Annotated in this window: 49 protein-coding genes and 1 pseudogene (1 of these 50 only partly in view); 21 read left to right on the forward strand and 29 right to left on the reverse strand. The window is 55.8% G+C overall.

Annotation, left to right across the window (positions count from 1 at the left end; all coding sequences use genetic code 11):
• A pseudogene (locus tag TX80_RS18725) lies at positions 1-135 on the reverse strand (IS6 family transposase); the annotation flags it as partial.
• 421 nt (positions 136-556) lie between these two features.
• On the opposite strand from TX80_RS18725, the gene TX80_RS19080 reads away from it, so the two are divergent.
• Both TX80_RS19080 and TX80_RS14610 read left to right on the forward strand, forming a co-directional pair.
• Positions 557-823, forward strand: a complete 267-nt coding sequence (locus TX80_RS19080; protein WP_154658663.1) for a hypothetical protein — start codon at positions 557-559, stop codon at positions 821-823.
• Positions 820-1320 (forward strand): hypothetical protein, encoded by a 501-nt coding sequence (locus TX80_RS14610; protein WP_049923871.1) that lies wholly within the window; start codon positions 820-822, stop codon positions 1318-1320. The genes TX80_RS19080 and TX80_RS14610 overlap by 4 nt, the downstream gene beginning before the upstream one ends.
• A gap of 648 nt (positions 1321-1968) precedes the next feature.
• On the opposite strand, the gene TX80_RS14620 is transcribed toward TX80_RS14610, so the two are convergent.
• The 12 genes from TX80_RS14620 to TX80_RS18735 all read right to left on the reverse strand — a co-directional run bounded on the left by TX80_RS14620 (position 1969) and on the right by TX80_RS18735 (position 22094).
• Complete coding sequence (locus tag TX80_RS14620) at positions 1969-3150, reverse strand: tyrosine-type recombinase/integrase (RefSeq protein WP_049923873.1); 1182 nt, start codon at positions 3148-3150, stop codon at positions 1969-1971.
• Positions 3151-3189: 39 nt separating this feature from the next.
• Positions 3190-4494 (reverse strand): hypothetical protein, encoded by a 1305-nt coding sequence (locus TX80_RS14625; protein ID WP_049923874.1) that lies wholly within the window; start codon positions 4492-4494, stop codon positions 3190-3192.
• A gap of 1473 nt (positions 4495-5967) precedes the next feature.
• Complete coding sequence (locus TX80_RS14630) at positions 5968-6648, reverse strand: hypothetical protein (protein WP_230198739.1); 681 nt, start codon at positions 6646-6648, stop codon at positions 5968-5970.
• Complete coding sequence (locus TX80_RS14635) at positions 6638-8233, reverse strand: DEAD/DEAH box helicase (RefSeq protein WP_049923876.1); 1596 nt, start codon at positions 8231-8233, stop codon at positions 6638-6640. Before TX80_RS14635 ends, TX80_RS14630 begins: the two co-directional genes overlap by 11 nt.
• The gene (locus TX80_RS19085) at positions 8226-11021 is read right to left on the reverse strand and encodes a PD-(D/E)XK nuclease family protein (RefSeq protein WP_154658664.1); all 2796 of its coding nucleotides are present in this window, start codon (positions 11019-11021) and stop codon (positions 8226-8228) included. Before TX80_RS19085 ends, TX80_RS14635 begins: the two co-directional genes overlap by 8 nt.
• Positions 11022-11382: 361 nt before the next feature.
• Complete coding sequence (locus tag TX80_RS19090) at positions 11383-12387, reverse strand: hypothetical protein (protein ID WP_154658665.1); 1005 nt, start codon at positions 12385-12387, stop codon at positions 11383-11385.
• A gap of 103 nt (positions 12388-12490) precedes the next feature.
• A complete protein-coding gene (locus TX80_RS14650; RefSeq protein ID WP_049923879.1) occupies positions 12491-15223 on the reverse strand; it encodes a DEAD/DEAH box helicase in 2733 nt (910 codons plus the stop codon).
• Between the two features lies 1 nt (position 15224).
• A complete protein-coding gene (locus tag TX80_RS14655) occupies positions 15225-16772 on the reverse strand; it encodes a ribonuclease H-like domain-containing protein (RefSeq protein ID WP_049923880.1) in 1548 nt (515 codons plus the stop codon).
• An 8-nt stretch (positions 16773-16780) separates the two neighbouring features.
• Positions 16781-19390 (reverse strand): Piwi domain-containing protein, encoded by a 2610-nt coding sequence (locus tag TX80_RS14660; protein ID WP_049923881.1) that lies wholly within the window; start codon positions 19388-19390, stop codon positions 16781-16783.
• Positions 19387-20106 carry a DUF2797 domain-containing protein gene (locus TX80_RS18730; protein ID WP_230198756.1) on the reverse strand — a complete coding sequence of 240 codons (720 nt, stop codon included), beginning with the start codon at positions 20104-20106 and terminating at the stop codon, positions 19387-19389. Before TX80_RS18730 ends, TX80_RS14660 begins: the two co-directional genes overlap by 4 nt.
• Positions 20107-20254: 148 nt before the next feature.
• The gene (locus TX80_RS14670) at positions 20255-20971 is read right to left on the reverse strand and encodes a hypothetical protein (RefSeq protein ID WP_049923884.1); all 717 of its coding nucleotides are present in this window, start codon (positions 20969-20971) and stop codon (positions 20255-20257) included.
• Positions 20964-22094, reverse strand: a complete 1131-nt coding sequence (locus tag TX80_RS18735) for a hypothetical protein (RefSeq protein ID WP_394324885.1) — start codon at positions 22092-22094, stop codon at positions 20964-20966. The genes TX80_RS14670 and TX80_RS18735 overlap by 8 nt, the downstream gene beginning before the upstream one ends.
• Before the next feature lie 72 nt (positions 22095-22166).
• Between TX80_RS18735 and TX80_RS14685 the strand changes: the two genes are divergently transcribed.
• The 7 genes from TX80_RS14685 to TX80_RS20025 all read left to right on the forward strand — a co-directional run bounded on the left by TX80_RS14685 (position 22167) and on the right by TX80_RS20025 (position 30209).
• Positions 22167-23687, forward strand: a complete 1521-nt coding sequence (locus tag TX80_RS14685; protein ID WP_049924107.1) for a metallophosphoesterase family protein — start codon at positions 22167-22169, stop codon at positions 23685-23687.
• On the forward strand, positions 23684-26395 hold the full coding sequence (locus TX80_RS14690) for an AAA family ATPase (protein WP_049923887.1): 2712 nt from the start codon (positions 23684-23686) through the stop codon (positions 26393-26395). Before TX80_RS14685 ends, TX80_RS14690 begins: the two co-directional genes overlap by 4 nt.
• Positions 26395-27660 carry a DNA double-strand break repair nuclease NurA gene (locus tag TX80_RS14695; protein WP_049923888.1) on the forward strand — a complete coding sequence of 422 codons (1266 nt, stop codon included), beginning with the start codon at positions 26395-26397 and terminating at the stop codon, positions 27658-27660. Before TX80_RS14690 ends, TX80_RS14695 begins: the two co-directional genes overlap by 1 nt.
• Positions 27661-27685: 25 nt before the next feature.
• The gene (locus TX80_RS14700) at positions 27686-28351 is read left to right on the forward strand and encodes a hypothetical protein (RefSeq protein WP_049923889.1); all 666 of its coding nucleotides are present in this window, start codon (positions 27686-27688) and stop codon (positions 28349-28351) included.
• Entirely contained in the window at positions 28351-29502 is a 1152-nt protein-coding gene (locus TX80_RS14705; protein ID WP_230198741.1) for an ATP-binding protein, read from the forward strand. The genes TX80_RS14700 and TX80_RS14705 overlap by 1 nt, the downstream gene beginning before the upstream one ends.
• Before the next feature lie 77 nt (positions 29503-29579).
• Entirely contained in the window at positions 29580-29993 is a 414-nt protein-coding gene (locus TX80_RS19825; RefSeq protein WP_230198742.1) for an ATP-binding protein, read from the forward strand.
• Positions 29994-30074: 81 nt separating this feature from the next.
• Positions 30075-30209 (forward strand): hypothetical protein, encoded by a 135-nt coding sequence (locus TX80_RS20025; protein WP_268258149.1) that lies wholly within the window; start codon positions 30075-30077, stop codon positions 30207-30209.
• Between the two features lie 29 nt (positions 30210-30238).
• Here TX80_RS20025 and TX80_RS14710 read toward each other — a convergent pair whose 3' ends face one another.
• Entirely contained in the window at positions 30239-32512 is a 2274-nt protein-coding gene (locus tag TX80_RS14710; RefSeq protein ID WP_049923890.1) for a hypothetical protein, read from the reverse strand.
• A 502-nt stretch (positions 32513-33014) separates the two neighbouring features.
• The gene (locus TX80_RS19095; RefSeq protein ID WP_154658666.1) at positions 33015-33197 is read right to left on the reverse strand and encodes a hypothetical protein; all 183 of its coding nucleotides are present in this window, start codon (positions 33195-33197) and stop codon (positions 33015-33017) included.
• A gap of 461 nt (positions 33198-33658) precedes the next feature.
• Between TX80_RS19095 and TX80_RS19520 the strand changes: the two genes are divergently transcribed.
• The gene (locus TX80_RS19520) at positions 33659-34021 is read left to right on the forward strand and encodes a type II toxin-antitoxin system HicB family antitoxin (protein ID WP_195893091.1); all 363 of its coding nucleotides are present in this window, start codon (positions 33659-33661) and stop codon (positions 34019-34021) included.
• A gap of 665 nt (positions 34022-34686) precedes the next feature.
• On the opposite strand, the gene TX80_RS14720 is transcribed toward TX80_RS19520, so the two are convergent.
• Together TX80_RS14720 and TX80_RS14725 are read right to left on the reverse strand one after the other, a co-directional pair.
• On the reverse strand, positions 34687-35700 hold the full coding sequence (locus tag TX80_RS14720; RefSeq protein ID WP_326544632.1) for a tyrosine-type recombinase/integrase: 1014 nt from the start codon (positions 35698-35700) through the stop codon (positions 34687-34689).
• A gap of 804 nt (positions 35701-36504) precedes the next feature.
• Positions 36505-37179: a recombinase family protein gene (locus TX80_RS14725; RefSeq protein ID WP_230198743.1), complete on the reverse strand. Its 675-nt coding sequence runs from the start codon at positions 37177-37179 to the stop codon at positions 36505-36507.
• Positions 37180-37561: 382 nt separating this feature from the next.
• On the opposite strand from TX80_RS14725, the gene TX80_RS14730 reads away from it, so the two are divergent.
• Entirely contained in the window at positions 37562-37861 is a 300-nt protein-coding gene (locus TX80_RS14730; RefSeq protein WP_049923892.1) for a hypothetical protein, read from the forward strand.
• Between the two features lie 73 nt (positions 37862-37934).
• On the opposite strand, the gene TX80_RS14735 is transcribed toward TX80_RS14730, so the two are convergent.
• The 9 genes from TX80_RS14735 to TX80_RS14775 all read right to left on the reverse strand — a co-directional run bounded on the left by TX80_RS14735 (position 37935) and on the right by TX80_RS14775 (position 46116).
• Positions 37935-38285 (reverse strand): MarR family transcriptional regulator, encoded by a 351-nt coding sequence (locus TX80_RS14735; RefSeq protein WP_049923894.1) that lies wholly within the window; start codon positions 38283-38285, stop codon positions 37935-37937.
• A 40-nt stretch (positions 38286-38325) separates the two neighbouring features.
• Entirely contained in the window at positions 38326-39240 is a 915-nt protein-coding gene (locus TX80_RS14740; RefSeq protein WP_049923896.1) for a hypothetical protein, read from the reverse strand.
• 7 nt (positions 39241-39247) lie between these two features.
• On the reverse strand, positions 39248-40195 hold the full coding sequence (locus TX80_RS14745; RefSeq protein ID WP_230198744.1) for a hypothetical protein: 948 nt from the start codon (positions 40193-40195) through the stop codon (positions 39248-39250).
• The gene (locus tag TX80_RS14750; protein WP_049923898.1) at positions 40156-41268 is read right to left on the reverse strand and encodes a hypothetical protein; all 1113 of its coding nucleotides are present in this window, start codon (positions 41266-41268) and stop codon (positions 40156-40158) included. The genes TX80_RS14745 and TX80_RS14750 overlap by 40 nt, the downstream gene beginning before the upstream one ends.
• Positions 41265-42719 carry a hypothetical protein gene (locus TX80_RS14755; RefSeq protein ID WP_049923900.1) on the reverse strand — a complete coding sequence of 485 codons (1455 nt, stop codon included), beginning with the start codon at positions 42717-42719 and terminating at the stop codon, positions 41265-41267. The genes TX80_RS14750 and TX80_RS14755 overlap by 4 nt, the downstream gene beginning before the upstream one ends.
• Positions 42720-42731: 12 nt before the next feature.
• Positions 42732-43016 (reverse strand): hypothetical protein, encoded by a 285-nt coding sequence (locus TX80_RS14760; protein ID WP_049923902.1) that lies wholly within the window; start codon positions 43014-43016, stop codon positions 42732-42734.
• Positions 43016-44839, reverse strand: a complete 1824-nt coding sequence (locus tag TX80_RS14765; RefSeq protein WP_049923903.1) for a hypothetical protein — start codon at positions 44837-44839, stop codon at positions 43016-43018. The genes TX80_RS14760 and TX80_RS14765 overlap by 1 nt, the downstream gene beginning before the upstream one ends.
• A gap of 84 nt (positions 44840-44923) precedes the next feature.
• Positions 44924-45718: a hypothetical protein gene (locus tag TX80_RS14770; RefSeq protein ID WP_049923904.1), complete on the reverse strand. Its 795-nt coding sequence runs from the start codon at positions 45716-45718 to the stop codon at positions 44924-44926.
• A 5-nt stretch (positions 45719-45723) separates the two neighbouring features.
• Positions 45724-46116, reverse strand: a complete 393-nt coding sequence (locus tag TX80_RS14775; RefSeq protein WP_049923905.1) for a hypothetical protein — start codon at positions 46114-46116, stop codon at positions 45724-45726.
• A 431-nt stretch (positions 46117-46547) separates the two neighbouring features.
• On the opposite strand from TX80_RS14775, the gene TX80_RS18745 reads away from it, so the two are divergent.
• Together TX80_RS18745 and TX80_RS19100 are read left to right on the forward strand one after the other, a co-directional pair.
• Positions 46548-47762 carry an ATP-binding protein gene (locus tag TX80_RS18745; RefSeq protein ID WP_081661623.1) on the forward strand — a complete coding sequence of 405 codons (1215 nt, stop codon included), beginning with the start codon at positions 46548-46550 and terminating at the stop codon, positions 47760-47762.
• Between the two features lie 2 nt (positions 47763-47764).
• Positions 47765-49117, forward strand: a complete 1353-nt coding sequence (locus TX80_RS19100; RefSeq protein ID WP_154658668.1) for a DUF6414 family protein — start codon at positions 47765-47767, stop codon at positions 49115-49117.
• A 345-nt stretch (positions 49118-49462) separates the two neighbouring features.
• Here the strand turns inward: TX80_RS19100 and TX80_RS14800 are convergent, their stop codons facing one another.
• From TX80_RS14800 to TX80_RS14810, 3 genes are all read right to left on the reverse strand, one after another.
• Positions 49463-51922, reverse strand: coding sequence for a hypothetical protein (locus TX80_RS14800; RefSeq protein WP_049923911.1), 2460 nt, complete (start codon positions 51920-51922; stop codon positions 49463-49465).
• A gap of 254 nt (positions 51923-52176) precedes the next feature.
• Positions 52177-52434: a hypothetical protein gene (locus TX80_RS14805; protein WP_049923913.1), complete on the reverse strand. Its 258-nt coding sequence runs from the start codon at positions 52432-52434 to the stop codon at positions 52177-52179.
• On the reverse strand, positions 52431-52664 hold the full coding sequence (locus TX80_RS14810) for a hypothetical protein (RefSeq protein WP_049923915.1): 234 nt from the start codon (positions 52662-52664) through the stop codon (positions 52431-52433). The genes TX80_RS14805 and TX80_RS14810 overlap by 4 nt, the downstream gene beginning before the upstream one ends.
• Before the next feature lie 321 nt (positions 52665-52985).
• On the opposite strand from TX80_RS14810, the gene TX80_RS14815 reads away from it, so the two are divergent.
• The 8 genes from TX80_RS14815 to TX80_RS14845 form a co-directional block, all read left to right on the forward strand.
• Positions 52986-54017 carry a tyrosine-type recombinase/integrase gene (locus TX80_RS14815; protein ID WP_049923916.1) on the forward strand — a complete coding sequence of 344 codons (1032 nt, stop codon included), beginning with the start codon at positions 52986-52988 and terminating at the stop codon, positions 54015-54017.
• A 774-nt stretch (positions 54018-54791) separates the two neighbouring features.
• On the forward strand, positions 54792-55406 hold the full coding sequence (locus tag TX80_RS14820; RefSeq protein WP_154658669.1) for a hypothetical protein: 615 nt from the start codon (positions 54792-54794) through the stop codon (positions 55404-55406).
• Between the two features lie 15 nt (positions 55407-55421).
• Positions 55422-55871, forward strand: a complete 450-nt coding sequence (locus TX80_RS14825) for a hypothetical protein (RefSeq protein ID WP_049923919.1) — start codon at positions 55422-55424, stop codon at positions 55869-55871.
• A gap of 124 nt (positions 55872-55995) precedes the next feature.
• Complete coding sequence (locus TX80_RS14830) at positions 55996-56286, forward strand: hypothetical protein (protein ID WP_049923920.1); 291 nt, start codon at positions 55996-55998, stop codon at positions 56284-56286.
• Positions 56286-56438 carry a hypothetical protein gene (locus TX80_RS19105; protein ID WP_154658670.1) on the forward strand — a complete coding sequence of 51 codons (153 nt, stop codon included), beginning with the start codon at positions 56286-56288 and terminating at the stop codon, positions 56436-56438. Before TX80_RS14830 ends, TX80_RS19105 begins: the two co-directional genes overlap by 1 nt.
• A gap of 86 nt (positions 56439-56524) precedes the next feature.
• Positions 56525-56707: a hypothetical protein gene (locus TX80_RS14835; RefSeq protein WP_154658671.1), complete on the forward strand. Its 183-nt coding sequence runs from the start codon at positions 56525-56527 to the stop codon at positions 56705-56707.
• 254 nt (positions 56708-56961) lie between these two features.
• On the forward strand, positions 56962-57147 hold the full coding sequence (locus TX80_RS14840; protein ID WP_049923922.1) for a hypothetical protein: 186 nt from the start codon (positions 56962-56964) through the stop codon (positions 57145-57147).
• Between the two features lie 109 nt (positions 57148-57256).
• Positions 57257-57671, forward strand: partial view of a hypothetical protein gene (locus TX80_RS14845; RefSeq protein ID WP_049923923.1) — the 5' portion only. It continues 143 nt past the right edge of the window; 415 of the gene's 558 nt are visible here — the first part of the coding sequence; it begins with the start codon at positions 57257-57259; its stop codon lies off the right edge, out of view.

The following is a 57671-nucleotide window of genomic DNA, read 5'->3' on the forward strand; positions in this document are numbered from 1 at the left end:
TGTATTCGAAAGCGATAAGCCGGCGAGATGGAGTCGAATGCCGAGTTCCATTAGCCGACGCGGTGTCCGCTCTCGCTCCACAAAACTCAAATCAATCCAGTCGCTACAACCGTTGAGGCGGTCGATTTTTGCCATAGACCAGCACAAAATCGTGCCGCCTCACTTTTCACGCTTAACGAAACAGCGCCCACTGAGCGGGGCCAAGATTTACGGAGGACAGGTTGAGGCGTCCGGATTCGAATTGACCCAGCGACGGTCGTTCTTCTTCAACTGGAAACATAAGCGAGTTACCTTTCAATCTCGACCCAACGAGGCTACCAAGCTGGAGATTTCAGGAACGCTCGATCGAATTCGCTCGATTGCCCTCACGCCGCCAGTAGACCGGATTCTACGAATCGGAGGGACATCTATCCGGACAGAGGTGTATGCGAACCAGTACGCGTCAACTTGGCGTGACAAGTTGACGCTAAGAGATTTCGCAGCGAGTTGTGCTCAACTCGAAGTTCCCAATGATGCCCCCGTTATCGTCTATCTTCCCAATGGGGAAGGGACAACGATGTCATTCAGAGAATTCCAAGAGAGGCCACCGGAATTAAGTATCTTTGTCCGCGTGAATGGTCGAGAATCCAGCTTTACTTGGGAACGACTCCGAGAACAGTCTCCTGATGAGGCAGCCGCGATGATCGGCGTTATCAGCGGCGATGGCCAACCTAAGCGACTGGCCGACGCCTTCTCACAATTCACCGATAGTAACTTCACTGATGCGGCAACCACTACCTTGCAAGACCTACTACAAACGCCCTCTGTGGAGATCGAAGAATGAAGACCAGAAATTTACAGAAGGGATTAGGAAAACTCATCGAAACAGCGATTGCTAAATCGAAAACGACGGCGAAATGTGAGGATTATATCCTCTGGCGAGGAATTTCGGTGTTCGTTGACACAGCTGCAGGGGAAAGGACAGACTGTAGGATTGCCGAATCAGGCCAGTACCGTATCGTCGTGAAAAACCATCACCCTCACCGAGTGCACATCTCTTCCGAGTCAACTATCGAAACAGACAATCTTCTGTTCAACAATGTCGATGGCGATAGGTGGACGGTATCCGCGGAAGTCGAGCCACGCCATGATGAAGATGCATTCGATCTCAGTAATTCCGCATCCGCCACTAATTTCGTTGAAGAGGTCTTGCCGAATGTAGATCCAATCACCTCCGAAGAAATCCAGACGACTATCAACAGGAAGGTGACAGATCCCGAAACTCTACGGATTGCTAGGAACGACACTGACTCTACCCAGATTATTGTTGACTTGGTCTGATGATGAAGATGTTCATCGCTTTGAACGGCGGCTTCCTGTTTGCAATTCTATTGACTATCTACCGTGATTTGTCGAGCGACCCCGGGGACCAACGGCACGCTGAGGCATACGATGACGAGATTACACGCTCTGAGGAATTGGCGGAAGGGCGTCGAGAGCGGCGATTGAGGCAGGTTCGATTCGCATCAGTGGGAACCTTTCTATCCGGGGTTGGGCAGGGATTTTTTCTCGATATGTACATTGCCGTATTCGCAATTTTCGCAATCATCATTGGTCTTGTAGTGACTGCACGCTCACACGGGTTCCGACGAGAGAGCGCACGACGACTTGGCCTTTCGCTAGAAACTTGCGTTATCTTGCTTTCTAATTTCGCTTTGATTGTTGCCTCTATATTCGTCTATCTACGCTTCTAAGCGTAATCTGATTATTTGACAATATTTTCGATGAAATATATAGTGGGGAATTTGAAAAGCATGGACAAAGAAATCAACTACCAAATATATATCGGCTCCAATCGGATATAGAAAATACAAACTGATCGGTTGACCCGTCTGCTAATAGCTTCGGAGAGTGGGGCACTATAGCTGTTCCCACTAGTATCTCCAGAAGGATGAAGGAATCTACCTGCGTTGATCATCCCACAGGGAGTCAGTCGTGATTGAATCCGGAATCAGGATCCTCCTCGGCATTCCTGAACTCGTCTTCGAAGCGTTCCCGTTCTTCAGTATCATCCGGTAGGTCGTAGTGGAGGTCTTGGACGCGAGGCGAGACATCGCACCGCTGATCGATAGCATCTGATGAAACACCCCGGTTCTTCTGGTCCGTAATGTACCCCGTCCGGATGTGATGGGGCGCCCGGCTACTCGGACACTTGTACGCAGAATTGTTCTTCTGTGCCGCCTCACACTCTTCTGGATCACGGTCGTGTGGACACCCTAACCCGACCGCACACGGTCGCGTCCACTTGTAAGCGATTTTCTGCAACATAGACGGGCTAATCCGTCCATCACCTTTCGTCAGCAGTGGTTTCCGCCCCTCGTCATCGGTTTCGTCTGGTCGTCGGTTCTCAAGATAGTCCTGAATGAATTCCGGGAGATCACCATAAAGCGTGACTTCCCGCTCGCTACTCTCGTTGTTCTTCAGCGGACTCGCCTCCTTATGCTCGTACTTGAGGATTCCCTCCTCGTAATCAAAGTGAGGTACATCACGGCCTCGTAACCCGTTCTTTCGAGGTCCAGACTGACACATCAACTCCATTGCGATGTGCTCCACATCAGCGTACTCGTACTTGCGCAGATATTCCAGTGCTGCCTTCGCAATCTCGGGGTCTAACTTCTTTTCGTCTACGCCCTCCCCAGACTCATACTCGACTTCAGGAATCTTGACGGATTTCTCGAAGCGAACTGGAGCCATCCGGTGCTCAATTAGGTACTGGATGAACTCCCGGAAGAGATACATATCGTCACGGAGGGTTGAATCCGATAGCGGCTCGTCGCGGTCTAGTGACTCGTTTTTCCGCCACTTATAGTATTGTTCGACGTCTTCGCTTGAGAGATCGTCAGTCGTTTCGATGCACGCTTCGCCTTCAAGATACGTCTGAAGATAGTTTAGCTTCCGCTCGTATTGTCCCGTCGAGTTGACCTCCTCCAGTTTCTCATCGCAGAAGTCGTCCAGAACATCTTCCATCGGTCGGGATTTCAGTGAGAGTTCGGGGAACGACTCGGACATCTCTTCCACGACCGTTGACGCAATCACTTCAATAAATTCTTCAGATGGATCTTCCGAAAGGTACTGTTTCAGAAACTCTTCATCGTTCAGGCGGTCCGTCATTTGTGTTAGTATGGATATCTGATTTCGGGAGTGGCGGAATCACTCGAAGTCGTCTAGTGAACTATTGAAGCCGGTACTGTCCTCGGTATCCACGTAAGCGTCCTCCGGCAGAACTTCGCGGATCCGCCGCCGAAAGAAGATTCGGCGGTATCGTTGCCGGCGCTCAGGTGTCAGGTAGTAGTCGCGGACTGATGATGGGTCCTTTGCGCCTTGTTCGTCGGCGATTTCAGCGGCCATCTCTAGGAGGTCAGTCTCGGCGTCTGCGAGGATGTTGTAGTAGAATGATCGGCCGTGTTTCGGGGTTGCAACGTTGCCGTCGATAGTAACATTAGCTCGCCGGCAGAGCGCTTTGAACTTCTTCCGTGCCTGTTTTGCACAAAGGAACGACCGGTCGGCCTTCGGACTCGGGAAAAGGTATCCGTTCCAATCTAGTTGACGCGCGCGGTTATCTAGAAGGCGAGCCAGCTCATTAAGTCCGAACATTAGGCTGACTTCTCCGCACCCATTCTTCCGGTCTTCATCTTCGAAGCTGATTACTGGCTCCATCGGTTTCAGATGAAGCTGGTCTACGTGTATTGCGGGCAGTTCCTTCGTACGAACCCCCCAGACACAGTATCCGATTACCAACATCCGTTCTTCGTCGGTCTGAGCAGTAATCCAGAGTCGCCGGACTTGGTTGTCGCTCAGCGGGGTCGGTTCGGCTTCCCGGTTCCACTGGAAGTCCTCTTCGATGTCCTTCATCGGGTCATATTCAATGCGGTTTGACCGTTCGAGCCATTCGAAGAACCGATGGGCAGCGCGCAGATATTTGAAGGCAGACTCGTCGGAACTGAGGTCTTCTCGGAGGTCTTTCGCTACTTGCTTGAACGTATCGTAGAGTTTTCTTTGGCGGTCGGACTCATTCGCGTACGCTACAACCGCTGCGTCTCCGTGTTCCTCGCTAAATCGCCAGAGGACTCCGTTGATTCGAGATCGATTTGTCCGTTTTGTCGAGTCCGACCAGCCGCGACATTCAACTCGATCTTCGAGATAGGTTTTTGCGTGCCCGATCGTTGCGACGTCATCGATACGCCATTGGTATCCACTATCGTCGCCCGATGAGGTGAGGAGAACGAAGAATTCTGGCGTGCCCATGTCGTGTTTTTCGCGGAGCACCCACCGAAGGTGGGAGTAGCCGTTGTTGGTTAACCATTGAACGGTTGGGTAGTCTCGGGGAGAGTTCGGATTTTGAGTCCTCCACTGTTCAAGGATTTCTTCCCCGATGTCTTGGAGGGCGGACAGATCGTGACTCCAGTCCCGATATGTGTCCGTGTCGTCGGGGTCGTCTGATGAGCTGGTCGTCATATCTCCTCGTAGGGGTGATAGGCAAATAAGTATTATCAGATAGTAAATATGTTAGGTAAACAATATTGGAAGGGTCGAACGAGTACAAGCGTAATAAATTTTCTAACACGATACACGGCCCTTGCAGCGGTCAATCAATCGGTGGGCTTGGTGACAGCCCCTTGCCGTGAACAACAGAGTTCACAGACGATAATTGCCAGCACCCAGAAACATCCTCTCAAAAACATACGGTAGTAAATATATTTGCTCACCTCGGTGTCATACTCTGTCACGCACTTCTCTTCATCGGCAATGGAATATGCATCCTGTCTACTTGTTTTGACGAAGGGGTTACTCAGGCGTGTGTAATTCTGCATGAGTAACCGCCCGCAGTCTTGCGTTTTCTAAAAATGTCATATCGGGGATTCAATATACTAGTATCAGTAACTCTTCCAAGGACATCTCTGCTGGAGGCAGGGAATTACCTAGTACGAGTTCACCAGTAGTTGTAGTGCTACGCTGGTCCACGAAGGCGCTAAATCGAATTCGCGTGTTGATGTATGGACTGGAATCTGTTCGATCCGTTGTCGCGCTCCTCAACTCGTAGTTCCCGATCAACATTCGGTAACTCTCCCTGGTCATACTCCGCTGCGGGGTACACCGACACGCACGTCGTTTCTAATTCAGGAGACCAGCCTGCGTACACCGGCTTCAACACGACACTTCCCTGCGTCAGTCGGTCACACAGTGAGTCTGGGAGTTCAGAAATTATCGTCACCCGCGCACCACTGACGTCTCCAGTCTCTAACGCATCATCACTGACACCTGACAACCGACACGCGCCGACCAACTCTAACGTCGGTCGGTCTACCGTATTGTTTCCCAGGACTGCCTTGTTCTCCTCCTCGTGGTAATACCATGCAACCTTCGCACCCTGAGCCACATCCGTTCTGGAACTCTGGAACCCGATCTCGGTGGCGAACTCTGCTGGCAGCTGAAACTGGTTGTTTCTAGAGACCGCGCGTCGAACCTGGGATGGCAGTGGATCGTCAACCTGGGTCTGTTCTCGTGATTCTGTCATCAGTTCAAACTCTGTAAATGAATCAGGTGAATAAAAACCCTCGCTGTCCCCTAACCACCTGGCATCACACCGTGACTCTAAAACTCATATACCTGCGTCATCAGCACAAATAACGGCAGATTCGATAGAATTGCAGACTGGACCCGATGTCACAGTAGTGATGGAATCGGTCGATAGATCGTTCGTAATTGATAGATGATGAGATAGATTTCGTTTAGATAAAAGTGGTTCATATGTATAATTAACATCAGCCAATGGCGATAACTCGACCAGCCATTACTGCTTTGAGAAAATTGCCCACCTAGAAGACGAGTACGACAGGTAACCGCTTACGAACGCCAACAATCACTGTCTCAAGGAATTCAAAGAGCCACAGTGAGACCCCTCTCTAATTATCGTCTAATATAACTATTTTATGGTGTTTTATATACAAGGAAATAGGAGTGGTTTTTGCGAGCATGGACTTGTCGATTCATCCCAACGACGGTCGGTTTCTCTTTCCGTACCTGGATGAACAAGTCTTTAGTGTAGAAATCAAGTTCCCGTTCGTAATAATTAGTCACCTGAATATGGGCGAGTTCCTGTGTGTTTGATGATACCTCGTCCATTATTTTGATAATCAGTGTCCCATTGTCCCGCAAGACCCGCTTCGCTTCTTTTCCACCTTCGAAATAAGTATGCAAGACTGCTCCATGGTACTTTCCCGATCCTTCATATTCACGCACGCCACTGTATGTATCTCTGAATTTCCCATGTGATCCGTGCCCGGCCATATGGTCCTTGTTTCGTCTGTAGAAACCTTCGGCGTACGGAGGGTCAAGAACCATGCAGTCGAGACTATCGTCCTTAAGTGGAAGTGCGCGGCAATCACTGATCATAGAAAGATCATCCGTCTTCGGCGTGATATCGGCCGTAACTAGGTCTATATCACGACTTTCAAGATCGATATTCTGCCAGAAGATACCTGTACCATGCGTAACATCCGCGATCCGCGCACCGTCTTCCACATGTAGATCGAGTATTTTCGGGAACAATTCGCTACTATCGGCTGTGTAGGCAGATAGAATTAGGTCGTCATCTGCTTCACTGTCCATTATCTACTTCGATGTCGCTCACTGTGAATACTTCTAACTTTTCGTCGGATGCCATTTCAGGTACTTCTCCGGTAAATTCACTGATCGTCCCGGTCCATGGGTCCTGATCGGCTTCTTTTTGGACGATGCTATACATCCGCTTCCAAACTCGGGCCGCCTCGTACTGATCGGAGTCAGAGGGAACGAAGTCGATAAGAGATCGAGGAACAACTAGTACGAGCTTTTTCTTCATCCGACTCATCGCCACATTCAGCCGATTCGGACTCAGGATGAAATCTGCTTCTCGACGTACGTAGTCTGGATCCGAAACTGTGCCAGAGACTACGATCATATCACGTTCCCCACCTTGGAATCGTTCAACGGTGTCTACATCCGCGTTGTCGTAGTCCCGGAGAGCTCCTCGAAGGCGCCCACGCTGCGCATTATGTGGCGTTACTACTCCTACGTCCTCGCCAGGATCTACTGTCTGTACGAGTGAATCCACAATTCCAACCTCGTATGGATTACTTTGCTGCGATTCCTGTTCTTCATGAACGATTAGAACGAGCGGATACTTCGGATTCATCACTCTCCTGACGCCGCCCCGTTTAGCCCTGCGTACGTTGAGTGTGTAATTCTGCTCCGACCGGTATTTGATACGGTCCTGAGCATAGATCAAACGTCGTAGGAACTCCGCTACAACTTGATGACATCGATACGTTACTGCAAGTTTATCGATAGGGATATCTTGGAATTCCGGCACCTCGACCTCTTCCGGCGATTCATCCATTCCAAAGCTATCCTGGAAGGAGAAAAGACGGAAGAAATCCATTGAACTCAAATGAGGTGCGACTTCTTCGACTATCCGGCGATCTTCGCGGTCCCAGTCGTGGGTTTGAACGGGAGGCATCTGGCGCTGATCTCCGGAAATCAATATCTGCGCGTCGGCTTCCGACGATGCTCCAGGAATGAGTATATTCGGCATCGGGAGCATGGACGCCTCGTCGACTGCCAGTAGGTCAAAACAGCTCTCGGTTCCGCTGTCCCATACTTCGTCAACAAACTTGTACGCACCTGATGTGGTTGCGAAGACTAGGATACCACTCGCAGCACCGGTAAATGCACCGAGACTGGTCTGAGTTGTCAGATCTTGTCGCATTTGATCGAGATCATCAGTATGGTAATTAATAAAGTCTGTTTCTTGGTAAAGGTCTTCATCAACCTCAATATCCCGCCCAAGTGCTCGAATAAGACGGAGATTATCGAGTGAACTCGACATACCAGTATCATCGGCGTGTTGTTTCCAGTGATGGAGATTTTCGTCAACCTCCTGCAATGCAGCGTTCACTGCCCTGTTCGAAGGAGCAACAACCATTCCCCGCATCCGGTTTTGTGACGCGAGGAGTGCGTACGCCCGAGCAAGTAGGGTATACGATAGCGTCATCGTTTTCCCGGTCCCTGGCGGTCCTTGTAGCACCGCTATTCGGTCCTCGTACCGGCGGATGAACCGTTTTTGCTCATCATTTGGCGAGTATAGCTCGCTATCGTCAATCCAGTCTAAGAACTCTTCGGCGATATCCTGTGAGAACAGGTCGAGATCACTCATATTGTCCCTCCAGAAGACTCGCTACGGTTTGGTAAAACGGCCCAGGATTGTTCTCTAGGTCGTCGAACACAGCTGCAGCGTGCTCAGCTGTCCAGTCCGTTGTCTGGGGGTCAAGAATGAACTTGTTGCCGACTCCGAAGTATATGTCGTAGTCACTATCGCTGGCTTCTGCTGGATCTGGTGTCCATGTACGATGGTTTCGGATGTAATCAAATTCAACGTGAGGACTGTTAGCGACGAAGAAGTCGCTATGGAAATCACTTAGATGGAGTATGATTTCTCGGTCAGGAATATTAACATCGACGACTTCTACTGGGACACCACGCTCTATCTGCCGGGGGCTTCCCCATTCGTCCCGATGGATTCCATCGTTGTAATCCCATTCTACCGCATTCGCTACCAATCGAGACCCTGACGTAGTTCCTTCGGATCCTTTTAGCCTACATGAATTCGCAACGCGATCTTCGTTAGCAAATTCTCGTCTATCATAGATCAATGTACCTCGTATGATTTGGTCGTCCCCATCTATTTCCGTTTCTTCAACTTTCACAATCGCCGATTTCCCCGTTCTGACCCGTTCACGTGGGGATTTTGCGTAGTGGCGGAGAGTATCTTGTCTATTTGAGAAGTGCTCAAGGTTGACGTAGTCTTCGGATGCTTTCCGGAGGGTTGACTGTCCGAGATCGAACTCCGGAATATCGGGGAGTGGAATCGGTGATTTACCCATAAATGGGTTGTGGTAATAAGATAAGCTATGTTCAATGTGTTCAAGTGCTTGGCAAATTTTCTCCCCGAGAAATCCGATATCTTCCGGTATGATGCGGGTGTTCCTCTTCTCAGAATCGTGCCACTTATATGAGCGAATCTCCCACTTCTGTCGGTTTGATGTTGCCCAATCCGTGTCAAGTTTCCCGACTGCGGCCCAGATGTACTCTAGAGGTAATTGATTATCGAAGCGAGCACGCGCTGGATACCAACCATCTTCGTCTTCCACGTGAGGATCGATTACCATCTCCCCGTCATCGTTTCTCTGATAAGTAACCCGATAGTTGAAGAAGTTCCGATTAAAGACACTCCAAAGATCAATCTCAGTACCATCTTCACGTTCACCCGTCCATTCATCTGTCTCAAAATATGGGATTTCGTCACCACATCCACAGCGACAGTCTTCATTGTACGCTTGGTCCAAAATTGGGAGTAGGCCAGTGGACGTAAATTGAAGCGAGAATCGATCTTGGAGTTCATCCTGTAGGACCGATACCATTGGCTGGTCGATCGCTTGACGCAGGCCAAGCAAATCCCGGATTGCGCCGAAGCTTTCCGCGTCCCACTCTCCAATATGTCGTTTCACACCATCCATCAGGGCATCTCTCTCCATCCGAGAGAAGAAATACAGATGGATCGTAGCCTCATCGTCACTGCCAGATATAGCATCAATAGCCCTGAAAAGTTGCTCAAAGAAATCAGCCAACAGTTCCCCCTCGACCTCAATCTGCTCTTCTTTGTCGTCTGGGAGCCTTTCCGAGACGGTTGAGAAAGATAGTGAATTGATTGGGGAGTTAGTGCGTGCGACCCGACCAGCGAGCATGGCGATGCTGTCACGCATGTAGTCTTCGCGGACATAGATATAACACCGAATCATGCTCCCACCTTGGTAGTCCATATATTGCTGCTGACTAGGCGTTGGATCGTCTTCAGGAAGTGTACCCTGGCCTGATCCCTGCAATGGCCGTATCCATGGTTGTGTAGCGGCTTCAGGATGCTTGTCCTGTTGGTCTTCATCAATAATACCGCCTAAAACGGCCTGTGCTCGTTGGACTATTTCATCAAGACCGTCACCAATCACCGGTTCGTCAAGTAATTCTTGGACCTTCTCTTCATTTCGAGATGTTAACTCCCTGTAGTTGTCAGGTTGAGGACTATCTGGCACCTCTTTGAGACGAGCTAGTTGCGTTATAGTTTCGATATCGTGATTATTGAGTACGCGCTGTTCTCCTTCGGTGAGCCCGAGAAGAGCAAGGTTTCGGGTCTCAATAGCATGACTGAAACAATCCTCACTATAGAGACAGTAATTGCACTTGCCGCTAAGACGGTAGTTGACAGAATCATCTTCGGCAATTTGGTCAGCTTTCCCCCCTTCACGAAGCATCCGACGCACGTCCCCTTCAACAACACTTAGGTCGGGGACGGTGGGAAAGGAATCAGGATCATTGCCGTAGAATTCCTCGGACTCCCGATGTACGATGCCAGCATTGATGGCTGGATCGAAACCACTGACTTGCAGGTGACGCCGAAGCAAAAGGCTATAAATGGCTGCTTGGATCTGATGATACGGTTGGTCCTCGGTTGAAGACTTAATCTCTAAGATATGCGCGTTGAGCCGATCGTCCTCGTACCAAAATGCAATAAGGTCGGCTTGGCCCTTGATCGGCCATGCGTCGATACGGCCCCAAAGAGAGGGTTGATAGACTAATATTAGTCCCTCTGTTTCTATTGCCTTTTCAGCTATATTAGAGATATTTCGTTGAATAACTGGGAGAGTGTCTGAAAACTCGTCGGGTAGATCCCACTCATCTCGGGCCTCCGCATTGATGAACTCTGCAGCTTCTTCACGAAGGCCCTCAAGTACATCCTCCTCGAACTGATTTCCGGCCTCTGATAGGAAAACACCTAATTCATCCTGTGCACCGTCATCTGGTCCCACTGACTGCTTCAGGTATCGGGGACACTCTTCGAACCCCACCCAAAGACCGACATTAGAGGCATTTATTGGGTCTCGATCAGACACGAGATATCAATTGGAAACCGTTCTACATAAAACTTGTAGCAATTGATGGTATCCAATGGGAAATAGGGGAATGAACACAATCTTTCTATTGTAGTTGATGTATCGGTAACCAGTTCCGATTAAATATGAATGTACTTCCCCCATTAATCATATAAGACCGCGAATGCGGAGATACTAGTTGGGTCAGCCTCGGCGTAGCCGCCAGTAAGACTACCAGGTTCGAATGAATCTGAACTCCGAAACAAAAGGTGGTCCAGCAGACGATTATTGATTGCACAGAGTGTTATATAATTTTGATTACTTATTAATGTATAGTATATCATTCAGTACAAATAGGTGTATGAGTGGAAAAGAGTACAAATTATAGGTCGAACAACGGTTCAACATCGGAAATAGCATAACGATATATCATTTCATATAATGCTCGATATTTAGGGCTACCTTTCGTGCTCGTGAGAAATTCTTGTCCAAAATACGGGATATCGCTTCCACTTATAACAGGATCATCTAGTGGGCGATCTTCATCGAAGTTCCCAAGTTCTTTCTGGGTACGTCGCCAATCTGTAGGATCTATATTGTGATTATAGATATCCCAGTAGGTTTCAGGGACATCTGCGACGGTTTCGAGTGAGAGTCCTGGGCGCTTGAGATCATTATGAGTCAGTTGTGAGAAAAGCTTCTCGACCCGCTGCACCGTCTTTCCATCCCGCTGTTTGGTTGCTTGGCTAGCTAGTTCTGCTCGCGCTTGGATATGGCCCAGATCGAATTCGCCATTATAAGTGAGGAGTGTAGTTGCCTCTCGCGTTTCTAACCAATCACAGAGCGATTCAATAAGGTCTAATTCAGCTGCCGTTGATGAGCCTTCACGAAAGAGAACATCGGTTTCGATTGGGCCGTCTGAGGACGGTTGATATCCAACACCGATGCACAATAATTCAAGGTGATTAGGATTATCTAAATCAAGTTCACCTTCCTCGACAGTCTGGATCGTTTCGATATCCAGTGCCAGATTCCCATCAGCGCCGTCAGCCGTAGAGCTTTCATTTTCGTTCTCTTCAACATTGGAGAGGAGGTCTTTTGGTGGGTCAATAGGTTCAATACTCAGATCTCCAAAGTTCGGACGCAGTTCTTTTTGGCCTTGGTAGATGTTACCCGATGCACTTTGAAATAAGTACCATTGGTTTTCGACGAGATCATATTCTGGGCTTTGGTCAAATAGCGTGAGCTGGACGTCATTACCGTTGATATCTGTGAGAAGTACTCGTTCCCGAACGTTATTTCCCTCGTAGATGGCATTAACTTTCACAACTCTACTGATATCTTCATTCTGTTCTATATCATCGGCTACTGAAGTGGGTAATTCCATATCATGTTTCAATTACCGGCACGATAAAAACGGTCTGGATAGCAGTAGAAGCTCACGTGATGACTGTGGTACTGGTGTTATTAGCAGTGATCTACGCCCTTCATTAGGAGTAGAAGACAACGGGACGGCGATCACCGCCGTACTTGTCATCAGGGTGGTATTCAGAAAGAGCATCACGGTCGTCGTCGCCAAGGAGTTGATTGAGGACGTCTATGGCGGAGGCACGGAGGAGTGGTTTGTTGTCGTTGCCGCAGTGTTCGTCAAAGGTGCAGGCTGGGCAGCCATTGGGTTGTCCGCATTGGCAGTCACGGAGTTGGTCGCGGGCGCGTTCGGCGAGTACTTCAAAATTTTCGTAGATGGCGCGGGCAAATCCGAGGCCGCCGTCGACACCGTCGTAGATGAACCAACCGGAGGTGGTGCGGCCAGTGAGTTCCTGTGTGCGTTTTTCAAGGGCGTGGGTGGCGGCTTCGAAAGAGTCGCCAATGGAATCAGTGATCTCGTCGTATTCGGGGTGGGAATAATGAGTGTCCATGATGAGAGTAGCTAGGCCGCCGATGTCGTTTTTATCAACGCGGAGTTCAAGCGGGGCAGTTTGAATGGTGGCGTGTTCGGCGGCATGGAGGCCGGCGATGTATCCGAGGTGGGCGATACCGGTGTTTTCGGGGTCAACGCCGGTTTCGACGCCGAAGTCCTGATATTTGCGGACGAGTGCGGTTTCGACGTCTTCGGGGACTTCGATCCAGCAGAGTTGCGTGTCCATCAGAATCGGCGGTGTCCCGGTCGGGATTGCCTGCTGCTTCGGCTCGCTGTTGCCGATGTAAAGCTGGTCGTAGGAGTGGTGATGGACGAGGACTGTGCCGCGGCCGAAGTGGAGTGTAAACCCGTTAACTTCGCGGGATTCTTCGGAGTCAGCGTCGAGAACGTTGACTTTGTTGCGGGTTCGCGTGTAATACTCGCAATTGACAGGTTTGAGTTCGATGATGGGTTGTGGACGATCCTCGTCGATGTTGACAACCTCGAATTGTTGTCCGTTCTGGAGACGGACTGCGCCTTCGTGATAGTCACGATAGGCGCGGTTCTGTTCGATGGGTTCTAAGTCGAGGTTGTCGGGGAGTCCCCACTTGTCACGGTCAACGTCGTCTGCGAGTTGGAGACGGTAGTCCGTGTCGGTGGTACCGTAGAGGTTAACGCGTTTTTGTGGACGACTTGGACCGGAGTAGTGGACAGCCGCGTCGAGGTAGCCGTCGACGAAGCCGACTTCGCGCCACATCTTGACGGCGGTTCGGAGTCGGTCTTCGTCGGCAAACGTGCCGATATCTGATTCGTCGAGTGCGATCTCGTCGGCGGCGGCAAGGACGTGGGTTGCGAAGACGGAGTTATTTGAAGTATCGACGACGGCGTCTTCGACATCGTTTTCGAGGAGGTACTCGGGGTGGTTGAGGATGTACTGATCGAGTGTGCGATGGTCGCCGACGAGGACGGCAAGGCTACGGCTGGCTTCGCGGCCGGCGCGGCCGATGCGTTGCCAGAAGGATTGACGCTGTCCGGGGTAGCCCATAAGCACGGTCGCGTCGAGGTTACCGATGTCAATGCCGAGTTCGAGTGCAGATGTCGTTGCGAGACCGGTGAGGACGCCGTTTTTGAATTGGTGTTCGCGGGAGTGGCGGGTGCGGCGGCCGAGCCCAGCGTTGTACGCTTCTCGGCCGACGGTGGTCGAGCGGTCGTATTCGCGTGGGTTGTTCTGCCGGTGTTCGTCTGCGCGTTGGATACTGAGTTCGGTGAGTTTGCGGCTCTCGCAGAACAATAAGGTGCGGATGTCGCGGGAGGTTAGATGGTTGAAGACTTTTGGTGCTTCGACGCTGGCTGGGACCCGTTCGGCGACGAACTCGTCGTCATCATCCGCGGTCTCGGTCCCGTCATCGATGTCGAGGTTGAACGATTCTTCCTCGGGAGTGGGGTCGTGCGTTTTGTCTCGCGGCGGCGGGTTCCAGAGGACGATGTCGCGGGGACCGTGTGGTGAGCCGTCGTCATCAATGACGGTCACCGGAGCGTTGATAAGTTCCTCGGAGTGGTCGTTCGGGTTTCCGATCGTGGCTGAGGTGAGGACGTATTGCGGGTCGCCGCCCCAGTAGTCGGCGACGCGTCGCATCCGACGGAGAATCCACGCGACGTGCATTCCTTCGATGCCGGTGTAGGTGTGTGATTCGTCGATGGCGACGAGATCGAGGGCGCTGTAGAAGCGGCTCCACTTGTCGTGGTGTTCGAGGTAGACGTTGAGCCCGGCGAAGTTCGTGAGGATGACGTCGGCTTGTTCGCGGATGGCGCGCCGGTCACCAGTAGTGTCGCCGTCGTAGGTCTCGACGCGGATGTCCATCCCGAGCTGGTCGTAGAGCTCGTCGAGAGCTTCCTGTTGGTCTTTTGTGAGTGCCTTCATTGGGTACACGCATAGCGCGGTTGAGGCGGCGTTCTGTTCGGACGCTCTGGTCCCGTCGGAGTTGAGGACACCCGCATCGAGGAGATTCCGCGCGATTTGCAGGCCGTAAATGTGGGTTTTTCCGCTGGATGTGGAGGTCGTGACGGTGACGTTGTCACCTGTGTTGAGTGCGTTGAGTGCGTCGGCTTGATGGCTGAATAGGTCGTACGGGTACGGGTCGGCGAGTTCCGGGCGAAGTACCTCTGCTGTCGGAACTGTGTCCGCCGGCTTTGGTGGGAGTTCGATAGTTTCGATGTACTCTGAGTCCGGTGTGAGGCTGGTACGTGGGAATGTCTCGATGATGGTGTCTGCGTTAACGTCGGTACGAGCGTTCGCGTCGGTCGAGGTGGTGTCGTCACTCATGTTAGAAGTCGGTGAGCCCGGCTTGTTGGCCGGTTGCGCCGCCGGTACCGCTGTCGGTCATGTCTCGACGTGTAGCGTTCGTAATGGCTTGGTAGACATGCCAGAGGGCGCGGCAGTCGTCTTCACAGTACGCTTTGTGGCGATCCCAGTCTGGTTCGGCTGCTGGGGAGTCAGGGTTCCGCATGAATTCTTGATACGCGGCTGCGGTTTGTGCCCCGGTCAGGCCGGTCCCAGCAAAGTCGTAGCCGAGCGCACGGGCGACGTGGTCGAGCTTGTTCGTTCGACCAGGGAGGAGGGCGTTCTTGTCGCCGACGGCCCATTTGTACAGGTCATAGGTCCAGACGTCATCCCATGCATCTACGTATTCGGGAAGGTGGTGTTCGAGGAACTGGGAGATGTGCCGGTAGTCGAATTTGTGGCCGTTCCACGTGAGTACGGTCCTGTCTTCGTGGTTGGCGAGGAACCACGTGATGAACGCTTCGAGTACGGGCTTCGGGTCCTTTGGGTGTTGCTTCTCGATGAACGCCTGATAGTCGTCGGTCGCCGGATCGTAGACGCCGAACTGCCAAATGATGGTTGGGGAAAGTCCGTCAGTTTCGATGTCGAGACAGAGAGGTGGGCGGTCATCACGTGTCTTGACTGGGGTTTTGTTCGTGAGAACGATCGGTTCACCAGAATCAATGACGTCTGCGTGGGCGTGTATCTTCTCGGCAGTTGTCTGCCCGATGCCGGGTAGGTCGGTAAGGGTACTGACGGCAAGGTTCTGGATATCGCGTATTGTTTGACATCCCTGTTTACGAAGTCGCTTGGCAGTGGACTGGCCGATTCCGTTCAGTGCTCTCAGTCCGAACTTGTCGGCGTCGACAGCTTCTGCTGCGACGGTCCCGTGAGGGGTACAGGTGTGCTGGGCGAACATCGAGCCCTGTAGTTCAGACGCGCCGAGCCCGGTGATCGGCACGTGGACTGGCGAGTGGTTGTGCGGTAGGGACCACTCGTGATAGTACTCGGCTGGTTGACCACCGGCAAGGACGGTTACCGGCTCGGTAAGCGTAGCGCTGATCGCCGCTAATTCCTTTGCGTTCGGGAGGGTCGTGGAGAGCGTCGTTGTATCCCACTCGACGGTGAGTTGGGGGATGAGGAGGAACGTTGCAGCCTCAGTGCCGGTCTGGCGTCCGCCCGAGGTAAGTTGGGTCTGGAGTCGTGTGAGGAGGTCCCGGCTTTGAACGGCTATAAGGTCTATTGTCTCAGGTGGCGGGGCTGTGTCAGGTGCCTCGTGAACACCGGTGTTAGGGGAGTATCGGTAGTGATGGATGTGTTCCGCACCGTTGCCGAGCTGTGGGTGGATGACAGGGAGATTCGGAGCAGCGTCACGGGCGGTCGCGTACGCAGTAGGGTTTCGAGTCCCGGGAACGGTGACGAGGTCAGGGGTGAAGTACTGTACTGCGTCACGGACTGCCGGCTGTGACACCCGGTCCAGCGTCGATGCCGGGAGCGTCAGTAACTCTAAGTGCGCGTCAGCGTCCGTATTCCGAGCGGAATGTCCTGACATGGTGGGGGTTAGATGAAGCCGATTTTGTCTCGGAGTTTGTTCGTTGGGGGTAGATGCTGGCGAGCGGCGGCAGCGCTCGCCAAGTCGGCGTACATTGTCGTGATGGGGAGGCGGGCAGTGGCGTTGGAGGCCCCGATGTGTGCCTGCGATAGGAGGTATGTTTGTGCGGCTAACGTCTCGATAGGCGTCTCGCCGTGCACGCGTTCGACGGTGATAGGTTGGGGAAGGCCGGTGCTTTCTCGGCTGGCGAGAGTTTCTGGTTCGCCGAAGGTAGCGACGATGGCCTTGGGAATGTCCTCGTAGATGGCTGCAGTCGCTTTCTGCGGTGTGTCGAAGTGAGCGCCGCTGTACTTCAGGACCCGGGCAGGGGCTTGCTTCCGGATTTCGACGACATCGTACTCGACGTCGAGATCTGTGAGGAACTTCTCGACTTCGCTGAGGTCTTCGTTTGCGAAGCCGTCTCGGTGAATCGTAATGTGATTTGGATACCGGTCGTATCGAGTCCGGAATCCCATCACGGCCTGTTTAATGATTTCTTTGAGTTCTTTCGGCGGGATTTTCTCCCCGGACTGCGGTCGGGAAGAGGTGTAGCCGAGGACGGCACCGTCTGCGTGTATCGCGGTCGTGGCGGCGGCGAGGTGGATGTGGTTTCCGTTCGCTGATTCGTCGTACTGGTGGGTGACGTCGATTCCGAGGTGGAGTTCAGAGTCACCGGGAAGAGCGCGTTCGATGGTGAACGGGATTCCTCCAGCAGCGGCGACCAAACCGAGTGCAATGTTGATAATTGTGAATCGCTCGTCGAGCGTCGCTTCGTACGCAAACTGGCTATTGAGATCCTTCGTAGCGAGGACTTTCTTCAGTTCGTCGTACACTCGCTCCGGATCTGCTGTGTCAAAGTATCCTGTGTCCTTCGGCGGGAGCGTGCAGAACGCGGCGTCGTAGTCGTGATCGTCTGGGATTTCAGCGGCGATCTCCATGCCGAGCTGGTCAGGCGACATCGTCGCATCGAAGGTGACCTCTTCGACGCTGTCTGGTGGGGCACCGATTTGTTCGAGTTTGGTTTCGAGTGTAGACCACCCCCGCTGAATCCGTTTGTCTCGTTTCTCCATCCGGATGTGGCATACTCGGAAGGGGTCTGGTGCTTCGTATACCCCGAGTTGTGTGACATCGCTTGGATGAGTCCCGGTTTGCCCACCACTGAACTGCAAGACGTTTGCCTCCGGATGGAAGAGTCCATCGATTGCGATGTTCCTATCGCCGAGCAACGGATTCGTTTCGAATTCGACTGTGTGCCCGTCGAACTGGAGTGGGCCGAGCCGCTCGACGAAGCGTTTCGCCTTTGTGATGCATTGCTCGGCCGACAGACGAGTATTGAGTCGTTGTTGCTCTGCGAAGTCTGATGCGAATTGAGCGAGGTTCTCAGGGTGACCTTGGAGCGCGAGGAGTTCTGGTGGGAACGCCATCTCCGTTCCGTCGCCGCGCTGACGGACCGTCCAGATGACTTCCCGGTCTGCGTCCTTGATCTCCTGTACTTTCGCCGGATCAACCCAAGGTTCCTCGCGGTGATACTGAACGAGGCTTTTGTTCCCCTCGATGTGGAGCTTGTCAGTGACGGTTTCTGGACCAACGCCGATAACGTATAGTCCCATATCTCGGTACGAGGGTGTCACCCTGAGCCCGGGATGAATCTCGTCTTCGTCGAGTTGGTCTAACGTTCGATCCGAGAGAATCCGATGGCGGTAATCGACGTGTAGGTAGGCTGCACGCGAGGGGAGGACCTCGACGGTAAGGTTGTACCGCTCGTGAAGACGGAACCCTTCTTTCTCGATGACGGGCTCGGGTTCCAGGATCTTGTCGATTCCGTGGATGTCGTACTGGTCGCGTTTCGCGTCCTTCAGGATTTCACCGAGCATTTCCCCTAGGACATCCCGATCATCCTCGTCCGCGTACACGATCGGTCGTTCATCAACCTCATTTATCTTGAAACGCGGGAGTTCTACTCGTTCGTGAGCAAGTTTCACGAGAGAGACGAGTTTGAATGCGTCTCCCACCACGACCGGAGTGACATCGAGTTGTTGGCGGACTTTGCGTCGCGCACGGTACGTCGCTCGCAACGCGTTCTCGCCAGAGGGTCGGAATCCTTGCTTCGGAACGAGTTCGTACTCGTAGACATCGTAGTCTGGAAGATCGTCCGTGGTACGGAATGTCGTGAGTCCGTGATCGCCACTATCCGCGGATGTGTCGGGTGTTTCGGCAAGCCCGTCTTCCAAGGCTTCCTCGGTACTCGGTGGACCCGACATTTCGAGAAGCGTTGCGTCGCTTTGAACAGTGAGATTCTGGTATCGCTCCCCGTCATTGCCTTCGTCGATGTCGTACTCGACAGCTGTGATGAGGTAAGTAGCTCCTCTCTCGTAGTCTGCTTCGTAGATTTCCTCTGGTGCGGAGTTTTTCCAGATCGTGATGGTTCGGTCATCGCCACCACCGTCCGTGAATTTCAGGTTACGGCGCGGGTACTGACCTTCGTTCTCGAAGACTGCGTCTAAGGTGAACCGAACAGCGTAGGTGTCTCCAACCGGTACGTCGTTGAGTGAGTTCTCGTCTAGGTTGACTGGTTTCATCGTGCCACCCCCGTTGCTGGGAGATACTCGGCAGGCGCTTCGATCGTGAGCTGTTCTCCTTTCAGGTGGTCAAAATTCACTACACCCTCTGCAGTCGCTAGGATCTGGCCACGCACCCCGAGAACCTCCGACTGGAGGTGTTCATCAATACCGACTTCGGGAAGATCCGTGACGGTCGTATCATCGCCTGTAAAGTGAACCGGGACCGTGACGATTCGATCTTCGAGAGCCTCCTCGTCCGCAGGGAGAACCGAGAACGGTTCCAGAGACCCAGTTAATTCCTTTCGACACGAGTGGGCGGCTTGAACGAGCTTTGTTCTTGGCCGGTCAAGCGGTTCGTACCACTCTTTCGTCGATTCCGTGGGGACCACTGCCTCCAGCGCATCCTCAACGATTCCAGCGACTCGACGGTTCGGTGTCCTAGCAACGATCATCCCGTGCGTCGCACCTTGCTCTGCCCAGCGACTGACGTAGCGATCAGCCTGCGTGATTCCGGCTTTCACGCCGTCCTTGGCAACCAGGTAGACCACGAAATTGTGGGCACACGACCGTCGTTTGAATGACGGGAACGGACAGTCTTGGTACGTACACGATGTGCCTGGGGTGAAGACGCACTGCTGGTGTGGCGGCTTCGACCGACATTCCTGACACGGGGAGTTGTCTGCACGCTTCCCACAATGCTGGCAGCGGAATCCAGACCGGACATCGACGCGGATCTCTTCGCCGACGAGACCAGCGAGGTCGATTGGTCCATCCACGTCAGCGAGATATAGTCGTGGTTTCCCCCGCGACCACGAGACCATCGTTGGGTGGCCATTCACCGACGCTCGTCGCTGAAGTGGTGTATTTTGTTGAGTCGCCATCTTAGTATCCTGTGAGGGTTCCCTGGAAATCGGTCGGGCTCTGGTACTTATCGATGATCTCGTCTGTCAGGTGCCGCATCGCCTCGGCTTGAATCGCCATCTCGATCTCGCGGCCGTAGAGCGTGATTCGCCCAGTATCGTCGAATCCGACATCGACGTGGATGTTTCGATCCGGAAGGTCTACGCGTACCTGTTCGAATGGATCTGCGAGATACTGTCCCCACCAGTCCGTATCTCTGAGATCGCCCCTGTCATGGGCCGACACGTAATCTGGTCCGTCGCGGCTGCTGGGACTTACATCGACGCGCTGAACGCGGCTGGATTCCTCGATAACCCGCCGTAGATCCTCTTCGTCGAACTCAACCGGCTCGAATTTCACGTCTTCCGCGAGCACGTCGGCTACTGTCGTGAGCAGTTCCTCTTCCACTTCCTTCGTCGCCTTTTCGATGGCAACGTATCCGTTCTGGAGGAAGAGAATCGCGTATCGTTCAGCGTGTTTCGTTTCCGCTGTTCCTTCGAGTGTCGGTCGATCGTAATACGTCTCACGACCGTATTCCACCCAGCATAAACCGTCTGATCCCTCCGTGAAGGTGTGCGGGAGCATCCCGCTGCGGAGGTCGGCGTTCGAGTCGAATGCCGAGGTGGCTTCGACTCCGGCTTCGATGTCTTCAGTGGCGATGCTCTCGTCTCGTAGGGGTACGATCTTGTAGCTAGCCATTGAATTCGGCCTCCTGGTTGATTCGCTGTTGGATGAGTGGTGCCATCGTCTCGGTCACTCGGTAGAATGCGCGTCGTCCCTCGCGGTCACGTTCGACGAATCCTGATTCACTAAGTTCTCTGAGGTGATAGGATATCGTCGATTTGTCACGGTGGAGTTCATCGACCAGTGTACCTGGTTGAACACCGCGATCGTTCGGCAGTTGGAGTATCTGTTTCAGGACGGCAAGCTTGGAATCCGAGAGTTCCTGTACGCGTGTGCTTGCGTTGGCGAGGTGGAGTCGTTTGGCAGCGGCGTTCGTGGCTGCGACGTCCCCTGGCTCCAGTTCTTTTCGAAATGCTTCTTGAAGCGACTCTACCGCGAGGATGTGGATTAGCCGTGGGATACCTTCGCTAAGTGCGTGAATTCGCTCCGCAGTTTCTGCGGGAAGCGAGAAGCCATCCTCTGATAGTACATCGAAGAGAACGCTGAGGGTTTCTTGTGTATCCTCGCGTGGGAATGCGTCGAGGTGGATTTCTTTTGCCGGAGGAAGGACGTCATGGATTCGATCCCGATTTACAGTCCACCGTTCCGGCGTCCATGTCGTCACGAAGAGCCCGCTATCGACTGCTTGTCGGAATTCAGTGAGCGATGTCCGGATTCGTTTATCGAGGCCACAATCGTCGATGCAGACGACTGGGGTCTCGAATCCGGCCAGTTCGTTAGCGAACTGATCAAGGAGGAATCCGTCGTCAACCTTCTTCCCGGGCTCGGTTGCGTCGATCAGCTTCGTATCGATGTCCTCGGGGAGTTCCGTGAGAAACGAGACGACGGTATGTAGCAACTGGGTCTTCCCGATTCCGGAGGGTCCGACAACGGGAATGTGGAAGATGTCCTGTTGACGAGTAACAAAACCTGCGTACTCAGCGATCTCGTCAAGCTCGTCTTCTTGGTTGGCCGCTTTTTCAGGGTGGTTCCGGAAGTAGTCCGTGAGTTGTTCACGGCTTACTTGTTCTGGTTGGAACCCGTGATCCGTCAACCAGACGTCGTAGCTCCCGACGTGCCCCTGTTGACCGCGTTCGAAAGCTTCTCGGAAGCGGTTTTTCTTGTCTTCGTCATCGTTAGGCGGTTCCATCGGTTCCAACTCCTCAAACTATCCAACTTATCCAAAACTATTAAAACCTGTTGGTTACACATACTGTGTGTGACATCCACTATGTTGACGCTTACTCACATCGCGGACACCCACCTCGGCCACCGCCAGTACGGGTTGAAACAGCGCGAGGACGACATGGCGTCAACCACGCGAGCAGCATTCAATGAAATGATCGAGGACCGTGGAACCGACGCGATCCTCGTGCCAGGCGACCTGTTCCACTCGCGGGATCTCCGCCCGAAGGTACTGCATCAGACGGAGCAGGAGTTAGCGCGAGTGCCGGACAACGTTCCACTGTTGGTATCGCGCGGGAACCACGACGAAAACCTGACACCGCGCGACGTGACGTGGTTGAATTACCTTCATCAGCGCGGACACGTCGTGTTCTTGAAGGCGGATCTATCCGCCGACACCGATACTGCGCAGTTCGAACCGTACGATCCCGACGATCCGGGCGAGTACGCAGGGTTTTACGACATAGATATCGACAAGTTGGACGGCCCGGTCCGCGTGTTCGGGTTGCAGTGGCGCGGGGCGAAGACCGGACAGGCTCTCCGGCAGGTGGCGAACGGGATTCAAGAGACGAACGAGACACACGGTGAACCGGCGTTTACCGTGCTGTTAGCGCATTTCGGGATCGAGGACGAAGTACCGACGCTTGGCGGAACGGTGACGCACGGCGAGTTGCGAGACGTCAAGGAAGTCGTGGACTATCTCGCACTCGGACACATTCACAAGCGGTACGAGGCCGGTGGATGGATCTACAACCCTGGCTCGCCCGAGGCGCATAACACACGCGAGGGCCGGGACGACTGGGAGCACGGGTATTATTCGGTAACGCTGACCTCCGACGCATCGGGGGGCGATGTGTCGGTCGGATTCGAGGCGACGCACCACGAGACGAAGCGCCGACCGTACTACCGGATGGAATTTGACGTGACACCCTACGAGTCGCCCGGAGAGCTGGAATCGGCGTTCCGTGAGCACGTGCAAAGCGAGCGATCGGATGTTGAGGAATACTGCGGGAAGTCGGCATACACAGCGCAGGGGGAGCCGCGGTCACCGATCCTCGATCTGCGGTTTACCGGGACGTTGCAGTTCAGTCGAGGGGACTTTCGAACCGATGAACTCGCGTCGTTCGCGGAGAAGGAGTGCGACGCGTTGTACGTCCAAGTGAACACTGGAATCCGAACAGCGAACGTCCAGCAGCTTATCTCCGAGATCGATGAGGGTGAGGTGTTCAAAGACGGCCAGTTAAACACGGCGGCGTTGGAAGATCAGGTGTTCGAGACGATCGCACAGGAGTCGATGTACTCAGAGAAAGCCTCGGACGTCGCTGACGTCCTGGGGAATGCGCATCAGATGGCACAGGCCAAAGAAGCAGCTGAGGATATCCGCGACACGGTGAGTTCGGCGCGCCGCGACCTGTTCCCAGAACTCGTCGACGATGTGGTCCTCGATATCGAGGAGGACCCGTTCGACGATGGTGACGGCGACATTGAAACGACAACATCGGAAACCGCGGGAGATGAGGAATCAGATTCCGAGACTGACGAGACTGCGGAGGTGGTGAGCGAATGAGGATCACGAAAGTCGCACTGGAGGACATCAAGTCCTACGAGGGCCGGACAGAGGTACCGATCGAAGGCGGCGTCACGGCGATTCTCGGCGAGAACGGGGCCGGGAAATCGACGATCCAGGAGGCGATTGGGTTCGCGTTGTTCGACTCGCTCCCGTTCAATAACAAGGACTTCGTGCGGGAGGGCGCAAGTTCGGGAACCGTCGAGATCACGTTCGACATAGAAACGGAGAGCGGTACGGAGCGGTTCCGAGTAACGCGGTCGATTGGCCGGTCAAACTACGGTGTCCATCGGTACGGCGCTGAGAGCGACAAGTGGGTGGATCAGGATATCGACTCGAAAACGGAGCTGATGCGGTGGTTACGCGCCCGGTTCGACGTCGAGGACAACGACGAACTGCAGAGCCTCTGGGAGTCGTGCATTGGGGTGCCGCAGACACGGTTCCTCTCTGACTTCTCCCAGACGGCGAAGAATCGAAAAGAGACATTCGACGCGTTACTGAATCTCGACGCGTACGAGGAGTCGTGGGAGGCGCTCAAGGACGTCCCGGACGCGATCGAGAAGCAACAGCAGGACCTCCGGAGCGACATCGATACGCTCACCGGGGAGGTACAGAGTCTGCCGGACGAGCGTAGAGAAGCGGAATCGTTGGCTGAAGAAGTAGAGGAGTTGGAGACACGCATCGAGCGGAAATCGAACGAGTTGTCGGAGAAAAAGACGGAGTACGAGGAGCTAGAGGCCGTCCAAGAGGAGATCGATCGTCTCGGGGATGAGGTCGAGTCGCTGCAGCAGAAGATCGAGGCGAGCGAGAGCAAGCTAGATACAGCCGAACAGGAACTCGAAGCCGCCAAGGAAGCACAGGAGAAGTGCGAAGCGAACCGAGAGGGATATCAGCGGTACAAGCAAGCGCAGGACCGGCTGGACGAGCTAGAGGAGCGAGAGGAAAAACGAGACGCGCTCCGTGAACGGAAGAACGATAAAGAGCAAGAGGTCTCGACCATCGAGGTCGAGGTTGAGCAGTTGGAAGACAATCTGGCGGAGTTAGAAGCGGCCAAGGAGACGCTAGATGAACTAGAAGACGAGAAGGAGCGATACGAAGAACTCGACGAGTGCATCGAGTCGCTGAAACAGCGCGAGGACGAGGTCGAGAAGTTACAGCGCAACATCGAGGAACTGACGACAGAAATCGAGGAGAAGGAAGACGAGATCGAGGAGAAGGAGGAGACGATAGCAGAGATCGAAGCCGAGTGGGAGGAGACGACCGATCCCGAGGAGATCGCGGGTGAGATTAATGAGAAAAAAGCTCAGCGGAAGCAGCTGAAGCGAGAGCGCAACCAGCTCGACGAGCAGTTAGAGCGATTACGTGACACGGACATCGACGCGCCGTGCCCGACGTGTGACCGACCGTTGTCCGAGAAACACCGGTCCGATGCGATCGAACAGCACGAAACACGGATCGAGGAAATCAAAGAGGAACGCGATCGGCTCGACGAGGAAATCAGCGATCTACGCGACCGCCGCCAGGAGGCGCAGGAGGTCAAACAGCGGTTCGACAAGGTCTCGATGTATCGGGAGCAGATCGAGTCGCTGGAGAACGAGATCGAAGACCTCCAGGGGGAGAAGGAAGAGACCGCGTCCGAGTTAGAAGAACTGAAATCAGATCTGGAAGAACTCCCCGAACTCGAAGCGCAACGCGACGAGTTAGAAGAAGCGTACGACGAGTACCAAACGGCCGAGTTCCGGGTGCGGGAGAACAGCGACGTGCCCGAGCAGTTGGAAGAGATGCAGGAAGAACTAGCAGAAGAACAGTCGGTCCTCGAAGAGATCAAAGACGACCTGGCGGAGTTCGAGGAGTTAGACGAGAAGATCGACGACGCCGAGGCGACGATGGAAGAGACAGAATCGGCATATCAGACGTACATGCAGTACGAGAAGCAGGCTTCGCAGGTAGAGGACCGACGAGAGACCGTTGAAGACCTGGAGAGCGAGCTTGAGGAACTCGAAGCGGAACGCGACGAAACGGAAGCAGAACTGAAGGAGTCCAAAGAGTCGTTTGACGAAGAACGGTTCGAGACGCTTGAAGCGGAGATCGAAGAGCTCAACGGCGAGATCCAGCGTGCAAGGGGAACGCTCGAAGAAAAGGAGAAGAACCTGAAGAACACACGCGAGGAGATCAAGCGGTTAGAGACGAAACTGGAGGAGCGACAAGAGAAGATCCAGCAGTTGAAGGAATTGAAAGCGGATCACAAGTTCGCTACGTGGGTTCGGAAGAATGTGCGGGAAGCCGGGCCGAAGATGCGTGAGATCATTACGGATCAGATCGGCGCGCGAGCGAACGAGCTGTTCCGGTCGATCCGTGGTGTGTCTGCAGAGACGCTAGAGTGGACAAGCGACTACCAGATCGTCGTACACGATGCGAACGTGCGGAAGTCGTTCTCGACGCTGAGCGGCGGGGAGAAGATGGCAGCCGCGCTCGCAGTACGGCTCGCCATCCTTGAACAGTTAGCGTCGGTCGGTGTGGCGTTCCTCGACGAGCCGACGGCGAACCTGGATCGACAGAAAAAGCGGAATCTCGTGACGCAGTTGAAGCAACTGGACAGCTTCGAGCAGCTCACGGTCATTAGTCACGACCAGACGTTCGATTCGATGACGGACTACACAGTCACTGTCGAGAAGCCCCGGCAGACGTCGGAGGTGACCATCAATTAATGCCAATCGACAAGCACGGGGTCGCTGCCGAGCTGGAGTCCAACGTTGAGACGATCGAAGCGTATCTGGAAGACGATACGGGGATTGTCGAGCGGTATCAGGACGCGTTCCAGCGTCTCCCTAAAGAATGGACGAGCGAGGAGATCCGTGAGGCATTGGAGGACGCGTCATATCCGGGTGCGTACCCGACCGACGAGTTCAATGACGTGAGCAGCATCGTCGTTCCGCACGCTGAGAGCGACGGATGGGAGAACCACGAGAATGTCAACGAGTGGGCTCGTGAAATCCTCCGCGATGTTCCGGTCATGGCCGTAGACGGGTCACAACTCCCGCCGACAACAGAGTTCAACGTGCCGCTGGCGTACGTGCAGTCTGCATGTGCGGTTAATTACCATCATGCTGACGGGCGTCTCGATCGAGACGTCGAAGGGCGGCTGTTGACACCCGACGAGATCACGCGGGAATCACAGGAGGGAGACTACCGGTTCGTGGATTCGCAACTCGTCGGCCATCATCGGTTCGAACACGAAGGGGCGCTGCTCATCGAGCAGCTCGTGGAGCTGGCGGAGGCCCGCGACGCCGGTGATGTTGCCCATACGCCAGTCGTGTTCTACGACGGTCCCTTGATCGCGTCGTTTGCGAACCCGTTGAAGCCGGAAACGCGTGAGCGGTACATCTCGACGCTGAGTCGGGTGATCGCCGCGAGCCAGCATCACGAGATTCCACTCGTCGGGTACGTCGCGGGATCGAGCGCGACTGAACTGGTGAAGATGACGCGGCTCCTATTGCGCGATGAGTTCGAAACCGACCGCGTCATTCCGGACGCGCATGTCCTGACCGAACTCATGAGCCCGTGGGGCGACACGACGGTCCCGTTCATCTCGAAGCGTGACGGGAGCGTTGACGCGCTGCAGGCGACCTACGAGGGCGAGCGGTACGAGTTCCGTGACGACATCCTGTTCTCGTACCTGAACGTGCCACCCGGTGCGGGTCTCGATCGGATCGAGTTCCCTGGGTGGCTATGCCGCAGCGACGGGCCCGATGGGTACGACTCGATGTACGAGTACACCGTCGAGATCGTGCGCGCAGAGGCCGGTGTCGGTCGCGGGTACCCAGAAATAATCCAGCAGGCCGACAGCGACGCCGTGCTTGACCATCAGGACCGGCAGCAGTTCCACCGGATCGTCCAGCGATGGGCCGAGTCGAACGACGTGCCGGTCGAATGGAACGTGAAGGCCTTGAGCAAGGAACTCCGCCGACGATGACAACCTACCATTACAGGAGGAATACATGACAGATTCTTCGACAGCCACAGACGACGCGGACGTCGATTCGTGCGTCCGGATTGGGAGTATCGTTTCGTCGAACAGCCACCTCGACTACGTTGTCGAGGTGTACAAGGAGCGGGACTGCGAGCGCCCACCGAAGCTCCACGAGCGCGAGTTCGGGCAACCGGTGTTCATCAAGAAGACCGTCGACGGGACCGAACACGTGGTGATGGGCGTGATTTACGACACGCAACTGGTTGATCCAGACCAGGGGCGAACCGGGCCGCGGTTAGCGCAGGACGACCAGGCACAATTCACGCCCGGATACATCGAAGAGCGAACGACGCTTGCGGGCGTAGCGCTTCTCGGCACTGCGGTCATCACCGAAGACCGATCGATCGCGGACCCGTCGCACCAGATGCCGCGCTGGACACTAGAGGTCGATGACACGGTCTTCCACTGTCCGAACGAGGTCACAGTCGCGTTCCACACCGTCGACGACCAGATCCAGTTGGCGTACGTCGATCGCCTCATCGACGTTGCGGGCGACCTCGGCGCGGAAGTCGTCGTCGCGTTGATCGAGCGGTTACGCGGTATGCTGCCGGACGATGATCCGAACCAGCGCGTGCTGGACGTCGTCGAGCAGAACGTCAAGTGGCAGGCGCGGCAACGCCGGGGGGTGGTGTGATGTCGGAACGTTCGAACGTGATCGGCACGGTTGCTGGTCCAGGCGATGATCCGAACGAGTTCGTGTTCGTGGCCCCGGCGGACCAGCCAATCAAGACGGGCGAGTTCATCACCTACACCGTCTCGGTCGATAGCGAGGACCGGTCGGTCTTCGCTCGCGTGACGAACCGCGAACTGATAAGGGGACTTCCAGAGGGGTATCTCGCCGATCCAGAAGTGGGGCCGGAGACGGTTGCAGCGACACTCGGTGTCCCGACCGACGATACAGAGTTGTATCGGTTGACGGCGACGGTCATCGGGTTCTACGATACGGACATGACGACGTTCGCCAATCCGCGGCAGCTTCCCGACCCCGGAACACCGGTGTCCATCGCACCCGATTCCCAACTCGAAACGGTACTACCGAATCTTGGATGCGAATCCGTCGAAACGGACGTTACAGACCTCGACGGCGTCGCGCACATCGGGTGGCTATTGAATCGCCCGGCAGAAGCGACGAACATTCACATCCCGATCGACAAGTTCGCTTCGACGCACTTAGCGATCCTCGCCGCCACGGGGAGCGGGAAGTCCTACACAGCGTCGGTCTTGATCGAGGAGATGATGCGACCGAGTTCACGAGCGTCGATGCTCGTGTTTGATCCGCACGGTGAGTATGACACTCTGGCTGAGATGCAAGGCCATGAAGCCTTCCAAGGCAAAGATGGATACGAACCAGACATGGTCTACTACGATCCAGAGCGGCTCCGTGTCCGGATTTCTGAATTGGATATCGGGGACGTCATGGCGATCTTGGATAATCCAAGCAACCGGATGCAGGATCGCCTCTCGACGGCGTGGCGTTCGATGCAGAATCAGGAAAGCCGAACGTGGGGGATTGACGAACTTATAGCGGAAATGCGAAGCGAGTTCGGCGCTGATGACGCCAGTGTCGGCGCATTAGAATGGCGACTCCGGCGGTCGATCCAGCGAAACGACCTGTTCCATCCGGAAGAGAACGTCCCACTTGACGAAACGTTAATCCCGGTCAGTGTACGGTCCTCCAGATGGACACGCTTGATCGACGTGATCAGCAACTCATTACGACCGTTCTTCTGCGACGGCTGTACCGAGAACGACTCGATAACGTGCGGAATCGTGAGTCTGAGATAGAGCACCCGATTTTCGCACTGTTCGAAGAAGGCCATCGGTTCGCACCAGCCTCGGGAGATGCTCCGTCGTTAGGGATAATGCGGACGATCACGTCTGAAGGCCGCAAGTTCGGGTTCGGACTCGGAATCATCAGTCAGCGGCCATCGAAAATCGATCCGGATGTCCTCTCGCAATGCGGCACGCAGATCTCGATGAAAATCCGGAATCCGAACGACCAGGACGCGATCAAGAAATCGGTTGAGGCTGCCGGCGAAGATGTCCTTCGAGAACTACCGGGACTAACGCCTGGGCAGGCAATCGTCTCAGGGGATGCGATGAATACGCCAGCGTTGATTCAAGTGCGGCGTCGGCGTACCGAGCACGGGGCGGAGAGTCGGCCAGTGATCGAAGAATGGCACGAAGCCTACGACGAACGGCAGCGTGAACCGACGCAGTCAGAAGCTGCTGATTTCGGCGAAGGCGATTCGACCGGAGTCCAGAGCCTCGACTGAATCTATCCACCTCTTAAGAAACCGTAGCTATCACAACTGCGTTCAAGCCGTACTGGTTGCAGAACGCCGACCTCCCAGTCGGTGCCTGACGACATCGTAGCCACGCTCGCCAAGCGCTTCGACGAACTTCGAAAGGCAGCACGATGTGACGAGAGCGACGCGATCGAGGCAGCGCTGATCCAGCAGATTGATACGCTGCTCCGGCAGGAACTGTGACGCTCGAAAGACCGACGCGTTCCCGGGACTTAGTCGCTGAACAACCGCGAGAGGAACCCGCCAGACTCGTCCTCGTCAGAAGTTTTCGTCGTTTCGACCGGCTGATCGCTGACTTCTTCCGTCTCCGCGACACCATTCAGGAGTTCATTGACAGAGTATCCGATCCACTCGGCGAACTCCTCAGGTGCGCCAATGTAGACGCTGGTGGATGACTTCTCGGACATGAACCGTTTGGGTAGGCGTTTCTCGTAGTCATAAACTTCGTACTCTTCGCGGTCGAAATCGGCAGTAATCGCGTCGGGTTCTGGCTCGAACGTGACGCGTCCGCCCTGAATGTCACGCTGCCATTTGATCCGTCCCGTATCGTACGTTTTCTCTGCTGGTTCGCCAGCAGGGAAGTACTCTGGTTCGTCTCGCCCGGCTTCGGCGTAGAACTCGCGGAAAATACGTCGAACGTCTTCGATGGTGCCGTTCCCACTGGTCCAGGGTTGCTCGGTAAGCATTCGGCGAGCGACGTAACTGAAGATCGGGTTTTCCCGTTCTAGTACTTCTGCGAGATCGTCTTGCGCTTCTCTGAACCCTGGGTCTTCCGGATTCGAGGGGAACGAGACGTCCATACTCAGAATCTTCATCCGATTCCGGAACTCGGACTTGGGGAGAGCGTCGTTCGTTGTAAATATCAAGCACGGCTGATCGACACTGGTTGGCGTCCAGTCTCCCCAGTAGTTCCGGATCGGACTCCAGTTCTGAATCTTGCGTTTTTCCGCGTCGATAATGGCGTACGGGAAGCACGTGTCCCACTCGCGGATACCCCGGATCTCACCGACGCCGACATCGTCCGCATCGACACCGGAGATAACCGTGTTGTCGGAGATCAATCGAAGGATGTACTCAGTGAGTTTGTCTTTCCCAGCGTCGCTTTTCCCTTCGATGTAGAGGTGCTGGAGAACGTTATCGAGTGTCCGTGATGGCGAGGAGAGTGCCTCGGCGTACTGGTTTGCGAATGGGGCCCAGAATCCGTAAAGGAACGCCTCGTACATTTGGGCCATCACCGCTGTTTCAGATTGCGTGTAGCCGTGATTCTCGACAGTCTCGATGTAGTCCTCGATCGTTTCGAGACAGTGATTCAGGACTTCAGGGGTCGGTTCGTCAGTGGCAACCAGAATCATTTCATCGTCTTCGCCGATCACGACTTGCTCAGCGTCTGGAAGGACAGACATCGACGGAATGGCTGTCGATTCCTTCACCTGGTTGTTGTACGCGCTCAGTGGTGCGGTAATACTGTGGTCCTCGACGGTCGCACCGCGGTCACGGAGACTCGCTCCGAACTCATCGGCTGTATCCTTGTCCACTTTGCTTGTTCCCATTCGGATTTTCTCATCGGGCGCACGAACTCGTGGTCGGTCGAGTGTATCCGTCAGACTCGTTTCGTGATCGGATTCGACGAGTCCTACATCTGGAGACTCATTACTATCGTCCATCTCGTCTGGATCATCCTTGTCCGTTGAATCGTCCGGTTCTACGATGGTTCGATCGGCGTTCTCGGGTTCCTCGATGAACGCGACTGTCTCGTCAGCTTCTGCTGGATCATCAACGACAGCAGTAACTTGATCTGCGACGTCTTTCAGATCCTCTACTGCATCCTGATTTAGCGCGGCCGTGTCACTCACATCGAGGTCACCTGCCCCAACCCAGTACTCAATGCGGTTTTCTCGCTCTTCTGGCGAGTCAGCTTCTTCGAGCGCTTCAACCAATCCTTCTAACAGTGTCTGATTGCTGTAGGTCTCCCGATATTGGTCGATAAAACGCTTGAATTCCTTGTCTAGTTGGGTTCCGACATCAGTCGTGAAGACAGAAATCTGGTTCGTATGGTACTCCCAAGAGTTCCGCGAGAGATTTGCGGATCCTTGCACGAGCTTCACCGTGTCGTCCGGCATCACGATCCGGTAAATCTTCGAGTGGACAATCTTCCGGTTTTTCAGTCGAACAGTGAGCCGGTCGTCCTGTCGAAGCTGAACCAGTGAGCGTGCAGTAGAGACGTCGTTAACCTGATCAGCATACTCGTCAGCGTTTCCGATAAGGACGTCTAGTGACCCGATATCGTATTCGGTCAACATCTTCACCATCAAATCTGGTGTCTCGGCGTAGGTTACTGCATCCACATGATGAGCTCCTTCGAATAGATCAAGGAAGTCCTCCCGATCTTTCACCATCGCTAAACGGTAGCCAGCTGCACCGGACCCGTAGAACTCCGGCATATCTGCGAACTTATCGAACGAGATGTTTGCTCTCAGCTCCTCCATAGAGGGACCAGTAACCTAACACGAATAAATCCAAGTAGCGGACTGGTAGTGTAAATATCAAGAAAGCCAAGACCCTAGCCAAATACACAATCAGTTTTGCCCGAAACAGATTTCTGGTTAGAGTACGTGACGACGTAGGTTAGAAGGTGAGAACCTACTCACAGGTCTACTTGGGTCTGTATACAGGCACTCACATATTGATGTACGTAAGCACGTACGTAGCTGTGTACTTGTGTATGTACCTGGCCGTGTACGTGACCTCGGCACCAGGTTTCTGAAGGGAGTGACTTCGTCGACAGTGACGGCCATTCCTGAGGACGCTCTCAACGGTGTCGATTCTCCCGGTAGTTCCTGGGTGGTTCAGCTTCGACTATCCGCCACCGATGCCTTGTCATTCCCCTGCGCTGAAGAGGTGGCTTCCACTCGTTATATGTCAGAAGTGTTGGTGCAACTGATCCAATATCTCGTATTATGACCCAGTCCTTTACCTTCCCTATCGGAATCAGTCATCTGATTCCTTCTTCCGATCAGGGAGCGGCACCTTGCCGAGATCCGGCATCTTGGCGATTTTATCAAGTTCCGGCTCATCCGTCCCGTCTTGAGGCCTAACCGTACGGGCTACATCATCGCGCTCTGGGAGCGGTTCTTTGCCAAGATCTGGCATTTCAGAGATCCAATCAGACATAATCAGGCCTACGGGCTGGAGATACTAATTCTTCATCTGGTCTAAGTTCGGATCTGGTTCGAGTAGGTCCTTGAGTCCGGCTATGTGGTCAGTCGGGTTCGAGCGATCACTATAAGTTCTGCACAGAGAACCACTGCTGATATGCCGTAAGCTAGCCACAGAACGGCGCTTGGCAGTATTCCTTGAAGGACGAGAATGGCTCCGGCGGCAGCAACGAGTAACGTGCCTGTGACAACCGGATCAGAACCGACTATGTCGAGGGGAGCTGCCATAGGTTCGTGGTTGTGATCCTTCGTTTAATAGGTGTATGGGACCGGCAGGTAAGTGTTGTTATTACCCATCTGAGGGCATGTGTAGGCTGTTTACCCTCCAAGTTTTGATGATAGACGATTAAATCGGTGGAAGAGTAGTAGAGGGATCGCTCCCCAGAACACTTACCGCTGCCAGATGTTCGAAGAGATATGGCTACGATCACGATTGAACGAGAAGACGACTGGTTCGTGATTACGGACGAAGAGACGGGAGTGACAACGCAGGGAGAGACGAAATTTGAAGCGCTGTTAATGCTGGCCGATGCTCTCGCTGGCTATACCGACACTGACGAGGATCCACTAGCCACTGCGCTTGATATCTTCGTCCCCGATCCAGACGCTGAAGAGTTCGCTGCCGACCTTCGAGATGAGGAGTGCGAATCCCCAGAAATACCTGAAGAACAGGTTGCACGGCAAAGAGAAGCATCGCTATGGCTACCCAAATCTCACAAGAAGACAGATTTCTCTGATCCAAATCAAGTCGAAGCCCTCCTTGAGCGCCTCGAAGCGTAATTCCAAGGAATGTAGTCACGTCAGCAGTGGATTTTGGAGAGACGATAGTCCCGATTTGGGCTCGGGGAACTCTGTCATTAGGATTCACTGAAAATCCGTACTTTTGATATTTCCGATTCTGCCATCATGCTGCTGAAACAGGTGAGCTTTCGCTGCTCTGTTGTAATTTTCTCTTCCGGCTCATAGCAGGTCATACGTTGAATAATGATTACTGCGATAATGACTTATCCAGAGCAAGCAGAGGACTTTCCCACGATAGGAGGAACTATGCTGGTATTAGCGAAAAGACAATCACCTAATGAACATCAGTCGGGATAGAAATCCGAGTCTGCCGTGCGCATGGTGGTCAAATCCAATGGCCTGACGTCGATTGCTTCAAACCGTACTGTGACGTAGAACCTGAGTTCGCCGAGTTACTTACACGAATTCAGTCTGTTGGGTTGGGTGTGGCCCTAGTACTATGTGTCTATGCGTCCATCCAAATGTAGGCGAATCGCATGACACCGGCGATCCCCGTCACGAATCGTAACGAAATCAAATCGGCCGAAGAGGGGTTCATTTATAAGTGTCATACTGCCGTTTGCCAAATGTTGCCCGTCACGCAGAATGATGGGCGCTGCAGGCCCCCGGATTGCCGCTCGTTTGGGGATACGCGGGTGCGTGTTTCATTGGTCTGAATTCCTCCGGATAATGTCCCAGCGGCGCGCTGCCTTCTCGCGCTCTGAGGCGCGGTCGTAGTGCTTATCGAGGATCTTCTCTGAGGCGTCGAGATCGTCCGAAACGACCGGGCGCGGGACGCCGTCGTTCCGGAACTTCGTCACTCGCGCCTTCCGGACGTCGTGGGGCGAGCGCGCCGACGGACACTTGCTCATCGACGAGTGCTCGGTCGCTTCGCACGTCTCGGGATCGCGGTCGTGGGGGCACTCTTCACCTCGAGCACATGGCCGAGTCCACCGATAGACGGCGTCGCGGATGCAGCTTGCTGACGCCCGACCCTGGTTGGTCGCGATCAAGGGGTGTCGGCCGTACTCATCAGTGACATCCGGCCGTGGGCCTTCGATCCACGCCTCGAGAACCTTGGCGTCGCGTTCGGTGAGCCGGACGAAACGTGCCGACTTCTCAGCATTCTTGAGGCGTGTCCCTTCTTCGGGGTTATTTTTGAGCCGGATTCCTGGCTCCTGGGTGCCGGTATCGAGATCGCCGATGTCGGGGGCGCGGATCGCGCCGGTGCGGAGTCCGCGCCAGAGCAGCACCCAGATCGCGTGATCACGGCTGCCGTACTCGTACCGCTCGAGGTAGTCGAGGATCGGCGGAACGCGCGCCGGAACGATCTTACTGTCGCTCACCTCGTCGTCGTCGGAGAGCTCCGGGAGCGGGACGCTCAGGTACAGATCTTCCGGTACAGCGCCGATATCTTCGACATTCCTGAGAAACGCGCGGAGTGTGCTCAGATTGCTATGAACCGTCTTCCGCGCGAGTTCGTCGTCTTGACCGTTGCTGTAGCCGCCCTTACGCCGCCAGTTGCGGTAATCGTAGAGGTCGCGGCCGCTCAGGTTGTTGAGATTGTCGATCCCGCCTTCTTCGCGGCACCACTCAACGAACGGCCGTAGTTCGCTCTTGTGGGAGGTATGCGTCCAGTCAGCACCGTCGTACTCGACGGCGTCGAGGTGGCGCTCCACGGCGGCCGACGGCGTGATCGGCTCGAGATCGTCACTCATCGGAGGCCCTCCGTCGCGCGCAGTCGCGACAGATCGGAGCTATGAGCGTCGCGTCGAGCCCGTCGGCTGGGGCTCCGCAGACGGTACACTCGCCTCCGCTAGTGGTTAGTGCGTGCGGTTCGTCTTGCCGTTGAGGGCGTCCGTGCGCCCTCGTGGTGGCGTCTGTCATCGTTCGCGTGGTTGACGCCACCTTTTCGGGCCCGCTGGAACGGGCCCGTTCTTCATCGTCCGAGAGAGTCATCAACGACCGTTTCGGTGGCTTAGTTCTACGTATGGATGGGTGTTGCATAAGTGTAACGCTATATTGGATTCAGTATTCGGGTCCGAATCTACCATACTCTTATAATCCTCGTCGGACAAGCTAGGGTAGTGAGACGGAGCGCGGACTGGCAAACGATCTGGGACGATCGTATCCTCGAGTTATTAGCTCGCGAAGGGCCTACGGCGGTCGGGGATATCGTTGATCATCCTTTGATTCGCGTGAGTAAGGCAACTGTGAGCCGTCGCTGCCGTAAACTGGCTGACCGCGGACTGCTTGAGGCTCACGGAAATGGAGTATACAGCGTTACTGATAACGGATTAGCGTATCTTGAGGGGGAGTATGATGCAGCGGACGCAGATACTCTCGATGTAACTCCCGAAGAAGGAGCGCGAAGGACGGCAGAATCACTCAACGACGACGGTAATTAGCCCTAAGCCGGTACAATTCCGCTATCGCGCCGACGAGATAGAGTAGATGCAACAGGATAGCGGACTCTACTAAGCTCATAATCCGTATAATTCTCCGCGATCGAGCGCTCTCCCGATTGTTCTCCGACTCGTATCCAATTCTCTCGCCGCTTGACGCTTTGACATCTCACCCTTTGAGACCATCTCGAGGACTGTGGTGACGCGATCGTAGTCGTCGGACTCTACGAGCCGGCCATCGTCTTTTGCGAAGCCGAGCGGCGCGGGTCCGTGGTGATACTCTTCGTTGTTCATTCGGGCCGCGATCCCCTCCTTCGTCCGCTGCTGGGCCATATTGGCTTCAAGCTCCGCGAATACGCCGAGTAGTTGCAGGACAGCGCGCTGAAAGGGGTCATCGTCGTCCGGCCGGATCTGCAGGCCCTCGTCGATGATATGCAGCTCCGTTCCCGCGCTCTCGAAGCGCTCAACCGTCCGATCCAGATCCCTAATCGAACGTGAGATACGGCTCACGGACTTACAGACGACCGCATCAAGGTCCTCGAGGGCATCGATCATATCCTGGTAGCCGCTCCGCTCGGTGTCCGTGCCGGTGCTCTTGTCTGTCCAAGCTACGGTCTCGTTGAGCGGACGCTCAAGCGTGTCTGTCACGTACGTAGTGGTCGTTTCTCGTTGCCGGTCGACGGACTGGTCCTCGGTGCTCACGCGGAGATATACGCCGATCATCGTACGATAGACGCGCAGGTAGGTGGGCATATGAAGAGCCGCCCTTACGCACAGTCTGTGCAAATACGTTCGTTCCCGCTGGGGGTTCGACAAGATACGGTCGGTGGGGGAGGGGGTATCTCCCGGCTATGCGCGCGCGTGGGAGAGGCAATACTTACCAACGGGCGGATCCGAGTCTCGGCTGGTTCGTTGGTAATCGAGACGGATGTCGCGGGGGTCGATTAGATTACCAACAGATTGGTGAGTCGTTGAATCGGTGAGTGGGTTAGTCGTGTAGTGGGTCACTCGCCGAATCAACGAGTCGTTGAGTAGGCGACTCGTGAATTCGTTGATTGGTAGATTCAGGCCTGATATCCTGGCTATACGGCATTTTATGGGCCACGGATTAGAGGGATAATGTATGTCGGAACATATGACCGATCGGACTAACGAACCGGACGTGGAAGCACTTGAGAGACTCCGAAACGGCCGATATAACCACCTTAGCGACGATCGGTCACTTGCGGCCGACGGACTCGAGGGAGATCTCTCAGATATCCAGCGGCTCAAGTTGGTAACAGTATTCGACGAGATATTCTCAATCGAGATCGAGAGTGTCTCAGTCGGGGATTTACCAACGAACCCGGTCGTTGTCATTCCGGAGTGCGACCCTGATACCGAGATCCATCTCCGTCGGAGCGCTCCAACTCCCGAATTGGTAACGGTTGAGTGACCCCACCCCTAGTTTGGAGTGAGCTTCTCAAGGAGTCAACAGGAAATCACCCCACCCCTAGTTTGGAGTGAGCTTACCAATTCTCGGTTGTGTCGATACTCGGAAGTTCGTCTTCCCACCCTTCCTTGGCGTAAGCGTCGTCGCTGGGCGCGGATTCGAAGAGTTGAACGGCTGAATCGAGCGATTCGAGCCGGCGCTTTAGCTTATCTGCTCGATCTGGGTCAACGTAGTAGGCACTGTCCGACCGTTCGACGAGCTCTTTCTCGAAGAGGCGTTCCATCGTGTTCGACGCGCTCGACTCGCTGATCTCGGTCTGCTCTGCGATCACGTCGGGGGTGAATCCGTACTCACGGTGCGTGACCAGAAAACTGAGCGCCTGGTACTTGTTCGTATCTGGCTTAACCGGGAACGGATCCTCCGGCATCGTTACCGATCTATTCGTCGGTCAATACATCAACCCCACGCTAGTCCTGCCACTCAGGCTCTTTATCGACAGACGCCTCTCCGCCGTTGAGCGATTGCTGACCGTCTATCTCTTCCGTCTCTGTCGTGAGCTTGGCGTCTTGGTACTCCGGCTCCTCCTCGGCGTGGCGATCGTCACGGTCGTCGGCAAAGCGCTCAGACGCACCTTGCGTGCTCTGCCCCAGGCGGTCGGATGTCCTGGCGGCCGCGTCACCGACGTCAAGCTGGCCCTGCCGGTCACGATCGTCGACGAGAGCCGGCTCATCTGCGTCCTCGGGACGCTCACCCTGGGGGTCGGGATCGAGGACTCCGGCCTCCTCGGCGTCCCGGATCCGCTCCTTGAGCGCGTCGCGGTCAATCTCCCGCGCCAGATCCTCGGCCAGGAGGTCCTCGTCCTCGTCCCAACTCTCGATATCTCCCGGCCGGATCTCTGGATCGGTCGCGACGCCCCGTAGTGCCTCATCGGGAGCGAGCGAGATATCGGCTCGAGACGCCCGCAGTGAGAGCTCACGATCGCGGTCCATCCGGTCGACGTGGTGCCGCACGGCCGGCTCGAGATCGTCGACGTCGACCTCCTCTCGGATCCGCTCGTGGATAGCGCGCTCGAGGAGATCGTGATCGTCGTCCCACTCGTCGCGATCGCTCTTAGCCATCAGCCGCGAGAGAGTTACCAACTCGTCGACTGAGAGATCTTCAATCGGTGGAATCTCGTCCGGAGCGGGCGGCATATCCGCGACTGTGAGCTTACCAACGTCGACCGGCTGGGGGTCGGCTGCTGGCTCCTCGACATCGATGTTACCGACGTCGACGTCTCCAGCCGGGCCGAGATACTCCCAGTGGTGCTCACCGCCATCGTAGGTGACTCGGTAAGCGTACGGCCCCGCACCGTTGATCCGCTTGGTTTGGATACTCGTCATCTGCTCGTTAGTCGCCCGCTGCGGGGCTCACGCCCGCATCTTTGCGTTCGTCATTCATATTCCGAGCAAAGTCCTCGGCGTCGCGGCTGTAGTGCTCGAGTTGCTCGATCTCCTCGTCGGACCAACCGAGATCTCGGAGTTCGTCACAGGCTTCGTCGTGGCCTTCCTCACAGGCTTCGCGGGCGCGCTTCTCAAGTTGGCTCTGTGCCTTGTTGTAGGCGTCTGCGTGCCGCTTGGCTTGCGCGCCCTCTCGCTCCTCGTGGTCCATTCGCTGGCCGCGATCGTCGCGCCGAGCGCGCTCCGCGACGCCCCGGTGCTCGTCGACTGTGAGCTCCGGATCATAGTGCGCCGTCCAGTCGTCGACGCCCTCGCCCTGGAGGATCGCCTTGGCGCTCCGGGCGTGCATCACGTTGGTGCGAGTGAAGTCTAATCTCCTCTTTTCGGCGTCTGTGAGCTCTGCCTGTCCGTGTTGGTCCGCGAGATAGGCTCGAGAGTCGGCCGCCTCGCCGGTGACGCGCGTCCGGGTCGCTCGAGTAGCCTCCGGCGAGAGCTCGATCGTCTTAGTCCGCCGATCGTCCGACTCGGCGAGGTGTTCGTCTGGGATCTCGTCGCGGACAGCGTTAGCCGACTCGCGGTCGCCAAACTCGACGGACTCAACGTCTCGAGCGCTATACCCGCCGTCCTCGGCGACGTCCTCGACCGGCTCGGAACCGATCTCTCCGCGCGCCATCATTTGCCCGGCTTCGGCTGGATCCAGGTCCTCGAGGTCGGGCTCGCCGTCGTCGTTGGTAGCGTCGACCTCGCCGGCTTTGCCGAGATACTCCCAATGCTGTTCGTCGCCGTCGTAGGCAACTCGATAGCTGTACGGCCCGTATCCGTTGATCGTCTTAGTCTGTATGCTTGCCATATTGGTAATCAGTCCTCCTTGAGTCGCGGATCCGGCTCGCCGTCCCACTGTGACCGATGGGCGTGACAGTATCCGGACTCGTGCTTAACAGTCGCTCCGCAGTCTGTACCGTCGGTTTTCTCGCCCCGGCAGCTCCGGTAATCCTTGGCCGAGTTTCCGGCGTCATCGGCGTCCTCGTCATCCTGGTACTGCTCCCAGTCCTCGATGAGCTTCCCCTTCCGGATCTGCTTCGCGGGGTAGTCGAGATCGAGCTCGAACGTCGCGAAGTAGTTGGTATCAGCACCCCACGCGGACGACTCCGGTACGTCGCGCATCCCTCGGATTTTGATCCAGGGCTCGCCGCGCTGGTAGTCCGTCCAGCCCTCGTAGACGGTCGCACAGTCGATCAAGCCCTCGTCGACCTTGCCGTCCGCCTCGAGGACGACATCCGACTGATTGCGGACGATCGCGGCGATGTCCGTGTCGTGCTCGTGCCCGATCACGATTAGGCGAGTAGAGCCGCCCTCCCCCTTGCGGAGCGCGTTGATGAACCGGCTGAAGCTCGCTCGGACCTCCCCGCCGCCGTGAGCGTGAGCGTTGACCGTCGACGACCACTCGTCGCCGATTACCAATTTCTCCCCGTCCGTGTCGCGGACCCACTCGAGCATCCCGGAGAGTGTGTCGGCATACTCGACGTCGTCGTGCTCGTCGGGCCCCCGGATATTGGTAAGCACCGAGAGCTCGCCGCCAAACTCGGCGTGTAGGTGACGCGCGAGATCGAGCGCTTTGGTCGTCTTGCCGCTCCCCTTGGGGCCCTTGATTAGGAGCTGTTGAGCGGCCGGCTTGAGCGCTGAGACGAGCATATCGTAGCCCGTCGCTTCAACACGGGACTCCGACAGCCCGGTTGCGGCGTTCATCGTCGCGACATCGCCACTCCGGCGCGCGTCGCGGAGCGCGTCGGTCGCCGTCTGCCGCGCGAGCATATCGTACAGCGGACTCTCCTTGTCGAGATCGGCTCGCTCGCACGCGAGTAGGACGTCGCCGATTCCAGGGTCGTCCGACAGCACGCTCTCGAGGTTAGCCTCGACGTCGCCGTCGCGTAGCTGGTCGGCGAGCTCGGCCGCCTTGTAGCCCTCGCTCATACGGCCGATTCCTCCGTTGATCCGCCACCGTCGGCGTCGGCCGTCACATCGGCCCCGGAGGATCCGGTATTATCGGCGTCAGGGGTGGGGTTCGAGTCCGAAGGATCCGGTTCCTCGGCGTCGCTCTCGGGCTTATCCGGCTGATACGTCCCTTCGTAGCGCGTGCCCTCGACGGCGTCGACGAGCACCTGCTCGAGAGAGTCACCGCCGGCCGAGAGTGAGTCGCGGATCGAGGCGTCGATATCCCGCACAGCGTTGGCGTCAGCGACGACTCGGAACGTCGACATACTCGCGATCAGGTCGCGACCAATCTGCGCCAGATCCGTGAGCTTCTGCCGATTGGCCTCAATGCGATCAGCTTCAATGCTCACCTCGCGGTCGTCGTGGAGATACGGCGGATTACCTTCGGCCTCATTAGCCTCAGCGTCGAATCCGCGAACGAGGTGACATCGGCCGCCGGGCGTCGACAGCGTTGTCATTGCACCGTCGACATCGAGATCGTCGATTCGCTCCGGTGGCGCGCTGTAGGTGGCGATCGATCCGGACTTATCGCCGTCTGCAGCCCGGTAGACATCCTTCGAGTCGAGATCGAGGACAAACTCCCGGTCGGGGTTCCAGATCCGCTTAACGAGCAAATAGACGGGTCCAAGAGCGACTATAGATGCGCCGAGCGACCCAGCAACTAGGAGGCGCTGAGAGTCACTGAGACCATCCCAAATCTCGCCCGGTGTTGGGACGGTGCCAGCGGCCATTCCTACGAGCACGAGCACGAGAGCACCGACGAGAGCGATACGCAGCTTACTCTCGGCTGTGTTCTTGAGCGCTCGCAGCAGCCACTCGTAGATCCCTTCGACCGGATCCTCCTCGATCTTGACTCTGCGGTCGCTATACAACTCCTCGTAGGTATTGGAATGCCGCCGGCGGAGTTGGCCGATTACAATCCCGAGCGCGATTATCGAACCGATCACACCGGACAGCGCGCCGATCTGGATTAGTTGGTCAGTCGGCTGATCGACGACCGAGACGCCGATGTCCCCCTGGTGATAGTAACCATCGGAGCTCGTCGTCACAGTAATCTCCGGGGACCGGACCGGGATCTCGACTGTGACCTCTTCGCCGGGAATCACCCGGATGGTCTGATAGCTGAAGCTCCCGCTTTCCTCGAGTCCCGCATCAGCGACCGAGAGCGTCTCAGGGCTGCCGCCCTCCGGGATCCCCAGCGTCACGAAGGCTGTCCCGTTGTCGTAGGTAACGGAGCGCAATTCGGCGTCGCTGTCGTCGAACTGGTAAATGAGCGAGCGATCGGTATCAGTATCGTTAGTAACAGTGCTATTCTCCGGCGTGGTCGTTTGTGCGGCCGCTGGCGTCGTCACAACCCCCAGGGTAAGCGTCCCGATAAGGAGGATTACCAACGCTGCAGCCGCGTGCCGCTTGGTTTTGTCTGAAAGCATAGTTTTGGAGTGTTAGAAGGGGTTGATCGCGTCGACAAAGCCGGAAATCCCTCCGACGACCGCGTCGACGATCCCATCGACGAGACCCGTTCCAAGGTCGACCCAAAAGTCGAAGAGCCACTTCTCGAACCCGATGAACCAGTCGGCGACCGTACCGCCGATATCGCCGAATAGACCGCCGAGACCACCGAGTAGGTCGGGAACGAACCACACGCCAAGCACACCGATCACGATGAGCGCGAGTAGGCGTTTGAGAGGGCCTGATGCCGCCTTTGCGCCGAGAAGTGCTCCCAGCATCAGTTACCACCCCCAAAGCCGGAGAGGTCGACGTCGACTCCGCCACCCCCACCTCCGCCGAAGAGGATCCAGATCGCACCGAGTCCGCCGGCGATCAGGGCGAGCGTGCCGGCTCCGAGTATGTCCTCACCGGAACCACCGCCGCCTCCGAGGGTGTCGAGTTGCTCACGAATCTCTCGCCACGCCTCGAGCATCCGATCGACTCGAGTGTTGGTCTCGGTCGGGTTGGTGGGGTCCGAGACGTAGCTCGTCGACCGAGACTCGATCACGAGTCCCTCGAGAACCTCAACCTGCTCGACAGCTCCGATGGTGTCGCTTTTCGTCGAAAAGCTGTAAACCGCGTCTGCCCCGCTCGGTGTCGTACCTGGATCCGTGTTCAGATTACTGTAGTCGAAGGCGCGGGATCCGTTCTCACCGGTGACGTAGACGGCGGCGTCCGAGTCGGGGCCGAGTAGCTCGTGGTCTTCGAGGATATACACGAAGTCGTTAGACGCATCGGTCCTCTCAAATTCGTACTCAAGAGCGTAGCTATCGCCGCCGGTGTACTCGACAATCTCGAGGTCGTTCTCACCAGAGAGCATCTGGGTCTGCGTGCTCCCGTCAACCTTGCTCTCGAAGACGATATACGCCATCTCGTAGTCGCTCGAGGAGACGGTCGACCCAGACGTGAGCACAAGCTTGGAGCTGGTGTCGACGAACAGCCAGCCCGTCGTCTCGCCCTCTAAGTCCGGATGATTGACGGTGACGGGCGTCTCGAGATCTGACGGGAGCGCATATCCACGGGCGACGAGCGCGGCGACAGCCGACTGTTCGGAGAGCTCGCCGTCGCCGGCGTCGAACTCTTGGAGCATCCCCTGCGCCGAGATGATGTCGCTTGGCGATTTCTCGCCAATATCGAATTGTTGGTAAATCGCTGAGACTGTCGTTGCGAGATCCGCCGACAGATCGTTACGGAGTGTCCGTGTCGTGTCGACGAGCGTCGCATACAGACCCGCGTCGGCGAGCGTTTTCGTTCCGTAGTCCGGGTGTACGGCGTTGATCTTTCCGCTCGTCGCTGGGTCGAGAATATCGACGACCGAGCCGTCGACGACGTACCTGGTGACGTAGAGGTCGCTCGCTTCAACAGAGTCATCATCGTTGGCGACGGCCGTCAGATCCAGCCACGACGGCAGATCGACGTTAGGGCCATCAAGATAGTCCGCCCAGACGTACGTCTTGCCGTTGGCTTCGACGATCGGCTCAACCTCGGCGGTGTCGATCGCCGACTGACTCGAATCCTCGAGCGCGGTGAACGAGCCGTTAGCCGGCGTAACCACGCCCTCACCAGTAATCGACTTACCAACAGCCGACGAGACGGCCGTCCAAAAGCTATTCCAGCGGTCGATGTTATTCCAAGTGCTCGTTGCGGCGTACTGGTTGAGAGCCGCGCGAGCGTCTGTCTCAGCAGCTGTCTCGCTGTCGTCATCGATCCGCGAGCGTGCGATACTCGTCTCGACCGCTGACCACATCGCAGCGCCGTGCGACGTCTGTAGCGTGTCGACTGACTCGCCGATCCCGTACTCGTGCTTGATTTCCTCAACGAAGGTATCGCGGCCTTTCGAGACGGAGGTGGCGATTTCCCAGGTTGACTGTTGGACAGCTGTCTCATTGACTTCTTCGGGAGTCACGTCGTCATCGCTATCACCAAACACGAATCCGGTGACAGCGGCCGCGATCTCTCGAGCCGGGATGGCTGGCGTGGTGAAAGTGTAGGCCGCTGCTGGCCGGGTTTGCGTCCCGATACCGGCCGCACCAACGGCGAGGGTTCCTGCTGTCGTCCGCATTAGCCCGCGCCGTGTTAGCGCTGGTTGGTAACTATCCGTTCCGTCAGTAGTGTCTGAGTGTGTCATAAATTGGTGAGGTGGTGGTTACTCGCGCATTAGCAGCAGCGCGCCGCCGACAGCGGCCGCTGCGAGCACGTACATCATCGTCGTTGAGTCGCCAGACCCACTCCCGCCGCCACCGCCGCCAGTGTCGCTGAACGTACTCACGGAGTAGCTGGCGATCGCGCCATAGTCGGTGCCACCGTTCGGGCCCGTCGCGTCGGTGAGAACGACCGTCGCGTTCGTCGTCGAAGAGAGCCCGAGCTCACTCGAGTTTAGCTCCGCGTAGGACGCCGAGCTATTGTCGACCGCGACTGTCGTTGAGCCGAGCGCGGTCCCGTCGTCGTAGGTGGTGACGGTGATGTCGATCGGCTGGGAGTCAGCCGGGATCGAGTCGATGATACTGATGTTAGCGCTCACTCCCTCATCGGAGCCGACCTCAAGCGTCTGAGAGCCCATCTCTCCCTCGGTTTGCCGGAGCAGCCCGACGGAGCCGAGCGTTGAGTCGGCGAGAACGACGTCGACCTCGGTCGTCGCGTCGCTCGAGGTCGGGATCTGGTACTCGCTCATCGGGAGCCAGTACGTATCAGTACCGCTGGCGTTACGGACGGTGACCGTCGCGGTGTCCGCCGTAGTGCCCGCTGTTACGTCTTCGATGTTGAGCGTCGCCGTGTCGCCGCTGGCGACGTTAGCGCTATCCCACGAGACTTCGACGACGAGTCCGTTGGTGTCGCCGGTTGGGAAGACCGTCGAGTCGGCTGCTGCTGCCGGCCCAGCGATCGCCGTAAGTACGACGACAAGGGCTGCGAGCGCGGCTGTAAGCCGTTGCTTGTCGATCATCTGAGTCACCCCTTGTACGAGATGTAGACCGCCGCGCCGCTGATTGCGAGCCAGAGCACAAGCGGGATCGCGTCAGCCATCCCGACGAGTTCGTTAACGGCCGGAACGAACACGTACAGCGGGACAACCGCCATACTGCCGGCGATCACGTACCACTCTTCATCCTGATAGTCTCCGCGTGAAACCTGGCCCTGGATGACGAGCGCAGCGATGCTCGCAATCACGGCGATGAACGGGAGTGTGATCTCCGCGCCGCCGAAGGTTACGAGCGCCTGGCTGAAATCGAATCCACCGAAGACGTCCAGAGACAGGCTCCAGACGCCGAGTACCATACCGGCCGCGATTGGCAGCGCTACGAGCGCCGCCAGGTCGGGTGTATCGATCTGGTTGCGTGCCATATGCACGCAATAATAGATGTCTCAAGCCCTTAACGGGGCAAATTATCTAATCACATTTAATCGTCCGACGGCTTACGAATTCGTGCCTGGACGATTATCTCCTCACCCTGATCGTGGACTGAGACAGCCGCTGTGATCCCGTCGTCGTTGGTAATCGGCGTCTCAGTTGCCCCAGGGATTGAGACTAACGCCGAGTTAGATGCTGTCACGGTGACTTTGCGCCGGTCCATGGCGATGAGCCGGCCATTGTTTCCAAGTTGATCCATATTCTGGATCGACCGATGTAGGCATTTGAATAGCTGGTTGGTGATTTCAAAAGCATTGGTAACTTTGTTGCATTTCAATAGATTCGTTCCTTTATTTGACATTGGGTATCCTTATGCGAATGACAATATTGATATGCTAGAAGTACGAGTCAATATAAATATTCAATGAGTGCTCTTGTCCACGCCACTGTCTGGGAGAATTTAGGGAATGGACAATACACTGTGAAAGTTTCTAACGGGAGTATTTTTCAAATATCTGCAAGCACTGCATTAAATGAAGGCGATTCAGTGAAAATTGACTCTGAGAGTTTGCGTTTTGAGGGGATGGCTAACTCGGCTCCATCAACACGAAACGAATTTGGGACTGTAAAGAAGGATTTGGGAGACTCTGTACTCGTTGAGATTAGTGGTGTCACCCAAAGTGTTTGGAATCCAAATGACATCTCGGTGAAGAGAGGGGATGCTGTCGAGATTAGTGACACAGGAATAGTTTCGGATGTATTTCCGGATGTAGATCCTTCCCTTTCCATATTTGAGAGAGACAATGATTCCTTGATTAGGTCATTCAAAAAAGATAAACCCGAAGATAAAGACGACGAAGATATTCTCTCATTCAGTGATTTTGGTGGCATGACGATACAGCAAAATCAGTTCCGTGAACGAGTGGAGCTATTCTTAGAGGACGCCGAAGCGCTTCGAGAAATAGGTACAGAACCTCGGATGGGTGCTCTATTCTATGGTCCGCCTGGGACAGGGAAGACCCACTTCGCTCAGATTCTCTCTGATTCCCTCGAAGCGCAGTTCTATCGAATTCGGGGACCAGAAATTGTAAGCAAAGGTATTGGAGACACAGAGAAACTGATACGCGATATTTTCGACGATGCAGCAGATGAGAGCCCCTCTATTATCTTCTTTGACGAAATTGATAGTATTGCTGGGGATCGTGGAGACAGTGAAACGAGAGACTTCAGCCAGAGAATTGTTGCCCAATTGCTATCAATTATTGATGGGTTTGACAGAGCGCGTGAAAATGTGTTTGTCATCGCCGCAACGAACCAGATTGACGAAATAGATGAAGCTTTGCGCCGCTCAGGCCGGTTTGATTGGGAGGTTCATTTCCCGGAACCCGACTCTGAGCAAAGAAGACAGATCTTCGAATCCCTCCAGGAGGAATATAAAATCTCGGAGAGTGTGTCTGAAGATAATATAAATCAGGTTATATCTCGAACTGAAGGCTGGACTGGAGCAAAACTGCGTAAGTTGTTAAATGAGGCGGGAGTTCTCTGCGTGAATGAGGAATACGATGAGATACGACACTCCCATCTGCTAAAAGCACACGAGAGGGTTCAACAAGAGGAAACAACTGAAGGGGGTATATAAATATGGGTGTTTGGAGTAAAATCAAACGAGTCGGATTAGCGACGGTAAGACTTCCCCTGCGTGGGATTGATTGGATTAAAACTAAATTAGGTTATGTATCTGTACCTACACATCGAGAATTCGTTTACTTGGACGAGACCTCGGTGATCAGTCTGATCGCATCAACGACCGGAGGAATCACCGAACAAAAAAGTACAGTAAAACGTCGACAGATCTCAGGAAGCATCACAGGAAAATTGGGTGACAAATCTTCATCGCTGGGGGCGAATGTGGGCGCTACAAAAGAGAGACAGACTCAAGCAACTCATCGCTATGTGATTCAATCAAATTTCAAGGAACTATACGATATGCGTGCAGATGACATGGTGATAGCCGATGAATATGAGGAAAGCAGACCAATACCGAAGAAAATTTGGAATTATATAATTCCGGGCGAAAGCAATAAAAACGCCCTACATGAAACTGAATTTAATCGCGGTAACTTAGCAGAAATAAATGTAGACCTTGGATCACATAAGGTCTACAATTTTTACACGGCAGTTGGGTCAATTGCGGAGATGTACGACGTTTTTCCCGAGGGCTCACAATTTGTTGATGAATTAGAGAATGAAGACTTTTCAATTGAAATTCTAAATGCGTTTTCCGAGCTAGTGGAACATCTGCTGGCAGGATTGGTTCCTATTGTGGGTGAAGTAAAGAACTATGGTGTCGTAGTTGAAGATAACACGGCGAAAATCGTCTCTAAAGAATACGCGTTAGAGCATAATATTGAATATGATCGACTAAATATAGTAGGTTTCGTTAATTCTGAAAAGTTCTGGCAAGAAGAAACACGATTTTTATTTGAAGATGACGAGTACAGCGTCTACTGTCGATTAGAACATGACGAAGTTATGGATGAATGGATGCCGATTAAGCTGGCATCCGTAATCAGTTCTATTGACTCGGACCTTGGCAACTCAGTTCACGATCTTCCGGAAGCGTTTGAGATTCCGGATTCAGATCAAAGCGATAAGCAACAGAGTCAGATCCAACTACGGCCTCGGTTAGAGAAGTTTATCGAAGATTTGCAGGATAAAGCCGACCTCGATATTGAGCAGAGCTCCGTCGACAACGTAGTAGAAACAACTCTACAAGACACTGGGAAAACAACGACTCGACTCGAAGGTATCGAAGAGGCGCTGGATCAACTCCAGGAGGAGATTGATGATCGTGGGTACACTTTTGAAATGAGCCGTTCAGAACGTGGTGATCTTATCGACGAGATTCTGGCTTCCGACTTTGATGATCTCAATTCATCAGAAGAAGATGACGAGTGGTATTTGGAAGTGAGCTTCACCGCGATTTATTGGTAATCATATCCAGTAATATCGGATACCCGAACCAGAGGGGTTCGCACACGTGAACCTATTGGTAAATCTCTATCGTCGCTTGATGATTCATTTCTGCGCTGTCCTCGTCGGTAACCAGTCGAAGCATATCCCACGCAGCCTTATCCGTACGCCAGAGCCGCTTACCGCCGCCTACTGGCCGGATCACGCCCCGGCGTTTAGCCTGCTCGAGGAGGGGCTTACCAACGGCTACCTCCGACCACCGCCACCGACAGCTCGGATCCGGGAGCTTCGACAGCTCCCGCTGGTGGGCCCGGAACCAGTGGGGGTCGCTCCGGTTGTCGTAGCGGGCGGGATTGCTGGACATCGTTACGTCGGCCTCCAGCCGTCCCCGTCAGGGTCATGGATATCGCCCTGCTCGGCAAGCTTCTCGAGCGTCGCCTGAACCTTGTCTGGTGCGTAGTCGTCCGAGAGCGCTGCGGCGAGTGCGCCGTCGCTGACCGGAGCCATCTCGCTCACCGCCGTCCGGACGTCGTCGATCCGCTCCGCTTGCGTCGGCTCGTCGCCGTCGTCGGCCGCATCATCGAGCCCCGTCTGACCGCCCTCAGTCGGCTCCTCAACGACTTTGATCTCGGACTCGGGGATAAGCTCAATCTGCTTGGTGCCGTCGTACTCGCCGGCCTGAGCCCGCACAATCTGGATTGTCTTGCCGACGTACTGCTCGAGATCGTGGTCGCCGTCCCAGTCAATCACGTCGACGACGTCGAAGCCCGCGACAAGCTGGATCTTAGTGCCGTCGCCGATCCCGGAGACGCCCGACTCAGAGACCGTCCCTTGGACGGGCTTCGGGATAGTTGCTGTTGCGGTCTCCTCGAGTATATCCGTGATCGGCGTCTGACTCGGCTCGGCGGCGTTAGTGTCGGCCTCTTCGCCGTCGTTGGTCTCGGAGTCGTCGATGTCGATGAACGCAGCCGCTTGGAATCCTTGGAGTAGGTCGTCGGCCGACCGAATGTCGAGATATACGGCTTTTGATCCGTTCTCGAGCCCGTTGGTTTTGCGGTTGACATCCAGTACGTAGCCCTCGTTTTCTCCCATCTTGTCACGGAAATTATCGAGGTAATCCCGCTTGCTGAGGACCGTCTCATCGAGATTGAAATCTTGGATGTACCTCCGGACGGACGGGTAAGCGCTTGGCATATGGAGCGCTAAGCACTCTGTACCCCATTTTCGGCTGTTCACGACTCTGTAGTGCTCACCCTCGCTTAGGTAGTCGTCCTGGGCGGCCGCAGTTACCAGTTCGACGTAGTCGTCGACGTGCTCCCGGCGGTGACCGTCCGGGCCGATCCGTTCGACGACGTGCTCGAGCCCGGCGATGAGATCTTCGGCAGTAGGCAGTTCGTCGGAATCGACCCCCATATCAGCCGCAAATGACTGATACAGCTTCATCCCGACACAGACTGTTCTCAGCCCGTTCCGCTCCGATTCGCCGATATCTGCTGTGATTGCTTCGTCGATGAAATCGTCAGCTTTGGCCCAGGCCTCTCGGATTTTGCTGGGAGTTATTTGCCCAGTGAGCCATTGGTAATAGGCGATCGCGTACTGGGACAATTCGTGGTCCCGCAGCCGATTGTAGGCGTCGCGATACTCGTCCGCTGTTGAGCCGGTGGTGAAGTTCACCAGGACCGAGCGCCGGCGGACGGCTGACTCTTGGACCTCTTGCTCACCAGAGAGGATTATGGGTGCCCCGATTCGGTATTTCACCGACTCGAGGTTGGCTGTTCCTTTTGTGACGGTTTTGCCTTTCGTCGCGTGCCGAAGTTGCTCGTGCAACCGGTCGACCTTGTGGTCCGCGATCTGCGACGGTTTGTACTCGTCTAGCCACACCGGGACCGCGTTACTCGACGACAGTTTCTTCTGGGTCGTGAAGTTCGTGTCTGTTGCTCCGAACGGTTCTCCGCGCAGGCCGAACAATTCGTAGAGCGCTTCTAGCGTCGATGTTTTGCCAGTTCCAGTCGTGCCGCTAATCGATAGGATAGGATACTCGCCCGCGATCTCCATCACTAAGGGTCGGATGGCCGCGGCATGCATCCACCCCAGCACCGGGACGAGTTCGTCGATACAGCGGATATCTGACAAGGTCTCACAGATATCAGGCATCTCATTTGGGTTGTAGCCGTCTCCGGGTTCGATGTCGACGGCCGTCCAGAGCCCTGAGTCACCCGTCGGTGCCCACGCGGCTCGATCAGGATCCTCGAGCCAGCCCTTTGGCCCGAGAGTACCCCCTGGGAGTACGTACTCCGTGTTGTGATATCCGACGTGTTCAACGCCTCTATAGTCCGAATAGTCCTGCTGATTAATCGTCGACCGAATATCTGCTAAAACCTCACCGTTTGACCGGTTTGCCGCACCTGGAGTGAATCTCGTCCAGAGCCGCTCAGATAAGATTTCCTCCCGAAATTCACGAGGCTCGTTGAAAGCTGAGACTGGGATTTCGGTCTCGAAGGAGTCTGCATCGACGGATTCGGCGGGATGGATTTGAAGCCGGATTAGCGGCTGTCCGTCGTCGGGTTGGACTAAGGCCTTGGTCTCGGCGACCCAGTTGGTGATCTCGTTCCATTCTGAGTACTCTTCCCCGTTTCGTTGATACGTTGACCGGTAGCCATAACGCCCGGCTTCGACGGCCAACTGGCCGGCTGCGGAGAGGTAACCCTCGTCGCTATCGAAAATCGAGCTGGAGCGTGCCTCCCGTGACCGATTCCGGCTCTTTTGGCGGGCTTTGCGCTTATTGGTAAGCTCTTCGTCGTCCGTTGGGTCCGTTGATTCTGACATTTGTAGTCTGTATTCTCTTTGTTCCCTTTACCACAGAGTCAGAAGGGAATAGGAAAACCGCAGCACGGCGGATGGGGTTACCCCACTTATTCCCTCCATTCCCTTCATTCTGTGAGTAGGGATTAGATAGACAGCCAACTCCCCATAGAGAGCTTCCGTCAGACTCGGGGGAATGGAGGGAATGGCGTGGTCCATCCTTGTGCCGTCTTGCGATTATCTTATTCCCTTCCGGATTTTGTGGGAGGGGAATGGGGTTACTCGGAGGGCTGTGCTACTTCGGTTGCATCGAGATCGCCGTGAGTTTGGCACCGATAGCCGCCCGACCGGGCGTAGTCGACCGGCCGACCACAGTAGCAGCAGCGGAGCGCGTCCGGCCGGACGTCAGCGATCGCGCCAGTCAGGGGCTCATCATCCTTCTCGTGTTCGTGCTCGAGGTCGTCGATCGTCGGGCGGCCGTCAAGCTGCCGCACGACGTTCGGAGCGCTCAGACCGCTGTAGCTCGAGGTACTCATCGGTCATCACCTCGAGGAGCGGCCGAGAGCGGCTTGCGGCCGTCGCGGATGCACGGCCAGCAGGGTACTGGCGCGTCGATCTCGTGGCAGCGACACTCGAGATCGAGGACATCGTCGTCCTCGAGGATGGGCTCCAGGTCGTCATCCCCGCCGCCGGTGTGGGTTTCGGCGGGGACGTCCATCTCGTCGTATATCGATTTCCAGCCGGCCGACGGGCTCGAGCGGCTCATCTCGGACCGCCCCCATTGGTTTTGAGATTCGCAGGACAGCGCGGGGCCGCCGGTTGTCGCGACTTGGTATCAGATTTTACCGGCCTCTTTTCGGAAACGTATTCTCTGGTTTTCGTGGTCACTGACGTCTCTACGAACTGTTCGGGGTTGGTCGTAGAACGAGCGGGAAGTGAGTGGGCGCTGCAGGATTTGAACCCGCGACTCGCCCTTTTCCGGGGCGTGCGGCGCTCTCGCGCCGTTCCGCGCAAAACGGCGGCCAAAAGGGGATTCGAGCCAAGAGGCAGTCCACGATTCCTGACACGAAGCGCGAACGAGGCAAGAATGTCAGGAACCAACCCCAACGGGCAATTAGAGCCCCTCGACCCCAGTGAAGCACTCGAACTATACATCGCCGACCGGCAGACAGATGGAGCCTCAGAAGCCACCCTGCGCTCCCATAGAAGCCGACTGGGCCACTTCCTCGACTGGTGCGAGGCAGAGGACATCGACAACCTCAATGACCTCACAGGCCGCGACCTGCAACGCTACAAGGTCTGGCGGAGCGACTTTGGCATCAACCGAGTTACCTTGAAGACCCAGCTGGACACCCTGCGAGTATTCATCCGATGGTGCGAGTCCGTCGACGCAGTTACCAACGACCTCAGCGAGAGCATCGTCAGCCCGAATCTTACCAACGGCGAGAACAGCCGAGACGAGATGCTCGACACAGAGACTGCTGAAGCCGCCCTCGACTGGCACCGGCGATACCAGTACGCCAGCGAACAGCACGTAGTGCTGCGGCTGGCGTGGCGCACATGGATGCGTCGAGGAGCCATCCGCGCCCTCGACCTCGACGACTACCACCCCGACGAGGAATACGTCGAGGTAGTCCACCGACCAGAGAGCGACACGCCCATCAAGAACAAGGAGGCGGGCGAGAGACACGTCGCTCTCGACACAGGGACCTGCACCATCCTCAACGACTACCTCAACCAGCACCGGCACGACGTAACCGATGACCACGGGCGTAACCCGCTCATCACCACGCCGCAAGGCCGCCCTCACGTCCAGACCATCCAAACATGGGTGTACGCCGCTACTCGACCGTGTCAGTGGGGAGATTGCCCTGACGACCGCGACCCGGACGAGTGCGGGCCAGCCGTCGACCGGAGCCAATCATCGAGCTGCCCCGCATCGGTCAGCCCGCACCCCGTGCGGCGGGGAGGGATTACCCACGCTCTCCGCGAAGAAGTGCCGATACAGGTGGTCAGCGACCGAGCGAACGCCAGTGCCGAGGTCTTGGAAGAACACTACTCGCAACTAACCAACAAGGAGAAGATGGAGCAACGCCGGGACTACCTTGACAACCTATAACCCCGTCGAGGCCATCCCGTCTGTCGATTCCGTCGTGACAGACGATAGATACTTAGGATGTCGGCCCACAACCACACCCGAACGCCAGTAGGTCTCCTCGGTGGTGTGGCACACACTAAGAGAGGCCGTAGGCCTCTCGGTGGCCGCAGAAGGGCGGCGAGTGCCGTACCCGGAGAGCCCCCACCCCACTCCCCTACCACTACCACTACTACAACTACAACTACAACTACTACTACCACAAAGACGGTACGGAGGTCCCTACTCGGAACTCAAAGTAATAATAATACTTTAAAGTATTAATCATACTCTTGCCCGCTGTCTTGCGATTAGCTTGACGCCCCTACCAAGTGTATGATTATTATTCAATCGTAATACTTCATACTCTGGGCCCTCAAGACCCTCTTCGGTGGCCCGAACCTGCGCTACTTGTTAACCCGAAATTCGAGAGTATGATTAATACTCTGGATTATTACGTAATACTCTGGAGGAGAGAGGTGGGTTAGTAGTAGCCGTACTTCCGCCACTTGTACTTCTCGTACTCCCACCGGGCATACTGGTGGTTACGGCTCGTGGGATGTCGAGGGTCCACCCGTCTTCGGTGTTCGGTGCTTCGGTGTCAGGGCTATCAGTAGCCATACAGGTACACACTCGCACGATACGCTTTAGCTCTGTTCCTGACCGTATTCCTATATAGGAAAACCACGGGACGGAAGCCGAGATTAATACTTTCCTATCAGCATAATACTAATAGGAGAGGGGGCCGACTGAGGGTGTATGGCATCGAAAGAGCGAATCAGCGCAAGCATCGACCCCGAAGTGGAAGAGTGGCTTGACGGCCTTGATAATAAGAGCGCGGTGGTTAACGAAGCACTCCGCGAGCGGATGACGGCCGGGCAGAAGACGGCCGAGGAACGCATCCAAGAACAAGTCGAAGAGGAGCGAGCGGAAATCGACTCCCTCTACCGTGAAATCGAGGAACGGGAGGAGCGCATCGACCGGCTCGAAGAGAAGCTCGAATCGATGCAGGATGAGCGCGAAGAGCGCGCAGAAGACCTTGTCGAGTGGGTAGATGGAATCCTCCATCTCAGCAACGAACAGCGGGCGCGGCGTGCGAAGAGCGACAACCCGGCAGGCGTATACGGAGAGGATGCTGCGGCAATGGTGTCCGAAATCGTGCCCGACCGAGACACGCTCGCCGAGCGTGACGGCATCCGTGAGCAACTCGAAGAAGCTGGCGTGGTCGATAACAAGGGCGGCTGGGGTAGCGCGGTCGACTGGAAGCTCGGTGGTGTGAACTACGCAGACATTCTCACACTCCGCGATGGCGAGCGGGAGGAGGTCCGCGAGTGGTTCGAGGAGTACACCGCCGCCGACAGCGACGACGAGTAATCAGGTGAGACCACAATGACGCAAACACAACTCCAAGAGTTTGAGACCTCCGCCGGTGAGGATACCGAAGATGATGGTGGAGGATTCGACGACCCTGTAGAGGCACTCCCTGCCACTGTGGGTACGTTCGAGTTGGAGGAGTTCGACTTCGGGCCCGGCCATCCCCGTCACTCGTACTACTCGGACGAGTTCAATGCCGAAATGACGTTTCACGGGTATTGCGTCCACTTTGAGTGTGGCGGCGGGAACAGGAACCATCAGCCCTACAGGCTCTCCAAAGAGGGGTCACTCGTCCCAGACCGAGAGACGCCGGCTGCTGGGGTCGACGCTCAGTACTGGTACAGTGGGGAAAGTTACATCGACTTCACCGAAGAGGATGCCCGCGAGTCGTACAAAGCGGGTGTGAGTTTCTTGAAGGCGTTCGGAGACAACCCAGACCCCGAAGCCCACCTGTGGGTCAAGTAATCCGGTTGTTCTTCCGCCGATTTAATCCCAATCTAGCCGCTGCCTTATTTTCTACATCTAATACATGAGTTAATCCATCCATCTACAAACACACTAATAGGGGTATAACCCCATCATATCTGACATGGAGTCAACAGCCCTCCAGACTGACCAAGCAGACAAGCACGTACTCATCGACCGCGGCGAGTGGGATTGGACACTCTCCGTCGAGGACGGCGAATTGACCGCCAGTAAGGCCATCCCGCACGATGGCGTCCTCCGGTACACGACCCGCGACGAGCACTACTCGCGCCGCCAGAACAGCGAGGGCGGGCTGCCCACGAGTGAGGTCGTCGACCTCCTCGTCGAGGATGGTATCCCGCGAGCCCGCCTTGAGACTGCCCTGGAATTCGCCCGTGCGGCGGGTGAGCTATAATGGATACCGCGCTACAACTCGTCCAGCGAGACCTCTTTGAGGACCTCGCGGCGGTCGAGCGGCGTGGTGACGAGGATGAGGCCGCCCGCATCCGGGAGCGACTCGATGAGTTTCGAGCTAACCCGCAGGCGTTCGCCGGTGGTCAGCGGTGACTCGCGGGTGCGGCTCGTGTGGGTCCCGCCGCTCGTACATTGACGAGGACAAGCTCGTCGTCCAATGTGCGGGTTGCGGAGACGCCGTGCGCGAGCTACCGGATGGCTGGCAGCCGCTCGGCTGCGAGACGTTCGACGACCCGTACACAGAGGCGGTGAATGACATCCGCGAGAAGCTTCGAGACGGCGAGTTCGTGACCGCTTACGACTTCTGGTGGTATCGGACGGGTCGTCACAACTACCACGCTGACGAGCCGAAGTTCGCCTGACCGGGGCAGACAGCCGCTACACTTTCTATCAGTTCGACGACATACTAATAACCTTGGAGCATTTACTGTAGAGTGTCGCCCCTTCGGGGCGGCCCTGCCGGAGACGGCACTCGAATCGGTTGCGTAATGCTAGTCAGTTCTGGGCTTTCGCCGATGGCACCGGCGGGGGATGCCTCCACCGCCCGTGTTGTCGCTTATCATGTCATTTCAGAAATAGAATTACGCTTAAACGGGAACGACCCGCACAAATCTGTATGGGTAACCAACCTGATACCCGCGACATCGACGCCCAGCTGACCGGACACTTCCTCGTCGCAGCCGAGTTCGTGCGAGACCCCGACCGCGGCCCGGTTGAGACGCAAGCGGTGGTCGAGGCGGCCACGGACCACGTGCGCAACCTCTCCCGCGAGCGGGCCGCCATTATCGCCGACGCTGAGTAAGCCCGCTACCATTCTGTCTTACCAACGCCCTCCACCCCGCTCCTCCACCTGAGCCACCCTCCACCCTGGGCGGGGATACACCTTTAGAAATTGACAACAACATGATACTATGGCGAAAGTCCTGACGCCAAGCCCCGAGCAGTACGCTGACGCCCTTGATTGGGTTGAGAATTGCCCTCACGAGTACGACCCGGACGGCGGGATGCGCTCTCCTGAAGAGTGGGAGTTAGACGTGTTCCTCGCCCGACTTTCTGAACACTTCGCGGTCGAGTGGCTCGAATCCGAAGGGTTCGATGTCCGCCATGTCCCTGACTCCGAGACCGATGCCTACGACCTCATCGTCGATGGCTATCGGGTCGAGGTCAAATTCCGCAAGCTGTGGGATTACCGCGGCCCCGACCTCCTCATCCGCCGCCGGCGCGAAGAGTGTGAGGCGGACGCTTACCTGATGGTCGAGATGGACCGCATCGGCGGCCCGGCGAGCTACAATGGCTGGGTCACCAAGTGCATCGACGCTGACGAAG

Origin of the sequence: Halopiger djelfimassiliensis (assembly GCF_000455365.1) — an archaeon.
Lineage (GTDB): Archaea > Halobacteriota > Halobacteria > Halobacteriales > Natrialbaceae > Halopiger_B > Halopiger_B djelfimassiliensis.

Bases quoted from the DNA above. Each gene is read 5' to 3' on its own strand.
- TX80_RS19080 (WP_154658663.1), top strand. From the start codon at position 557: ATGTCATTCAGAGAATTCCAAGAGAGGCCACCGGAATTAAGTATCTTT.
- TX80_RS14610 (WP_049923871.1), top strand. From the start codon at position 820: ATGAAGACCAGAAATTTACAGAAGGGATTAGGAAAACTCATCGAAACA.
- TX80_RS14620 (WP_049923873.1), bottom strand. From the start codon at position 3,150: ATGACGGACCGCCTGAACGATGAAGAGTTTCTGAAACAGTACCTTTCG.
- TX80_RS14625 (WP_049923874.1), bottom strand. From the start codon at position 4,494: ATGACGACCAGCTCATCAGACGACCCCGACGACACGGACACATATCGG.
- TX80_RS14630 (WP_230198739.1), bottom strand. From the start codon at position 6,648: ATGGACAGTGAAGCAGATGACGACCTAATTCTATCTGCCTACACAGCC.
- TX80_RS14635 (WP_049923876.1), bottom strand. From the start codon at position 8,233: ATGAGTGATCTCGACCTGTTCTCACAGGATATCGCCGAAGAGTTCTTA.
- TX80_RS19090 (WP_154658665.1), bottom strand. From the start codon at position 12,387: ATGGAATTACCCACTTCAGTAGCCGATGATATAGAACAGAATGAAGAT.
- TX80_RS14650 (WP_049923879.1), bottom strand. From the start codon at position 15,223: ATGAGTGACGACACCACCTCGACCGACGCGAACGCTCGTACCGACGTT.
- TX80_RS14655 (WP_049923880.1), bottom strand. From the start codon at position 16,772: ATGTCAGGACATTCCGCTCGGAATACGGACGCTGACGCGCACTTAGAG.
- TX80_RS14660 (WP_049923881.1), bottom strand. From the start codon at position 19,390: ATGAAACCAGTCAACCTAGACGAGAACTCACTCAACGACGTACCGGTT.
- TX80_RS14670 (WP_049923884.1), bottom strand. From the start codon at position 20,971: ATGGCTAGCTACAAGATCGTACCCCTACGAGACGAGAGCATCGCCACT.
- TX80_RS14685 (WP_049924107.1), top strand. From the start codon at position 22,167: ATGTTGACGCTTACTCACATCGCGGACACCCACCTCGGCCACCGCCAG.
- TX80_RS14690 (WP_049923887.1), top strand. From the start codon at position 23,684: ATGAGGATCACGAAAGTCGCACTGGAGGACATCAAGTCCTACGAGGGC.
- TX80_RS14695 (WP_049923888.1), top strand. From the start codon at position 26,395: ATGCCAATCGACAAGCACGGGGTCGCTGCCGAGCTGGAGTCCAACGTT.
- TX80_RS14700 (WP_049923889.1), top strand. From the start codon at position 27,686: ATGACAGATTCTTCGACAGCCACAGACGACGCGGACGTCGATTCGTGC.
- TX80_RS14705 (WP_230198741.1), top strand. From the start codon at position 28,351: ATGTCGGAACGTTCGAACGTGATCGGCACGGTTGCTGGTCCAGGCGAT.
- TX80_RS19825 (WP_230198742.1), top strand. From the start codon at position 29,580: ATGCGGACGATCACGTCTGAAGGCCGCAAGTTCGGGTTCGGACTCGGA.
- TX80_RS14710 (WP_049923890.1), bottom strand. From the start codon at position 32,512: ATGGAGGAGCTGAGAGCAAACATCTCGTTCGATAAGTTCGCAGATATG.
- TX80_RS19095 (WP_154658666.1), bottom strand. From the start codon at position 33,197: ATGTCTGATTGGATCTCTGAAATGCCAGATCTTGGCAAAGAACCGCTC.
- TX80_RS19520 (WP_195893091.1), top strand. From the start codon at position 33,659: ATGGCTACGATCACGATTGAACGAGAAGACGACTGGTTCGTGATTACG.
- TX80_RS14725 (WP_230198743.1), bottom strand. From the start codon at position 37,179: ATGCCCACCTACCTGCGCGTCTATCGTACGATGATCGGCGTATATCTC.
- TX80_RS14730 (WP_049923892.1), top strand. From the start codon at position 37,562: ATGACCGATCGGACTAACGAACCGGACGTGGAAGCACTTGAGAGACTC.
- TX80_RS14735 (WP_049923894.1), bottom strand. From the start codon at position 38,285: ATGCCGGAGGATCCGTTCCCGGTTAAGCCAGATACGAACAAGTACCAG.
- TX80_RS14740 (WP_049923896.1), bottom strand. From the start codon at position 39,240: ATGACGAGTATCCAAACCAAGCGGATCAACGGTGCGGGGCCGTACGCT.
- TX80_RS14750 (WP_049923898.1), bottom strand. From the start codon at position 41,268: ATGAGCGAGGGCTACAAGGCGGCCGAGCTCGCCGACCAGCTACGCGAC.
- TX80_RS14755 (WP_049923900.1), bottom strand. From the start codon at position 42,719: ATGCTTTCAGACAAAACCAAGCGGCACGCGGCTGCAGCGTTGGTAATC.
- TX80_RS14760 (WP_049923902.1), bottom strand. From the start codon at position 43,016: ATGCTGGGAGCACTTCTCGGCGCAAAGGCGGCATCAGGCCCTCTCAAA.
- TX80_RS14765 (WP_049923903.1), bottom strand. From the start codon at position 44,839: ATGCGGACGACAGCAGGAACCCTCGCCGTTGGTGCGGCCGGTATCGGG.
- TX80_RS14770 (WP_049923904.1), bottom strand. From the start codon at position 45,718: ATGATCGACAAGCAACGGCTTACAGCCGCGCTCGCAGCCCTTGTCGTC.
- TX80_RS14775 (WP_049923905.1), bottom strand. From the start codon at position 46,116: ATGGCACGCAACCAGATCGATACACCCGACCTGGCGGCGCTCGTAGCG.
- TX80_RS18745 (WP_081661623.1), top strand. From the start codon at position 46,548: ATGAGTGCTCTTGTCCACGCCACTGTCTGGGAGAATTTAGGGAATGGA.
- TX80_RS19100 (WP_154658668.1), top strand. From the start codon at position 47,765: ATGGGTGTTTGGAGTAAAATCAAACGAGTCGGATTAGCGACGGTAAGA.
- TX80_RS14800 (WP_049923911.1), bottom strand. From the start codon at position 51,922: ATGTCAGAATCAACGGACCCAACGGACGACGAAGAGCTTACCAATAAG.
- TX80_RS14805 (WP_049923913.1), bottom strand. From the start codon at position 52,434: ATGAGTACCTCGAGCTACAGCGGTCTGAGCGCTCCGAACGTCGTGCGG.
- TX80_RS14810 (WP_049923915.1), bottom strand. From the start codon at position 52,664: ATGAGCCGCTCGAGCCCGTCGGCCGGCTGGAAATCGATATACGACGAG.
- TX80_RS14815 (WP_049923916.1), top strand. From the start codon at position 52,986: ATGTCAGGAACCAACCCCAACGGGCAATTAGAGCCCCTCGACCCCAGT.
- TX80_RS14820 (WP_154658669.1), top strand. From the start codon at position 54,792: ATGGCATCGAAAGAGCGAATCAGCGCAAGCATCGACCCCGAAGTGGAA.
- TX80_RS14825 (WP_049923919.1), top strand. From the start codon at position 55,422: ATGACGCAAACACAACTCCAAGAGTTTGAGACCTCCGCCGGTGAGGAT.
- TX80_RS14830 (WP_049923920.1), top strand. From the start codon at position 55,996: ATGGAGTCAACAGCCCTCCAGACTGACCAAGCAGACAAGCACGTACTC.
- TX80_RS19105 (WP_154658670.1), top strand. From the start codon at position 56,286: ATGGATACCGCGCTACAACTCGTCCAGCGAGACCTCTTTGAGGACCTC.
- TX80_RS14840 (WP_049923922.1), top strand. From the start codon at position 56,962: ATGGGTAACCAACCTGATACCCGCGACATCGACGCCCAGCTGACCGGA.